The organism is Jiangella anatolica, assembly GCF_003236295.1.
Lineage (GTDB): Bacteria > Actinomycetota > Actinomycetes > Jiangellales > Jiangellaceae > Jiangella > Jiangella anatolica.
In genome coordinates this window covers 1-54,849 of sequence record NZ_POTW01000028.1, presented here as the reverse complement: position 1 = coordinate 54,849, position 54,849 = coordinate 1, and the positions used below count along the sequence as shown (strand labels likewise).

Here is a 54,849-nt window from a genome sequence, read left to right as displayed (position 1 = left end):
CCGAGCTGGACGAGCGGCTGCGCGACAAGGACATGGGCCTGGAGCCGACTCAGGCGGCGAAGGAGTTGCTGGCCAAGCACGGCTTCGACCCGGTGCTGGGCGCCCGGCCGCTGCGCCGGACCATCCAGCGCGAGATCGAGGACACGCTGTCCGAGAAGATCCTCTTCGGCGAGCTCAAGGCCGGCGAGCTGGTCCTGGTCGACGTCGAGGGCGAGGGCGCGGAGGCGAAGTTCACCTTCACCGGCAGCCCGAAGTCCGAGCTGGCCGAGGTGGCCGCGCCGGTCGGCGCGGGCGCCGGCAGCCGGTCGGCGGCGACGAAGCGCGACAAGACGTCGTAACGACGTCCCACGAGAACGGCCCCGGAGCGTCTTCGCTCCGGGGCCGTTCCGCGTGCTGGGCTCAGCCCAGCTCGAGGTCGCATTCGTCCTGGGCATGCTGCTGGATGTTCTCCAGCGCGGTGAGCGCCTCGGTCGGGTCGCCCTCCTGGGCCGCCTCGGGGTCGCTCAGCGCGGTCTGGAACGTCTCCCAGTCGCCCCTGACGTCGTCCGGCGCGGCGTCGATGATCTCCTGCACGCGGTCGTTGGCGTCTTCCAGCGCCTCCGGGTCGCTGGGATCGGCGTCTGCCAGCGCGGAGTCCTCCTCGGCGCTGCTGAGCAGGTCGCAGTACTCCGAGTCGCCGCCGCCGCCACAGGCGCTGAGGCCGAGGACGAGCGCGGCTGCCGCGCCGAGCAGCGAGGCGGTCCGGGTGGAACGGGTCATGACGGGCAACTCCTATGTGGGGGTGTCGTGATTGGTCAAACCTCGGCGACATTACCCGATCCGTCCGACCGTCCGGGGGCGAACGGGTGACACCCTAGAGTGGTGCTCGTGAGCGACCGTGAGATCGAGTGCTGGCTGACCGACATGGACGGCGTCCTCGTGCACGAGGACCGCGCCATCCCCGGCGCCGCGGACTTCCTGCGCCGCCTGGTCGACCGGGAGCGCCGCTTCCTCGTGCTCACCAACAACTCCATCTACACGCCGCGCGACCTCGCCGCCCGGCTCGTCCGCACCGGCCTGGCGGTGCCCGAGCAGTCGATCTGGACCTCGGCGCTGGCGACGGCGCAGTTCCTCGACGACCAGCACCCGAACGGGACGGCCTACGTGATCGGCGAGGCGGGGCTGACGACGGCGCTGCACGAGGTCGGCTACGTCCTCACCGACACCAAGCCCGACTACGTGGTGCTGGGCGAGACCCGCACCTACTCGTTCGAGGCCATCACGAAGGCGATCCGGCTGATCGGCGAGGGCGCCCGGTTCATCGCCACCAACCCCGACGCCACCGGCCCGTCGCAGGACGGCCCGCTGCCGGCCACCGGCGCCGTCGCGGCCATGATCACCCGGGCCACCGGCCGCGAGCCGTACTACGTCGGCAAGCCGAACCCGATGATGTTCCGCAGCGCGATGAACGCCATCGAGGCGCACTCGGAGATGACGGCGATGGTCGGCGACCGGATGGACACCGACGTCGTCGCGGGGATGGAGGCGGGGCTGCGCACCTACCTGGTGCTGACCGGCTCCACCGCCCGCGCCGACATCGGCCGGTTCCCGTTCCAGCCGAACCACGTGGTCAACTCCGTCGCCGACCTCATCGACCTGATCTGACCCAGCCGTCGGCGACGAACCGGTCCGGGTGCCGCTCGCCGTCGAACACGGGCTTGCCGCGGGTGCGCACCTTGACGTCGTCGACGTAGACGCCGCGGCCCTGGTACAGCGCGTCGGTGACGTAGCGCCAGCGCAGGATCGTGGCGCCGTCGCCGGGCAGGCCCGCGCGCACCGTCCACCACTGCCGGCCCTGGTAGCTGCTGATGACGCCGTCGGCGGCCGCCACCTGATCGTCCCCGGCCCGCGCGGTGAACGGCACCGGCGTCCAGGTGGCGCCACCGTCGGTGGAGCGCTCCAGCGTGAGCCGGTCGGTCGCCTCGGTGTCGACGAACAGGTCGAACAGCAGCGTCGAGCTGCCGGACAGTTCCACCGGCAGGCTCAGCGTCGACGTCGTCGCGTCCGCCTCGTGCGCCCGCCAGGCGTCGTCGCCGGCCCGCGGGTCGACGGCGAGCGCGTAGGCGAGCTGGTGGGCGACGGCGCGCCGGGCCGGGTTGATCGTGCCCCAGTTGCGCGACGGGTGCACCCGGTTGGTCAGCAGGATGACGAACGAGCGCGACTGCGGATCGATGACCATGCTCGTTCCGGTGAAGCCGGTGTGCCCGGCCGTCTTCGGCGCCGTCAGCGCGGCCATCAGCCAGCGCTGGTTCAGCTCGAAGCCCATGCCGTGGGCGTTGCCGGGGAACTCGGTGTTGACGTCGGTGATCAACGCCTCGACGGATTCCGGCTGCAGGATCCGCTCGCCGCCGTAGGCGCCGCCGTTGAGGATCGCCTGCGCCAGCCGGGCGAGATCCTGCGCCGTGCCGAACAGCCCGGCGTGTCCCGCGACGCCGTTCAGTGACCAGGCGTTCTCGTCGTGCACCTCACCGCGGACGATGCCGCGCGGCGGGGCCGCCTGAAACTCCGTCGCCGCGATGCGGTCCAGCTTCTCCGCCGGCGGGTTGTACCCGGTGTCGGTCATGCCGAGCGGCTCGGTGATGCCCTCGGCGACCAGGGTGTCCAGCGGTTCGCCGGTGACGGCCTCGGCGATCATCCCAGCGGTGATCATGTTGAGGTCGGAGTAGAGGTACGTGGTGCCGGGCGGGTTGGCGGGCGTCGTGTTCATGACGGCTTCCAGTCGCGCCTCCGGGGTGGGCCAGCGGCTCCACAGGGGCAACCACGACACCAGCCCGCTGGTGTGCGTCAGCAGCTGCTCGACGGTGATCTCGCTCTTGCCGTTCGCGGCGAACGCCGGCAGGTACTCGACGACGGGCGCGCCGAGGTCGACCCGGCCGGCCTCGACCTGCTGCATCACGACGATCGTGGTGAACAGCTTCGAGACCGAGGCGAGGTCGTAGATCGTGTCGTCGGCGGCCGGGACCCACTCGTCGCGCGGCAGTTCGGCGCCGGCGCCGTCGGCGAACCGCAGCGCCCAGCCGGCCGCGTCCTCGGCGACGACGCGGCCGTCGTGCGCGGCCAGCACCGTCATGCCCGAGTACAGCGGGTGCGTCGCGCCGGCCGGCGTCTCGGTGTAGGAGGCGGCGGCGTCGACGAGCGCCTCGATCCGGTCCGGGTCCAGGCCGGCATCCGCCGGGTCGGACGGGCGCAGGGTCGTCCGCGGCGGCATGAAGCCGTCGTGCGGACGGTCGAACCGGCCGGTGTCCTCGTCGGCGCCGGCCGTGCCGCCGCCCAGGAGCCCTGCGATCGTCGCGGCCACGAGCGCCATCGTGACACGTCGCGGGCTCATCGCCGGCCCCGGTAGAGCAGGTACTGCTGCCGTCGCTGGTCGAACTCGCGCAGCTCGTCCTGCCAGGACGCGACGATCTCGTCGGCCGACGCTCCGGCGTCGACCATGACCCGCAGCCGCTCCGACCCGTGCAGCTTGTGGATGAAGCCGTCGCTGGTGCCGCCGCCGCGCCAGGAGAACGCCTCCGGGTACAGCCGCTTGGCCTCGACCAGCATCGCCACGCCGGTGCGGACCGGGTCGAACGCGTCCGCGTCGGTGACGTGCAGCTGGACGCCGCCGCAGACCTTCCCGACGTGCTTGCTGAACGTCGGCACGTAGTACGCCTCGCGGAAGTCGACGCCGGGCAGCCCGGCCGCGTTCATGGCGTCGGCCCAGTGGTAGGTGCCGTAGGGCGCTCCGATCAGCTCGAACGGCCGGGTGGAGCCGCGGCCCTCGGACAGCGCCGTCCCCTCGAACACGCAGGTGCCGACGTAGACCTGCGCGGTGTCCGGCGTCGGCATGTTCGGGCTGGGCAGCACCCACGGCAGCCCGGTGTCGGCGTAGCGGGAGTCCGGCCGCCACCGGCGCATCGTCACGACCTCGAGGTCCTCGACGGGCGCGCCGGCGTCGGCGGGCAGGAACTCGCCGTTGAAGAACCGGGCCAGCTCGCCGACGGTCATGCCGTGCTGCTGGACGATGTAGCGCTGACCGATGCCGGACTCGAACCCGGGGAACAGCATCGGGCCGCGGGCCGAGCCGCCGACCGGGTTCGGCCGGTCCAGCACGACGAACCGCAGCCCCATCCGGGCGGCCGCGCGCATCGCCGACCACATGGTCCAGATGTAGGTGTAGAAGCGGGCGCCGACGTCCTGGATGTCGAAGACCACGACCTCGACGTCCGCTTCGGCGAACATCCGCATGAAGCCGGCCTCCTGCGCACCGTACGCGTCGTAGACGGTGACGCCGGTGCGCGGGTCGATGGTGGTCTCCTCCGCCTCGCCGGCCTGCGCCGAGCCGCGGAACCCGTGCTCCGGCCCGAACACGCCGGCGATGGTGACGTTGCCGGAGGCGACCATGCTGTCGACGATGTGCGACGCGTCCGGCAGGATCCCGGTCGGGTTGGAGATGACGCCGACGCGATGGCCCGACAGCGCCGTCCAGCCGTCGTCGGCCAGCCGCTGCGCACCGGTGAGCACGGCCCGCGCGGGGTCCGCCCCGGCCGCGGACGCGACGGACGGGACTGCGACACCGGTCGCGGCGGCGCCCGCGGCGACTCCGGCGGCGGCTCCCGCGGAGGCGATGAACGTGCGGCGGTCCATGAGGGCTCCTCGGGTTGTCGGGGTCACCAGGTGAGGCCGTGGCCGACCGGGTAGAGCACGCTGCCGTCGGCGGCCGGCACGACGACCGGCAGCCGTCCCTCCGGTGGGATCGTGCCGGTCAGCACCGTCGCGACGCTGCGCATCGACACCGTCGTCGACGAGTAGGCGGCGAGGAACCCGGCGGTCTCCGGCAGGTAGGCGACGTCGTAGGCGTTGCGCACGGCGACGGCGACGACCGGGCGCCCGGTGGCGGCCAGCTCGGCGACCAGGCGGCGCTGCCGGCCCTCCGGGTCCGTCGTCACGATGTCCCAGGCGTTCGACGTGATGACGACGGTGAGGTCGTTCGCGGCGGTGGCCTGGACGGCGGCGGCGATCGCGGCGTCGCTGGGCCGCGTGCCGACGGCCTGGACGGTCGCCGTCGCCCCCTGGTCGCGCAGCGCCGCGGCGAGGTCGTTGCCGGCGGCGGTGTTCGCCGTGACGACGTTGACCCGGCTCGTGGGGCTCACCGGCAGGATGGCGGCGCCGCCCGGGCCGGTGTTGCGCAGCGCCGTGACGGTCGGGTCGGTGATCCGCTGCGAGGCGACCTGGTGCGCCCGGATGCCGACGACACGGGGCACCCGGCCGACGTCGACCTGCGCCTCGCCGGTGAGGCCGCGCTTGAGCTTCAGCGTCAGGATCCGCTCGACGCTGCGGTCCAGCCGCTCCTCGTCGATCTCGCCGGCGAGGACCGCCTGCAGCACCGCCTGGTACATGACGTCCATGTCGCCGTCCTTCGGGACCAGCAGCTGGTCGACGCCGGCCAGCAGCGCCAGCACCGGGACCCGGGCCGGGCCGAAGCCCTGGCGCACGCCCTCCATGTTGAGCGCGTCGGTGATCACGACTCCGTCGTAGCCGAGCTCGCCGCGGAGCAGCCCGCCGATGATCGGCTCGGACAGCGTCGCCGGCACGCCGGTCGGGTCGAGGCTCTCGACGACGATGTGCGCGGTCATGATCACGTCGATGCCGGCCTCGATCGCGGCCCGGAACGGCGGCGCGTCGATCGTCTCCCACTCCTGCCGGGTGTGGTCGATCTCCGGGACGCCGTAGTGGCTGTCCGTCGTCGTGTCACCGTGGCCGGGGAAGTGCTTGGCCGCGGCCGCGACGCCCTCGCCGTGCTGGTAGCCGGCCACCTGTGCCGCGACGTACTCCGCGGCGATCGCCGGGTCGGAGCTGAAGCTGCGCACGCCGATCACGGGGTTGCCGGCGTTGATGTTCACGTCGGCCACCGGGGCGAAGTTCTGGTTGATGCCGACGGCGCGCAGCTCGCGGGCGGTGATCCGGGCCGCCTCGCGGGCGGCGTTCGTGCTGCCGGCGGCCGCGAGGGCCTGGGCGCCGGGGAACTGGGTCGCCGGCGCCGGCATCCGGGCGACGATGCCGGTCTCCTGGTCGGCGCTGATCAGCAGCGGCGGCCCGCCGTCGCCCGTCGCCGTCCGCTGCAGGTCGTTGGAGAGCCGGGCGATCTGCTCCGGCGCGTTCACGTTGCCCGCCCAGGCGAAGTAGATGACGCCGCCGAGATGGTACTTCCGCACCACTTCGGCCGGGGTCCCGACGCCGTACGCGGCCAGGTTGCTGGCCCGCTGCGCCGCCGTGACAGTGTCCGCCTCGGCGCCGTACACCTGGACCACGAACAACTGGCCGACCTTCTGCTCCAGCGTCATTCGGGCCAGGTGCTCCTCGACCCAGCTCGTGTCCACCTCCTCGTCGGCGGCCGCCCGCGGCGCCACGAACAGGATCGCGCCGGTCGCCGCGGCGGCGCGGAGAAAGCTGCGACGGTGAATCACGGGCATGAGTGCCTCCCCGGGGATGGGCGGTTGCCGTTTTCAGCGATCCAGCTTGGGCGGGACGGTAGCGAAATGATTATCGGCGGTCAAGGGTGGTCACGCCGGGTGCTGCGCCGGCTGGGTCCGCTGTCTGGCGGAGGGGGCGGTGGGTGCTGCGCCGGCTCCGCACCCACCGCCCCCCTCCTCGGGTGCTGTGGGCTGTTGGCCGGCGCAGCGCTCTCCGCTGGACCGCCCTAGTTCGCCGTGGTGGTGGGGAGGCGGAAGAGGTCGCCGTCTAAGGGCTCTACGAGGCCGTCGGCTACCAGTGCGTCGAGGGCGCGCTCACGTTGGATCGACTCGGGCCACGCCGTGTCCAGTTGGTGTTTGGGCACGGGATCGGTGGACTCGCGGAGTACCGCTAGCAGGCGGCCGCGGGCTTGGCGGTCGGTGCCGTGCCAGGGTTGGCCGCGGCGCGGGGGGCCGTCGTCGGGCGGGGAGCCGGCCAGTCGCCAGGCGCAGACCGTTGCGATGGGGCAGGTGCCGCACCGTGGGGTCTTGGCGGTGCAGATCAGTGCGCCGAGCTCCATGACGGCGACGGCCCACGTCGGTGCTGTCTGCTCGTCGGGGAGGAGCTCCTCCGCCCGTCGTCGTTCGGCGGCCGTCGGCGCTGTGGGCGGGTACTGGGTGCCGGCGACGGCGCGGGCGAGGACGCGGCGGACGTTGGTGTCGAGGACGGGGTGGCGGGCGCCGAACGCGAAGGACGCCACCGCCGCGGCGGTGTAGTCGCCGATGCCGGGCAGCTCGATCAGCTCGTCGTACGTGGCCGGGACCGCGCCGTCGTGGCGTTCGACGATCGCCGTCGCCGCCGCGTGCAGGCGCAGCGCTCGCCGAGGGTAGCCGAGCCGGCCCCACGCCCGGATCGCCTCGCCCGGCGCCTCCGCGGCCAGGTCGGCCGGCCGCGGCCAGCGGCGCAGCCACTCGTGCCACACCGGCTGCACCCGCACGACCGGAGTCTGCTGCAGCATGATCTCGCTGACCAGCACACCCCACGGCGTCCGGTCCGGCGCGCGCCACGGCAGCTCGCGGGCGTTCGCGGCGTACCAGGACAGGACGGCGGCGTGCACCCGGATCAGACGTAGCGTTCGAGGATGCTGGACTCCGCCAGCCGCGACAGGCCCTCGCGGACGCTGCGGGCGCGGGACTCACCGACGCCCTCGACGGCCTGGAGGTCGTCGACGCTGGCGGCCAGCAGCTTCTGCAGCCCGCCGAAGTGCTCGACCAGCCGATCGATGACGCTGTCGGGCAGCCGCGGCACTCGGGCCAGCAGCCGGAACCCACGCGGGCTCACCGCCGCGTCGAGCTGCTCGCCGCCGCCGGGGAAGCCCAGCGCCCGGGCCACCGCGCCGAGGTCGAGCAGGTCGGTGCCGGACAGCGTGTCCAGCGCGCTGATCGCCTCGCCCAGGCTGCGCTTGCGGCGCCCGGACGGCGCCGGCAGGTAGTCGCGTATCACCAGTTCACGGTCGGAGTCGACGCCGGCGACGAGCTCGTCGAGCTGCAGGCTGAGCAGCCGGCCGTCGGTGCCGAGCTCGACGACGTAGCCGTCGATCTCCACCGAGATGCGCCGGACCATCTCCAGCCGCTGCGCCACCGAGACGACGTCGCGGACGGTGACGAGGTCCTCGATCTCGAGCGCCGACAGCGTGCCCGACACCTCGTCCAGCCGCAGCTTGTACCGCTCCAGCGTGGCCAGCGCCTGGTTCGCGCGGGACAGGATCTGCCCGGCGTCCTCGAGCACGTAGCGGATGTCGTCGACGTAGATCGCGACGATCCGCATCGACTGGCTGACCGAGATGACCGGGAAGCCGGTCTGCTTGGCCACCCGCTCGGCCGTGCGGTGCCGGGTGCCGGACTCCGTCGTCGGGATGGACGGGTCGGGCACCAGCTGGGTGGCGCACTTGAGGATCTTGGTGCAGTCGCGGTCGACGACGATCGCGCCGTCCATCTTGGCCAGCTCGCGCAGCCGGGTGGCGCTGAACTCGACGTCCAGGCTGAACCCGCCGGTCGACATGGCCTCGATGGTCTTGTCGTAGCCGAGCACGACCAGGGCGCCGGTGCGCCCGCGCAGGATCCGCTCCAGACCCTCGCGCAGCGCAGTGCCGGGCGCCACCGCTGCCAGAGCCAGGCGCAGTTTCGCGTCGGCGCCGGCTCGATCGATGCCTTGCACGTGACCCCTGTCGTGACCCGAACGGCTTCTCATGAACAGTGTACGATCGCGCGACGCCCGCCCGGCGTGGGACGGCGGACGACGCTGGATAGAACAGTCTAGGGCGTGAAGTGCCGCTGCGCTGCCGCGATCACGTCAATACCACGCAACGATTCAGGTGCGCTGGGGCGAATCCGCGGCCAATCCGGCATTGCGGCCGGACGCCGCCAGCGCCTGCCCCACGTCGGTGACCTCGACGACGCGGATGCCGCCGGGGACCGGGCCGGGGTCGGCCGGCACCAGCGCCGTCGTGAACCCCATGCGCTCGGCCTCGGCCAGCCGCCGGTTCAGGCCGGACACCCGGCGGATCTCGCCGGCCAGGCCGACCTCGCCGAGCGCCGTCAGCCCGGCCGGCAGCGGTGTGCCCGACGCCGCGCTGGCCACTGCCAGCAGCAGCGCCAGATCGGTGGACGGCTCGGACAGCTTCGCCCCGCCGACGGTGGACGTGTACACGTCGCTGTTGCTCAGCCGCACCTGGCCGCGTCGCTCCAGCACCGCCAGCACCATGGCCACCCGGGACGAGTCCAGCCCGCTGTTCGCCCGCCGCGGCGTGGCCAGCGCCGACGCCGCCACCAGCGCCTGCACCTCGCCCAGCAGCGGCCGCCGGCCCTCCAGCGTCACCGTGATGCAGGTGCCGGGCACCGGCGTGGCGTGCCGGCTCAGGAACAGCCCGGTGGGGTCGGCCAGCGACGAGATGCCGGTGTCGGTCAGGTCGAAGCAGCCGACCTCGTCGGCCGGGCCGAACCGGTTCTTCACCGTGCGCACCAGTCGCAGCCGCGAGTGCCGGTCGCCCTCGAAGTGCAGCACGACGTCGACCAGGTGCTCCAGCACCCGCGGCCCCGCGATGCTGCCGTCCTTGGTGACATGGCCGACCAGGATCGTCGCGATGCCGCGGTCCTTCGCCACCCGGATCAGCGACGCCGCCACCTCGCGGACCTGCGTGACGCCGCCCGCCGCGCCGTCGACGGCCGGGCTGGACACCGTCTGCACCGAGTCGAGCACCAGCAGCGTCGGCCGCACCTCGTCGATGTGCCCGAGGACGGCCGACAGGTCGGTCTCGGCGGCCAGGTACAGGTGGTCGGCGACCGCGCCGATGCGCTCGGCCCGCAGCCGTACCTGCGCCGCGGACTCCTCGCCGGTGACGTAGAGCGCCTGGCCCGCCTCGTGCGCCCACCGCGCCGTCACGTCGAGCAGCAGCGTCGACTTCCCGACGCCCGGCTCGCCGGCCAGCAGGATCACAGCGCCCTGCACCAGCCCGCCGCCCAGCGCCCGGTCGAACTCGCCGACGCCGGTCGGCCGGGACCGGGCCGCCTCGATGGCGACCGAGCCGATCGGCCGCGCCGCCTCGGTGACGGGTCCCGCCGCCGTGACGCCGGCCTTCGCCGCGCCGGCCTGCTCGACCGTCCCCCACGCCTGGCACTCGCCGCACCGGCCGACCCACTTGACCGTGGACCAGCCGCACTCCGAGCACCGGAACACCGGGGCGGTCGTCTTCGCCTTCGCCATGGCACGAACGCTAGTCGGCCGCACCGACAACGGCCTCAGAAGCGGCGCCAGAAGAGGTTCACGGCGTAGTCGACGGAGCTGCCGGCGTGCTCGGCGAGGATGGCGTCGGCGTTCGCCGGGTCGAACTCGATGCGGACGACGGCCTCGAAGGCGGCGCGGTCGGGCAGCTCCCAGCGCATCGTCAGCGGTTCGCGGTGCCAGCCCTGGCGGGCCCAGAAGCGCTCCACCGCCTCGGGGTCGTACTTCGGCAGCGCGGTGCGGAACCAGCGGCCGAAGGTCGAGCGGGTGGCGTCGTTGTCGATGACGAACGCGGTGCCGCCGTGCCGCACCACCCGGGACAGCTCGGCGAGGCCGGGCTCGCAGCCCGGGCCGAAGAAGTAGGCCCACCGCGCATGCACGACGTCGACCGAGGCCGGCGGGAGCGGCAGTTGCTGGGCCTTGCCGCGCACGACGGTGATGCGGGAGCGGACCGCGGCCGGCAGCGCGGCGACCCGCGCCTGCGCCCGGCGCACCAGTGGCGGGTGCGGCTCGACGCCGACGACCCGGCGGGCCGACGCGGCGAACCGGGGGAGGTGGAAGCCGGCGCCGCAGCCGACGTCGAGGACCTCGAGGCCGGCCCAGTCGTGGATGCCCAGCATCGCGGCCTCGATGACACCGCCGGGATCGACCCCGCGGTTCTCGATTTCGTAGACGTCCGGATGGTGCCAGATGTTCGGGCTCGGGATCACGTCACGGCGCACAGAACAATCATTGCAGACGCTGTCGGCCAATTCGGGCACAAAGGGTATTCAGAAAACCACTGTCACCGGTATGTCACCTAGATGATTGACCTTTAGTAGAGTACCTTGACACTCCTGGCCAGGGCGTCAAATGTACTCCCTGGCGGGCACCCAGAAAACAGGTTGCCTTGGGAAAGACCTTTCGAATGATTTGAGGAGAATTGTGTTGAAGACAGTGCTGCGTGGCGCCGTTGTGGCCGGCGCCGCGCTCGCCGCCTGTTTCGCCCTGAGCGTGCCGGCGGCCACGGCCGAGGAGGGGAAGAACCTCGAGCTCCCCACCGAGATCACCAGCGTCGACGAGGCCAACGGCCTGCTCGACACGCTCGGCCTCGGTGACATCGAGGTCGGCAACAGCATCTGCGCGCTGCCCTGGCTCTGGCAGGGCCCGTTCAACATCTTCGTCGGTGGGCAGGAGGCCTACTACGAAGCCTGCAACGGCAACACCGGCATTGCCATCGGTGACGGGATCAACGTCCTGAACAACGGGGCCGACTCGTACGGCGATGGCATCAATGTCCTCAACAACGCCTGCGCGGCGCCCTGGCTCTGGCAGGGTCCGGCCAACGGCGCGACGGAGGACCAGGCGGCCTACTACGTGGTCTGCAACACCGAAGAGACCACGTACGGCGACGGCATCAACGTGCTGAACGGCGCGTGCGCTCTGCCGTGGCTGTGGCAGGGCCCGGCGAACGTGTTCGTCGAGGGCCAGGAGGCCACCTACGTCGCCTGCAACAGTGACGGCACCACCTACGGCGACGGCCTCAACGTGGGCAACAACGCCTGCGCGCTGCCGTGGCTGTGGCAGGGCCCGGTCAACGGGTTCAGCGACGGTCAGTCCGCGCACTACGCCGCCTGCAACAGCGACGGCACGCTGACCGGCGACGGTGTCAACCTGCTGAACAACGCCTGCGCCGCCCCGTGGATGTGGCAGGGTCCGATCAACGCGGTGCTGGGCTCGCAGTCGGCCCACTACACCGCCTGCAGCGGCGCCGACGCGCCGTCGACGGACCTCCTGAGCAGCCTCGTCGCCGCGGAGAGCGACAGCGGGAGCATCAACGTCCTCAACGACGCGTGCGTGCTGCCGTGGCTGTGGCAGGGCCCGATCAACGCCCTGATCGGCAGCCAGGAGGCCTACTACGAGGCCTGCAACGTCAGCGACGAGGCCGAGGTCGACGGCACCGAGACCGAGACCGAGGTCGAAGGTACTGAGGTCGAGGGCACCGAGGTCGAAGGTACCGAGGTCGAAGGTACTGAGGTCGAGGGCACCGAGGTCGAAGGTACCGAGGTCGAAGGTACTGAGGTCGAGGGCACCGAGGTCGAAGGTACCGAGGTCGAGGGCACCGAGGTCGAGGGCACCGAGGTCGAAGGTACCGAGGTCGAGGGCACCGAGGTCGAGGGCACCGAGGTCGAGGGCACCGAGGTCGAGGGCACCGAGGTCGAGGGCACCGAGGTCGAGGGCACCGAGGTCGAGGGCACCGAGGTCGAGGGCACCGAGGTCGAGGGCACCGAGGTCGACGGCACCGAGGTCGACGGCACCGAGACCGACGGCACCGAGACCGACGGCACCGAGACCGACGGCTCGGAGGACGGCGCCGAGGACGGCTCCGGGAACGACTCCGGTGACGGCGACGAGCTGCCGGACACCGGTGCGTCGAGCCAGCTGCTGCTGGTCGGCGCCGGCCTGCTGCTCGCCGGCGCGGCAGCCGCTGTCGCGGTGAACCGCCGTCAGGCCCAGCAGTAACCGGTAACTCCCCTGCAGAGGCCGCCGGCCCGGACGACGATGTCCGGGTCCGGCGGCCTCTCGCTGTGCCCCGTCAGTCGGTGGAGTGCGCGGCCGTCGCGGGGTGCGCCAGGAGCGGCAGTTGCGCGGCGAGGAACGCCTCACAGTGCGCGGCCAGCTGCTCGTAGGCCTTGTCACCGACCAGCGCCCGCAGCTCCGGCTCGTTCGACCTGTACACCGGCTCGCGACCGACGTGCGCCTCGGTCGCCGTCGTGCAGTACCAGCTCATGTCGTGTCCGCCGGCGCCCCAGCCGGCCCGGTCGTACTCGCCGATGGTGATCTCGAGGTACGACGTCCCGTCCGGTCGCTCGGCCTCGCGGTAGGCGCGCCGGATGGGCAGCTGCCAGCACACGTCGGGCTTGGTCTCGAGCGGATGCTGACCGGAGGCCAGCGCGTAGGCGTGCAGCGCGCAGCCGGATCCGCCCGCGAACCCGGGCCGGTTCAGGAACACGCAGGCCCCGTCGACCACGCGGGTCTTGCGTTCGCCCTCGTCGTCGGTCTCGACCACGCCGCCGCGCAGGCCCTCGTCGCGTAGCTGCCAGACCTCCGGGCCGAGCCGGCTCGCGTAGCCGCGCACGCGCTTCTCGTCGTCCTCGTCGGAGAAGTGCGCGCCGTGCGTGCAGCAGCCGTCGTCGGGGCGGTCGGCGTAGATGCCGGGGCAGCCCTGGCCGAAGATGCACGTCCACCGGGACGTCAGCCAGGTCAGGTCGCAGCGCAGCACCTGGCCGTCGTCGGCCGGATCGGTGAACTCCACCCAGGCTCGCGCTCCGTGTGTCCGCAGCTCCACCCCACGAGTATCGTCTTTTTCGTGCGCATGGGTGTGCTCGACGTCGGTTCCAACACGGTCCATCTGCTGCTCGTCGACGCCCATCGGGGCGCGCGGCCGCTGCCGGCCTACAAGCAGAAGACCGACCTGCGGCTGGTCGAGCTGCTGGACGACTCCGGTTCGATCAGCTCGAAGGGCGCCGAGCGCCTGGTGAAGAGCTGCCGCGAGGCGGTCGAGGCGGCCGAGGACAAGGGTGCGACATCGATGCTGGCGTTCGCCACCTCGGCGCTGCGCGAGGCCGTCAACGGCACCGCGGTCCTGGACCAGGTGCGCGAGGAGGCCGGCGTCGACCTGCAGATCCTCTCCGGCGAGGACGAGGCGCGCCTGACGTTCCTGGCGGTGCGGCGCTGGTACGGCTGGTCGGCGGGGCGCCTGCTGAGCCTCGACATCGGCGGCGGCTCGCTGGAGCTGGCGTCCGGCGGCGACGAGGATCCCGACGTCGCCGTGTCGCTGCCGCTGGGCGCCGCCCGGCTCACTCGTGACTGGTTCACCGGCGATCCGCCGGACAAGGACGAGGTGCGGGCGCTGCGGCGGCACGTGCGGGCCGAGGTCGCGTCGATCATCGGCGACGTCAACCGGTACGGCGGACCGGACCGCGCGGTCGCGTCGAGCAAGACGTTCCGGTCGCTGGCCCGGGTCGCCGGCGCCGCCCCGTCCGGTGAGGGTCCGTACGTCCGGCGCACGCTGAGCAGCACCGACGTGCAGGATCTGGTGAAGAGGCTGGGGTCCATGACGGCGTCGGAGCGGGCCAAGCTGCCCGGCGTCTCGTCCGGGCGGGCCGGTCAGCTGCTGGCCGGCGCGATCGTCGCCGACGCCGCGCTGGACCTGTTCGAGATCGACGAGGTCGACGTCTGCCCGTGGGCGCTGCGCGAGGGTGTCATCCTGCGCCGGCTGGACCAGATCGAGGGGGCCGAGTTCGGCGAAACGGGCGTATCGGGTTAGAGTCGGCTGGCCGTTATCGCTCCGTGACCTCCCGGGAGGACCGTCGCTCGTGTCCCGTGCTCGCCACAAGCGTCGTCCTGTCCGCTTCCGCCGGCTCGTCCTGCCGGTCGCCGGTGCGGGCGCCGCGGCCGGTGCCGCCGTCGGCGCGACGATGCTCACCTCCGAGCCCGCCCCGCTGGCCGCCGTCGCGCCCGTCTCGCCGGCCCCGTCCGACATCGACGAGCTACGCGAGGAGGCCGCCGGCGGCCCCGCCCGCGGCGACGACGGCGGGCCGTCCCCCTTGGCCGGCGCCGGCACGGCGACGACCGCTCCGTCCCCGTCGCCGACCGCGGCCCCGGTGACGCCGACCCCCACGCCCACGCCGTCGCCCACCGGCTTCCCGCCGGTCGCCGGCTGCGACGCCACCCTCCCCGGCGACGATGTCGCCAACGGCGAGCTGGGCGACGAGCACCTGTGCGCGATCGGCAGCGGCCAGCGGCTCCGTCCGGACGCCGCCGCCTCGTTCGTCGCGCTCGACGCGTTCTACCGGGCCGAGACCGGCGAAGGTCTCATCGAGTGCGTCACGGACTCGTATCGCAGCTACGAGGCCCAGGTCGACGTCGCCGACCGCAAGCCCGGCCTGGCCGCCGAGCCCGGCACCAGCGAGCACGGCTGGGGTCTCGCCGTCGACGTCGGCTGCGGCGCCAACTCCTTCGACGGCGCCCTCTACGACTGGCTGGACGACAACGCCGACGAGTTCGGCTGGGAGAACCCGGACTGGGCCCGCCCCGGCGGCAGCACACCGGAGCCCTGGCACTGGGAGTTCACTCCTGCGTCCTGAGGCGGCCGGGCCGCTTACTCTTGGGAGCGTGTCCGAACTGCGTCAGAGCGCCTCCGGGGTGCTGCGCGTCCCCGAGGCGCCGGTCGGGCTGTCGACCGCCGCCACCTACCCGCAGGGCGCGGCGACGGCGTTCGAGATGGCCGCCTCTCTCGGCTATGACGGCGTCGAGGTGATGGTGTGGACTGACCCGGTCAGCCAGGACATCGACCAGATCGAGCGGCTGGCCGAGCGCTACGGCCTGCCGGTCCTGTCCGTGCACGCGCCGTGCCTCCTCATCACGCAGCGGGTCTGGTCGCCGGACCCCACGGTCCGGCTGACGAAGTCGCTGGAGGCGGCCCGCCGCCTCGGCGCCTCCACCGTCGTCGTGCATCCGCCGTTCCGGTGGCAGCGCGAGTACGCCCGCGGCTTCGTCGGGCTGGTGGCCCGGCTGGAGGACGAGTTCGGCATCGCCGTCGCGGTGGAGAACATGTACCCCTGGCGGGCGGCCGGTCGTGAGGTGGCCGCCTACGCGCCGGACTGGGACCCCACCGACGAGGCTTACGAGCACATCACGCTGGACCTCTCGCACGCGGCCGTCGCGGGCATGGACTCGCTGAAGATGTCCGAGGCCCTCGGCGACCGGCTGACCCACGTCCACATGACCGACGGCACCGGCTCCTCGCGCGACGAGCACCTCATCCCGGGCCGCGGCAACCAGCCGTGCTCGGCGGTGCTGGAGCGGCTGGCCCGGATCGAGTGGTCCGGATCGGTGATCCTCGAGGTGAGCACCCGGCGGGCGCGCAACACGGCCGAGCGCGAAGCCGACCTCGCCGAAGCACTGGCCTTCACCAGGCTCAACCTCGCCGCATCGGTCGAGACAGCCTTCGCCGTCGGCCCCGACGGCACGGCAGAAGTGGTCGCCCGAGGCGAAGGCTGAGCGACGAGAAGCGGACCCGACAGCGGCCAGCGAGCAACGACAACAGCGAAGTCGGTAGCCACCCCCAGCGAACCAGACAGCGGCCAGCGGACAAGAAGGACAGCGAGCCGGAAAGCCCGGGCCCATCCTCGGGGCGGCCCCCTGACGCTGCTGTACCGGGGGCGCGGGCGGCCGGGTCAAGCGGTCTCCCCGTCGCGCGAAGCGCTCAAAAGGGGTCCGCTTGAGGCGGCCTCCCGCGCCCCTGACCATGGAGAGCAGCAGGGGGCCGGCCAACGCGGCATTCCCGGCGACCGGCAGCCCGGCGAACCAAACCCCGGCAAACGAAAAGACAAAACGGCGAAAAGCGCCGAGGGCAAACCGCCCCCGACGCGACTCGCGGTACGAAATAGGAAACCGAGCAGCACGGGGGAGATTGCCGCAGGAGAAACTGGCAATCTCCGCCCCGTGCCCTCAGCGCAGGATCAGCCCTGCGGCAGCAGCTGCGTGCCCTCGGGCAGCAGCTCCAGCAGCTCCTGCTCGGTGAGGTCCTCGGGCGCGACACCCTCGGGCAGCAGGCTCTCCAGCTGCTCCTGGACGTCGGCCGGGATCTCCTCGGAGCCGTTGCAGGCTGCGTAGTCGCCGGCCTGGCTGCCCAGCAGGACGTTGAACGGGCCCTGCCAGAACCAGGGGAGGATGCAGGCGTTGTTCAGGATGTCGCTGCCCTCGGTGTCCTCGGCCGCACCGTTACAGGCCGAGTACGACCCGTACTGGTCCTCGACCATGAAGTTGACCGGGCCCTGCCAGAACCACGGCAGGATGCAGGCGTTGTTCAGGACGTCGATCTCCGGAAGGGAGTCGACACCCGGAACCTCCGGGGCCGCGGAGGCCGTGGCCCCGATGCCCATGGAGGCTGCGAACGCCACACCAGCGACGACGGCGCCGCGCAGTACGTTCTTCACCAGAATACTCCTTGAATGATCACGCGTTGTGTTGCGGTCGGTTGTGCTTGATGCGCATCAGCACGAAAGCTTTGACTGATGGACGGTCTATGTCAAGCGTGTTGTCGGAGAGTCACCTAATTGGTGTGGCGCGTTCTCCAGAAAAGGTGTTTAGGGGTGTTGACGGACGATTTCTTCGCGAGCGGATAGGATGCCGGAATTGTGGGGAAGGTGCTGAGGGGCAGATCCGGACGCCGTCGCGGCGCGCCGGACACCAAGGGCGAGATCCTGGCCGCGGCCCGCGCCGTCTTCGGCGAGCGGGGCTATGACGGCGCCAGCGTGCGGGCCATCGCCGCAGCCGCGGGCGTCGACCCGGCGCTCGTCCACCACTATTTCGGGACCAAGGAGAAGCTGTTCCTGGCCGCGATGGAGATCCCGTGGGATCCGGCGCTCATCGCCGACGCGATCGCCGACGACAGCACCGGCGTCGGCGTCGGTGAGCGGGCGATCCGCACGTTCCTGAGCGTGTGGGAGCAGCCCGCCGGCCGGGGGCCGATCCTCGCGCTGCTCCGCTCGGCCATGCAGCACGAGACCGCCGCGCTGCTGCTGCGGCAGTTCGTGACCCGGGCCATTCTGGGCCGCGCCCTGGTCGCGTTCCAGGGCGTCCCGGACGGGGCGCTGCGGGCCGAGGCAATGGTGTCGCACCTCATCGGGCTGGCGATCGTCCGGTACGTGGTGAAGCTGGAGCCGCTCGCGTCGGTGTCGGACGAGGAGCTGGTCCGGCTGGTTGCGCCGGTGCTGCAGCGCTACCACGACGGCCCCTTCGAGCCGGGCGAGTAGGCCCCGGGGCAACTCGCTGACCGCTTGACGCGGGTCGCCCATGCCCGCATTATTCAACACATGATGAATTTAGCCATCCGGATCCGCGGGCTACGGGTGGTCCGCGGATCGCTGACGGTCCTCGACGACTTCGACCTGGACATCCAGCGTGGCAGCCTGACCGGCCTGCTCGGCCCGTCCGGCTCGGGCAAGTCGACGCTGATGCGCGCCATCGTCGGCGTCCAGAAGGTGGCCGGCGGGACGGTCGAGGTGCTCGGCCTGCCGGCCGGTGACAAGCAACTGCGCGACCGCGTCGCCTACGTCACGCAGGCGCCCAGCGTCTACGCCGACCTCACGATCCGGCAGAACCTGCGCTACTACGCGCGCGTCCTCGGCGCCCCGATCAGCGACGTCGACCGTGCGATCGAGCAGGTCGACCTCGGCTCGCACGCCGACCACCTGGTCGGGCGGCTGTCCGGCGGGCAGGAGTCGCGGGTGTCGCTGGCGACGGCGCTGCTGGGCCGCCCGGAGGTGCTGGTCCTGGACGAGCCGACGGTGGGCCTGGACCCGGTGCTGCGGGTGCAGCTGTGGGAGCTGTTCAACCGCCTCGCCGCCGACGGCGCCACGCTGCTGGTGTCCAGTCACGTGATGGACGAGGCCGAACGGTGCGAGCGGCTGGTGCTGCTGCGCGAGGGCCGCCTGCTGGCCGACGACACGCTGCCCGGGCTGCTGGCCCGCACCGGCGCGGCCGACGCCGAGGGCGCGTTCCTGCACCTGGTCGAGAAGGCGGAGCAGGAGGTGCCGTCATGACCCCGCGGATCACGCTGGCCACGGCCGCCCGGGTGCTGAACCAGCTGCGGCACGACCCGCGCACGATCGCGCTGATGCTCGTCGTGCCGAGCCTGCTGCTGACGCTGCTGTGGTGGATGTACGACGGCGGCGCCGTGTTCGACCGGATCGGCCCGGCGCTGCTGGCGATCTTCCCGTTCCTGGTGATGTTCCTCGTGACGTCGATCGCGACGCTGCGCGAGCGGACGTCGGGGACGCTGGAGCGGCTGCTGTCGATGCCGACCGGCAAGTTCGACTTCCTGGCCGGCTACGCGCTGGCGTTCGGGCTGGTCGCGCTGGTGCAGGCGCTGATCACGGCGTCGGTCGCGATCGGCCTGCTCGACCTGAACACGGCCGGGCCGGCCTGGCTGCTGATCGCCGTCGCGGTGTTCGACGCGCTCCTGGGCGTCGCGCTCGGGCTGTTCGTCAGCGCGTTCGCGTCGACGGAGTTCCAGGTCGTCCAGTTCATGCCGGCGTTGATCGTCCCGCAGTTCCTGCTCTGCGGGCTGCTGGTGCCGCGCGACCAGTTGCCGGACGTGCTCGAGGCGGTCTCGAACGTGCTGCCGCTGTCGTACGCCGTCGACGCGATGAGCGAGGTGCAGACCAGTACCGACCCGCAGGTGTGGGGCCAGATCGGCATCGTGCTGGGCTTCTCGGTGGTGCTGCTGGCGCTCGGCGCGGCCACGCTGCGTCGCCGCACCCCCTGACGTCGGTTGCCGTACGCTGGCGGGGTCCGGCTACCCGTCTGACGAGAGGGCACCGCCTTGGCAGTGACGATGGTGCGTTCGGCGCTGCTGGGCGCCGCGCGGAGCGACCGGCTGCGGCACACCGTCGAGCGTCTCCCGCTGACCCGCAACGCCGCCGCGCGCTACGTCGGCGGCGCCGAGCAGAGCGACGTCGTGCGGGTGGCCGGTGAGCTGGCCGGCGAGGGCCTCGCCGTCACCATCGACCACCTGGCCGAGGACGTCCGCGACCGGGCCCGGGCCACCGCCGTCGCGCAGGCCTACGTCACGCTGCTCGAGGCGCTGCACAAGGCCGAGCTGACCACCGACGTCGAGGTGTCGGTGCAGCTGTCCGCGCTGGGCCGGGCGTTGCCGGCCGACGGCCCGGCCATCGCGCTGGAGAACGCCCAGCAGATCTGCCAGGCCGCCGCCGACGCCGGCACCACGGTGACCGTCGACATGGAGGACCACACCACCACCGACGCCACCCTCGACGTCGTGCGCGACCTGCGCGCCGACTTCCCCGACGTCGGTGCGGTGCTGCAGGCGCACCTCAAGCGCACCGAGGCCGACTGCCGCGACCTCGCGCACGCCGGCTCGCGGGTGCGGCTGTGCAAGGGCGCCTACGACGAGCCCGAGAGCGTCGCCTACCGCGACCGCGGCGACGTCGACCGCTCGTACGTGCGCTGCATGAAGGTGCTCTTCGCCGGCGACGGCTACCCGATGATCGCCACCCACGACCCGCGGCTGGTCGAGATCGCCGGCTCGCTGGCCGCCCGGCACCGCCGCGAGCAGGGCAGCTACGAGTACCAGATGCTCTACGGCATCCGCGGCCGCGAGCAGCGCCGGCTGGTCCGGGCCGGCGAGCGGGTCCGCGTCTACGTCCCCTACGGCCCCGAGTGGTACGGGTACCTGGTCCGCCGGCTGGCCGAACGGCCGGCCAACCTGTCCCTCTTCCTGCGATCGGTGGCGAGCTCCAAGTGACAGTGGCGATCCTGGGCGCCGGCGTGATGGGTGAGGCGCTGCTCGCCGGCATCCTGCAGGCGCGGCCCGCGTCCGGCCTGCTGGTCGGCGAGAAGCGCGCGGACCGCGCGGCCGAGCTGACCGAGCGCTACGGCGTCGAGGTGGTCGGCAACGCCGAGGCGGTGAAGCGGGCCGGCACCGTCCTGCTCGTGGTCAAGCCGCAGGACGTCGGCCCGCTGCTGGACGAGGTCGCCGCGTCGGCGCGGCAGGGGCAGCTGTTCGTGTCGCTGGCGGCCGGCATCACCACGGCGTTCATCGAGGCGCGGCTGCCCGACGGCGTCGCGGTCGTGCGGGCGATGCCGAACACGCCGGCACTGGTCGGCGAGGGCATGGCGGCCATCTCACCGGGCACGCACAGCGGCGAGGAGCAGCTGAGCGAGGCCGAGGAGCTGCTGCGCTCCACCGGCCGCGTGGTCCGGGTCGCGGAGAAGCAGCAGGACGCCGTCACGGCCATCTCCGGCTCCGGCCCGGCGTACGTGTTCTACGTCGTCGAGGCGATGATCGAGGCCGGGGTGCACCTGGGCCTGCCGCGCCCGACCGCGACGGAGCTGGTCGTGCAGACGCTCTCCGGCTCGGCCAAGCTGCTGCGCGAGACCGGCGAGCACCCGACCGTGCTGCGCGAGCGGGTGACGTCGCCCGGCGGCACTACGGCGGCGGCGCTGCGACGGCTCGACGACGGCAAGGTCCGCGCCGACTTCCTCGCCGCGGCCGAGGCGGCCCGGGACCGGTCCCGCGCGCTGTCGTCCGGCGAACCGGCCTGACGATGCACACCGTGCACGTCGCCTGGTCCGACGCACTCACCGGCTACGACTTCGGCCGCGGGCACCCGCTGAACCCGGTCCGCGTCGACCTCACCATCCGGCTGGCCCGCGAGCTGGGCGTGCTCGACGGCGACGGCGTGCACGTCGAGGCGCCGGTCCCGGCCGACGACGCGACGCTGCACACCGTGCACACCGCGGACTACGTCGACGCCGTCAAGGCCGCGTCGGCCGACCCGGACACCGTCGACCTCGCGCACGGCCTGGGCACCAGCGACGATCCCTGCTTCGCGGGCATGCACGACGCGAGCGCGCTGGTGGCGGGCGGGACGATCGCGGCGGCCCGGGCGGTGTGGTCGGGCGCCGCGCTGCACGGCGTCAACGTCGCGGGCGGGCTGCACCACGCGATGCCGGCCGCCGCGTCCGGCTTCTGCGTCTACAACGACCCGGCTCTGGCGATCACCGCGCTGCTGGACGCGGGCGCCGAGCGGGTCGCCTACGTCGACGTCGACGTCCACCACGGCGACGGGGTCCAGGCCGTCTTCTACGACGACCCGCGGGTCTTGACGATCAGCCTGCACGAGTCGCCGCACACGCTGTTCCCCGGCACCGGCTATCCGACCGAGACCGGCGGCCCGGGCGCCGAGGGCAGCGCCGTCAACGTCGCGCTGCCTCCCGGGACGTCGGACGCCGGCTGGCTGCGCGCCTTCCACGCCGTCGTGCCGCCGCTGCTGCGGTCCTGGCAGCCGCAGGTGCTGTTCACCCAGCACGGCTGCGACAGCCACCTGGAGGACCCGCTCGCCCACCTCGCGCTGACCATCGACGGCCAGATCGAGTCCTACCGCGTGCTGCACGACCTGGCCCACGAGCTGTGCGACGGCCGCTGGGTGGCGACCGGCGGCGGTGGCTACGCCCTCGTCGAGGTCGTGCCGCGAGCCTGGACCCACCTCCTGGCCATCGCCGCCGAACGCCCCATCGACCCGGCGACGCCGACCCCGGAGGCCTGGCGCTCCCACATCCAGACCACCTACCACCACCAGGCCCCGCGGCGCATGACCGACGGCGGCTCCCCGGCCCACGCCGACTGGACCGACGGCTACGACCCCGCCAACCCCCTCGACCAAGCCATCCTCGCCACAAGGGCGGCCGTCTTCCCAGCCCACGCCCTCGACCCCACCTACTAGAAGAGGGAAAGGGAACCGAGAAGGGAAGCAGGGCGAAGGAGCGGAGTGAGCCGTACGAGTGAGCGGCGGAGCGCCGCACCCGTGAGCAAACAGAGCCGGCGGGAGGGGGATGCCGGCAGGGGTAGGCTGCGGGCGTCCGAGCGAGGAACGAGCGAGGCGGGCGGGGCCGGCATCCCCCTCCCGCCGGCGGACAGAGGCACGAGCGGACCAGGCGCCCCAAACAGTCACGAGAACGGATCAATCCGCCGTCGAGACGGATTCACTTCTCGATCCCCCTTTCCCATCTGTCACATCCGCCACTAGCATCAACCTCACACGTAACGTGGAGGAGCGATGACAACCAGCGGGCCCGAGGCACCTCTCGGAGAGGTGCGTTTCCTGACCGTCGCCGAGGTGGCGACGGCGATGAGGGTGTCCAAGATGACGGTGTATCGCCTCGTCCACGCGGGTACGCTGCCGGCGGTGCAGGTGGGCCGGTCGTTCCGCATCCCGGAGAGCGCTGTGCACGAGTACCTGCGCGACTCCTACGTGCGCGGCATGGAAGCCGGCTGACGCCGTCGTCACCCGGATTGGACGACGCCCCCGGGCTGCCCGGTAGGCTTGGCCGGTCGCGCGGCTGTCGCGCGTCTCAGTCGACCTGCGAGTGAGGGTGCCCTGTGGGCTCTGTGATCAAGAAGCGCCGCAAGCGGATGGCGAAGAAGAAGCACCGCAAGCTCCTGCGTCGGACACGCGTGCAGCGTCGCCGCATGGGCAAGTAAGTCACTCCGCCGGCCGCGTGGGAGTGGTGCCTGCGCGGCCCGGGCGCCTCGGGGAAAGCGGTACGCACGTGTCCAGGGTTGTGATGGTGGTCGGGGTCGCCCGGTATCTGGGCGCCCGGCTGGCCGAGCGCCTCTCGGCCGACGCGGGGATCAGCCGCGTCGTCGGCGTCGACCTCGTCGAGCCCACGCAGAGCATCGGCGGCGCCGAGTTCGTCCGCGCCGACATCCGCACGTCCGACATCGGCCGCGCGATCGACCGCGTCGCGCCGGACACCGTCGTGCACATGAACATCCTCGCGACGCGCGCCGACGCCGGTGGGCGCACGCCGCAGAAGGAGATCAACGTCATCGGCACGATGCAGCTGCTGGCCGCCTGCCAGCGCTCGTCGTCGGTGCGCAAGGTCGTGGTGAAGTCGTCCACGACGGTGTACGGGTCCGGTCCGCAGTCGCCGGCGCTGTTCGCCGAGGACATGGTCTCGGGCGCGAACTCGCGGCGCGGCTACGAGAAGGACGCCGGCGAGGTCGAGGCGTATGTGCGCGGTTTCTCCCGGCGCCGGCCCGACGTCGGCGTGACGATCCTGCGGTTCGCCAACGTGCTCGGGCCGGAGATCCGCACCGGGCTGTCGGAGTACTTCGTGCTGCCCGTCGTGCCGGTCGTGCTGGGCCGCGACCCGCGCTTCCAGCTGGTGCACGAGGACGACTGCGTCGACGCGCTGCGGCTGGCGACGGTGGAGCACCGGCCCGGCATCTTCAACGTGGCCGGCGACGGCTTCCTCGTGCTCAGCCAGGCGCTGCGCCGGGCCGGGCGACCGGCGCTGCCGCTGCCGACGCTGGGCTCGCCGCTGGTCGGCGGTGTCCTGCGGCGCTCCGGCATCGTCGACATGGACGCCGCACTCGTGCGGTTCCTCACCTACGGCCGCGGCGTCGACACCACCCGCATGCGCACCCAGCTCACGTTCGACCCCGTCTACAGCACGGTCGCGACATTCGACGATTTCGCCGACGCGCGCACCCGCGGCGGGCTGCTCGACCGCGACCGCGTCCGCGCCGCCGAGCACGCCGTCCGCGGCGTCCTGACGGGGGAGGACGCCCGTGGCCGATAGCCCGTTGCCCGGCCTGCTCGACCGCGTCGCGTCCGCGGCCGGCCGGGTGCTGCGCGACCGCCTCGGCGTCGACGGCGAGCAGCTGGACCGGCTGGTCGCGTTCGCCGGCCGCCGGCTGACCGGCGAGTTCGAGGTCGACCCGTTCGGCTTCGACCCGGAGCTGACCGAGTCCGTGCTGCTGCCGGCGCTGCGCCCGTTGTACCGGCACTGGTTCCGGGTCGAGGTGCGCGGCATCGAGCACATCCCCGACACCGGCGCCGCCCTGGTCGCGGCGAACCACTCCGGCACGTTGCCGGTCGACTCGTTGATGACCCAGCTGGCCGTCCACGACACGCACCCGAAGGCCCGGCACCTGCGCGCGCTCGGCGCCACGCTGGTCTTCCAGCTCCCGGTCGTCGCCGACCTCGCCCGCAAGAGCGGCACCACGCTGGCTTGCACCGAGGACGTCGAGGCGCTGCTCGGCGGCGGCGAGCTGGTCGGCGTCTGGCCCGAGGGCTTCAAAGGCGTCGGCAAGCCGTTCTCGCAGCGCTACAAGCTGCAGCGGTTCGGCCGCGGCGGCTTCGTGTCGGCGGCGCTGCGCACCAAGGCGCCGATCATCCCGTGCTCGATCGTCGGCGCCGAGGAGATCTACCCGATGATCGGCAACGCCGAGTCGCTGGCCCGGCTGCTCGGCCTGCCGTACTTCCCCCTGACGCCGACGTTCCCCTGGCTGGGACCGCTGGGCCTGGTGCCGCTGCCGTCGAAGTGGATCATCGAGTTCGGCGAGCCCATCCGCACCGACGACTACCCGCCCGGCGCCGCCGACGACCCCATGGTGGTGTTCGAGCTGACCGACCAGGTCCGCGACACCATCCAGGCGACGCTCACCGAGTTGTTGGAGCTGCGCGGTCCCGCCTTCGGCTGACGGGATCTTCTCCCATGATCATCAACCTTTTGTGTCGCCAGGGCAGCTCAAAAGGTTGATGATCATGGGACGAGGTGCGTAGGGCTAGCGGCGTTTGCGGGCGGCGACGATGCCGACGGCGGCGCCGGCGACGGCGCCCGTCCCGGCGGCGATGCCGAGGGTCGTGTTGCGGCGGCGGGCGCGGTAGTCGCGGATCCGCCAGCCGCGGCGACGGGCGTGGCGGCGCAGCCTGCGGTCCGGGTTCACCGCGCACGGGAAGCCGACCAGGGAGAGCATCGGTATGTCGTTGGCCGAGTCGCTGTAGGCCGAGCAGCGGCGCAGGTCCAGGCCCTCCCGCTCGGCCAGCGACTGGACGGCCGCCGCCTTGTCCGCGCCGTGCAGCAGGTCGCCGACGAGGCGGCCGGTGTAGATCCCGTCGACGTGTTCGGCGACGGTGCCCAGCGCACCGGTGAGACCCAGTCGCCGGGCGATGATCGTCGCCACCTCGACCGGCGCCGCCGTCACCAGCCAGACCCGCTGGCCCTGGTCGATGTGCAGTTGCGCGATCGCCTGGGTTCCGGGCCAGATCTTGTCGGCCATCAGCTCCTCGAAGATCTCCTCGCCGACCCGCGACAGCTCCTCGACCGACCGCCCGGCGATGAACGACAGCGCCGCCGCCCGCGCCTCGACGATGTGGTCGGGGTCCTCGGCGCCGAGCGCGAACTGCAGTTGCTGCCGGCCGAAGCGGAGGATGTCGCTGGTGCGCAGCAACCCACGCTGGTGCATGCCGCGGGCGAGGTAGAACAGCGAGGCGCCGCGCAGGACGGTGTTGTCCAGGTCGAAGAAGGCGGCCGCGCGGGCGTCGGAGGGCAGCTCGATGCCGGCGATCGCCTCCGCGGTGCTGGCCGCGACGTCGGCCCGCGCCCGTTGCGACGCGGTCCCGGTCCGTTCCCTGCGCAAGCGCAAACCCGGCATGGTCGCCAAGACTAGCCACGAGAGGGGCTTGCGTACCGTTGACTCCGTGACGGAGACGAACGAGAGCCCGGGCGCTCGGGTGCTGCTGCTCGGCCGGCCCGGCTGCCACCTGTGCGACGACGCCCGCGCGGTGGTCGCGGCGGTGTGCGCGGAGCTGGGCGTCGGGTGGACGGAGCGCAGCATCGACGGCGATCCGGAGCTGCAGCGGCGCTACGGCGAGCAGATCCCCGTCACGTTCGTCGACGGAGCCCAGCACGACTTCTGGCGGGTCGACGCCGACCGGCTGCGCCGCGCTCTCACCGGGGCCTTATAGAACATCCAGCCCAGAACAGCAACTTTGTGCACACGTTCACAAGCGTCTAGGCTGGGGCGCATCGTAAAGCCTGCCGGTTCGGGCCCGTCACCCGGCCCCCGGATGACGCCTTCCGTGCCGGCCGACCGGGGAGTGTCGTGACCCGAAACAGCCGCTCGTCGTCCACGCCGACACCTGCCGCAGCAGTGCCGCGCGGTGTGCCGGAGGCGACGGTCGCGCGGTTGCCGCTCTACCTGCGGGCGCTGACGACGCTGGCCGAGCGCGGTGTCGCCACGGTGTCGTCCGAGGAGCTGGCCGCGTCCGCCGGAGTGAACTCCGCCAAGCTGCGCAAGGACCTCTCCTACCTGGGCTCCTACGGCACGCGCGGGGTCGGCTACGAGGTCGACTTCCTCCGCCACCAGATCACCCGCGAGATCGGCCTGACCCAGGACTGGGCCGTCGTCATCGTCGGCATCGGAAACCTCGGCCACGCGCTGGCCAACTACGGCGGGTTCGCCTCCCGCGGCTTCCGCATCGCCGCGTTGGTCGACGCCGACCCCGGCCGGGTGGGCGAGGAGGTCGCGGGGCTGAAGGTCCGGCACGCCGACGAGCTGGAGCAGATCGTCCAGGACCTCGGTATCGCCATCGGCGTCGTCGCCACCCCGGCCCGGGCCGCGCAGCTGGTCTGCGACCGGCTGGTCGCGGCCGGCGTCACCAGCATCCTCAACTTCGCGCCGGCCATCGTGCAGGTGCCCGAGGGCGTCGACCTGCGCAAGGTCGACCTCTCCACCGAGATGCAGATCCTCGCCTACCACGAGCAGCGCAAGAACGGCGCCGCGCTGGCCCTGACCGCCGAGCAGGCGGCCGAGCTGGCCGAGGCGGTGAACGGATGAGCGTGCTGGCCATCGGCGTCTCGCACCGTAGCGCGCCGGTCGAGGTGCTGGAGTCCGTCGCGCTGGACCGGGCCGCGGTCGCGAAGCTGCTCGACGAGGTCCCGACGTCGGACCAGATCGCCGAGGCGGTCGTCGTCGCGACGTGCAACCGGCTGGAGCTGTACCTCGACACCGCCACGTTCCACGGCGGCATCGAGGAGGCCAGCGCGCTGCTGTCGGTGCACACGGGCGCGCCGATCGAACTGCTCACCCCCTACCTCTACGTGCACTACGGCGACCGCGCCGTCTCGCACCTGTTCCACGTGGTCAGCGGCCTCGACTCGATGGTCGTCGGCGAGACGCAGATCCTCGGGCAGGTGCGCGACGCGTTCCGGGTCGCGCAGACCTCCGGCGCGACCGGGCGGGTGCTGACCGAGCTGTTCCAGACCGCGCTGCGGGTGGGCAAGCGGGCGCACGCCGAGACCGGCATCGACGCCGCCGGCCGCTCGCTGGTGACGCTGGGCCTGGCCCGGGTGCTGCCCGGTGTGGCGGCCGAGGGCTGGTCCGCCGGCCGGGTCGCCGGCGCGTCCTGGCGCGAGCTGCTGCCCGGCACGTCCGCGCTGGTCGTCGGCGCCGGCTCGATGGCGGCGCTGGCCGCGGCGACGCTGCAGCGCGAGGGCGTCGACGTCACCGTCGCCAACCGCACGCAGGAGAACGGCGTCCGGGTGGCCGAGACCGTCGGCGGCCGGGCCGTCCCGATGACGGAGCTCGCGACGGCGCTGCGCGAGGTCGACCTCGTCATCTCGTGCACCGGCGCGGCCGGTGTGGTGCTGCCGTTCGACACCGTCGAGGCGGCGGTCGCCGCCCGCGGCGGCCGCCCGCTCGGGATCGTCGACCTCGCCCTGCCGCGCGACGTCGACGCCGGCGTGGCCGAGCTGCCCGGCGTCGTGCTGGCCGACCTGGCCCGGCTGAGCGAGGCGGCCGAGGACGACGTCGCCGACGCCCGCGTGCTGGCCGGCGACATCTCCGCCGTCCGCTCCATCGTCACCGACGAGGTGGCCGCGTTCGCCACCGCGCGCCGGGCCGCGCAGGTCGCGCCCACCGTCGTCGCGCTGCGCAGCATGGCCGACGACGTCGTCGACACCGAGCTGACCCGGATGGCCGGCCGGCTGCCCGACCTCGACGAGCGCACCCGGGCCGAGGTGGCCCGCACCGTGCGCCGCGTGGTCGACAAGCTGCTGCACCAGCCGACGGTGCGGGTCAAGGAGCTGGCCGCCCAGCCCGACGGCGCCAGCTACGAGGCCGCGCTGCGCGAGCTGTTCGCGCTGGACCGCCGCTCCATCGACGCGGTCGCCAAGCCCGACGGGACGGTGTCGTCATGACCGCCCCACTGCGCCTGGGCACCCGCCGCAGCAAGCTCGCGCTGACCCAGTCCGGGCTGGTCGCGGACCGGCTGCGCGCGCTCGGCCGCGAGGTCGAGCTGGTCGAGATCACCACCAGGGGTGACGTCACCACGGCGCCGCTGGAGACCATCGGCGGCACCGGCGTGTTCGTCGCCGCGCTGCGCGAGGCGCTGCTCGACGGCCAGGTCGACCTCGCCGTCCACTCGCTCAAGGACCTGCCGACGGCGCCGGCCGACGGGCTGGTGCTGGCCGCCGTCCCGGAGCGGGAGGACCCGCGCGACGTGCTCTGCGCCCGCGACGGGCTCAAGCTGTCCGACCTGCCGGTCGGCGCGCGCATCGGCACCGGGTCACCGCGCCGCGAGGCGCAGCTGCGGGCGCTCGGCCTGGGTATCGAGATCGTCGGCCTGCGCGGCAACGTCGACACCCGGCTGGGCAAGGTCGCCGACGGCACGCTGGACGCCGTCGTGCTGGCCCGGGCCGGGCTCGCGCGGCTGGGCCGGCTGGACACCGTCACCGAGGTGCTGGACCCCATGCAGGTGCTGCCCGCTCCAGGGCAGGGCGCGCTGGCCGTCGAGTGCCGTGGTGACGACACCGCCCTGGTCGAGCTGCTGGCCGGGCTGGACGACGCCGCCACCAGGGCGGCCGTCACCGCCGAACGGACCCTTCTCGCCGTGCTCGAGGCCGGTTGTACGGCGCCCGTGGGCGCCTACGCCGAGGCGGCGGAGGGGGAGGAGGGCCTCGAGCTGTACATCCGGGCCGTCGTCGCAGCACGCGACGGGTCGGTGAGTATCCGCAAGTCAGCCACCGGACCTCTCGGGGGGGCGGAGCAGATCGGGCGCGACCTCGCGCTGGAGCTTCTCGCCGACGGGGCCGGGGCAGTCGTCGACGCCGGTGGGCCGGCGTCGAAGGAGGAATAGAGTCGTGACCACTCCGCGAGGTGCGAAGCGCACCGATGAAGGTGGCGTCGCCTTGGTCGGCGCCGGTCCCGGCGATCCGGGGCTGCTGACCCTACGGGCGGTCGAGGTGCTCGGCGGTGCCGACGTCGTCGTCATCGACGAGCCGGCGCACCGGGCGATGCTCGCCTACGCGCCCAGCATCGTCGAGGTCGTCGACGTGAGCGTCGACGACGAGGGCGTCGTCCTGACCGCGGCGGCGCGCGGGCGCCGTCTCGTGCAGGTCGCCAAGGGCGGACGGCGGGTGGTGCGCCTCCTGGGCGGCGACCCGTTCACCCACGCCACCGGCGCCGACGAGGCGCTCGCCTGCGCCAAGGCCGGCATCCCGTTCGAGGTGGTCGCCGGTGTCGCCACGGCCACGTCGGTCGCCGCGCACGCCGGCATCCCGCTGGTGACCGGCCGTCGCCGTAGCGTCGAGTTCTTCGACGTCGGCGGCAAGATCGACCTGCGCTCGTGCACGGCCGACACGATCCTGCTGACCGGCGTCACCGAGCAGCTCGGCCACCTCGCCGAGGCGCTCGTCGACGCCGGCCGGGTGCCGTCGACGCCGGTCGCCGTCGTGACGTCGGGCAGCACCGTCGAGCAGCAGACCGTCGTGTCGACGCTGGCCTCGGTGGCCGCCGACGCGCGCGCGGCGAAGCTCGAGGGGCCGTTCGTCGTCATCGTCGGCGACACGATCGAGCACCGCGACACGCTGTCGTGGTTCGAGACGAAGGCGCTGTTCGGCTGGCGGGTCCTGGTGCCGCGCACGAAGGAGCAGGCCGGCCAGCTGTCGGTCGCGCTGCGCCGGTCCGGCGCCGTGCCCGAGGAGGTCCCGACGATCTCCGTCGAGCCGCCGCGCAACCCGCAGCAGATCGACAAGGCCGTCCGCGGCATGGTCGAGGGCCGGTACGAGTGGATCGCGTTCACCTCGGTCAACGCGCTGCGGGCGGTCAAGGAGAAGCTGACGGCGTACGGGCTGGACGCTCGCGCGCTGTCCGGCCTGAAGGTCGCCGCCGTCGGCGAGAAGACCGCCGACGCGCTGCGCTCGTGGGGCATCGAGCCCGACCTCGTCCCGTCCGGCGAGCAGTCCGCCGTCGGCCTGCTGACCGACTGGCCGCCGTACGACGAGGTGCTGGACCCGATCAACCGGGTGTTCCTGCCGCGTGCCGACATCGCGACGGAGACGCTGGCCGCCGGCCTGACGGAGATGGGCTGGGAGGTCGACGACGTCACGGCGTACCGGACGGTGCGCGCGGCGCCGCCGCCGGCCGAGACCCGCGACGCGATCAAGACCGGCAAGTTCGACGCGGTCGCGTTCACGTCGTCGTCGACGGTGCGCAACCTCGTCGGCATCGCCGGCAAGCCGCACTCGTCCACCGTCGTCGCCTGCATCGGGCCGCAGACGGCGAAGACCGCCGAGGAGCACGGACTGCGCGTCGACGTCCTCGCACCGGAGCCGTCGGTCGAGGCGCTGGCCGCCGCGCTGGCGCAGTTCGGGCTGTCGCGCCGGCTGGCGATGGTCGAGGCCGGCGAGCCGGTGCTCAAGCCGTCGCAGCGGCGTCGGGCATCCGCCAGGCGCAAGAACGCCCAATAGGGGAAGATACGCACCATGGGGTACCCGGAGATCCGGCCGCGGCGGCTGCGCACGACGCCGGCGATGCGCCGGCTGGTCGCGGAGACGTCGCTGGAGCCGCGGCACCTGGTGCTGCCGATGTTCGTCCGCGAGGGCGCCACCGAGCCGCGGCCGATCCCGTCGATGCCCGGCGTCGTCCAGCACACGATGGAGTCTCTGCGCAAGGCGTCGCTGGAGGCGGCCGAGGCCGGCGTCGGCGGCCTGATGCTGTTCGCGATCCCGTCCCGGAAGGACGCCGTCGGCTCCGGCGGCGTCGACCCGAAGGGCCCGCTCAACGCCGCGATCCGCGAGGTCGTCGCCGAGGTGGGCGACGCGACGGTCGTCATGGCCGACCTGTGCCTCGACGAGTTCACCGACCACGGCCACTGCGGCGTGCTGGCGCCGGACGGCTCGGTCGACAACGACGCGACGCTCGAGGTGTACGGCCGCATGGCGGTCGCCCAGGCCGAGGCCGGCGTCCACGTCGTGGGGCCGAGCGGGATGATGGACGGCCAGGTCGGCGCCGCCCGGGCCGCCCTCGACGCGGCGGGTCATCAGGACGTCGCGATCCTCGCCTACGCCGCCAAGTACGCGTCCGCGTTCTACGGCCCGTTCCGCGACGCCGTCGAGTCATCGCTCGTCGGGGACCGCAAGACCTACCAGCAGGACCCCGCCAACGGCATCGAGGCGCTACGCGAGACCGCCCTCGACATCGAGGAGGGCGCCGACATGGTGATGGTCAAGCCGGCCATGTCCTACCTCGACGTGCTCGCCCGGGTCCGCGACCTCGTCGACGTCCCCGTGGCGGCGTACCAGATCTCCGGCGAGTACGCGATGATCCAGGCCGCCGCCGAGCGCGGCTGGATCGACCGCGACCGCGCCGTCCTCGAGACGCTGACGTCCATCCGCCGGGCGGGCGCGGACATCGTCCTCTCCTACTGGGCGGTCGAGGCCGCTCACTGGCTGCGCGCCGCCCGCTGAGCCGTTCAGGTGTGGACCCGCACGAGGAAGTCGCGGGTCAGCCGCACGAGGTCGCCCAGGTGCGTCTTGATCAGCCAGTGGCCCGCGTCGGGCAGCAGGTGCAGCTCGGCGTCGGGCAGGTCGGCCAGGTACGCGTGCGCGGCCTCGGCCGGCATGTAGCCGTCGTGCGGACCCCACACGATCAGCGTCGGCGGCCGGTGCTCGCGCAGGTACGCCTGGTACTCGGGGAAGCGGGCGACGCTGTCCTCGATCTGGCCGAACAGGTCGACCATGATCGCCCGGCTCTCCGGGTCACGCATCCGCGTCCAGGCCAGCTGCCACAGGTCCGGTGAGATCCGCTCTGCGACGTCCGCCGGGACCTCGCCCAGCACCTCCTCCCGCAGGCCCTGCTCGGTGACCGCCTCCTCCAGCTGGGCGCGCAGCTGCGGAGTCGGCGTGGCCCAGTAGCGGCGCAGCAGCTCGTACTTCGGCCCGTGGGTGTGCTCGTAGGCGTCGCCGTTCTGGATCACCAGGGCGGCGACGCGCTCGGGCTTGCGCAGCGCCAGCTGGAGGCCGACCTGCGAGCCGTAGTCGAACAGGTACAGCGCGAACCGGTCGATGCCGAGCCGCGCGAGGAACTGGTCGAGCACGTCGGCGTAGCCGCTGACGTGTAGTCGAACTCCGAGCGAGGCGGCTGCGAGCTGTACCCGAACGCGGGGAAGTCCGGCGCGACCAGCCGCCACCGGTCGCCGAGCGCCGCCATGAAGCCGCGGTACTGGAACGACGAGGACGGGTAGCCGTGCGGCAGCAGGACCACCGGCGCGCCGGGCGGCCCGGCCTCGCGGTAGAAGATCTCCAGCCCGTCGAGCGAGACGCTTCGATGGGCGACCGGAACCGGGATCGTCGACATGGTGGACTCGTTCCCGCCGGCCGAGGGGACAAACGGCTGGAATCGGACGCTTACTTGACTCATTCCAGAAAAGCGTCGAGGATCGAACCGTGCCCACCGACGAGGAGCTGCGCGACGACGCGGCCGCTCGGCTGCGCGCGGCCGGGCTGCGCGTCACGGCGCCCCGGGTGGGCGTTCTCGTCGCGCTGGAGCGGGAGTCGCACGCCGACGCGGACACCGTCGCGCGGCACGTGCGGGCCTCGCTCGGCGCCGTCTCCACCCAGGCCGTCTATGACGTCCTGCACGCGCTGACCGAAGCCGGGCTGCTACGCCGGATGGAGCCGGCCGGGTCGACCGCGCGGTACGAGACGCGGGTCGGCGACAACCACCACCACATGATCTGCCGGCGCTGTGGCGTCATCGCCGACGTCGACTGCGCCGGGGCGGCGCCCTGCCTGGCGCCCGCGCACACGCACGGCTTCGTCCTCGACGAGGCCGAGGTGACGTTCTGGGGACTCTGCCCCGACTGCCAAACCGCGAACGAGGAGATTGCATGAGCTCTACGCCGCACACGACCACCAACTCCGGCGCACCGGTGTCCAGCGACGCGCACTCGCTGACCGTCGGGCCGGACGGGCCGATCGTGCTGCACGACCACTACCTGGTCGAGAAGCTGGCCCAGTTCAACCGGGAGCGGGTCCCGGAGCGGGTGGTGCACGCCAAGGGCGGCGGCGCGTTCGGCGTCCTCGAGGTCACCGAGGACGTCAGCCAGTTCACCAAGGCGGCGCTGTTCCAGCCCGGCGCCCGCACCGAGGCGCTGGCCCGGTTCTCGTCCGTCGCCGGCGAGCAGGGCAGCCCCGACACCTGGCGCGACCCGCGTGGCTTCGCGCTGAAGTTCTACACGACCGAGGGCAACTACGACCTCGTCGGCAACAACACCCCGGTGTTCTTCCTGCGCGACACCATCAAGTTCCCCGACTTCATCCGCTCGCAGAAGCGGCTGCCGGGCTCGAACCTGCGCGACCACGACATGCAGTGGGACTTCTGGACGCTGTCGCCGGAGAGCGCGCACCAGGTGACGTGGCTGATGGGCGACCGCGGGCTGCCGCGCAGCTGGCGCACCATGGACGGCTTCGGCTCGCACACCTACCAGTGGATCAACGCCGGCGGCGAGCGGTTCTGGGTCAAGTACCACTTCCGCACCGACCAGGGCCACGAGTTCCTGACCCAGGCCGACGCCGACCAGATCGCCGGCGAGGACGCCGACCACCACATCCGCGACCTCTACGAGGCGATCGCCCGCGGCGACGCCCCGTCGTGGACGGTGCACGTGCAGGTCATGCCGTACGCCGACGCCGCGGACTACCGGTTCAACCCGTTCGACCTCACGAAGGTGTGGCCGAAGGGCGACTACCCGCTGATCAAGGTCGGCACGCTGCGGCTGGACCGCAACCCGGAGAACTACTTCGCGCAGATCGAGCAGGCCGCGTTCGAGCCGAGCAACTTCGTCCCCGGCATCGCCGCCAGCCCGGACAAGATGCTGCTCGGCCGCATCTTCTCCTACGCCGACGCGCACCGCTACCGCATCGGCACCAACTACGCGCAGCTGCCCGTCAACGCGCCGAAGAACGACGTCCACTCGTACTCCAAGGACGGCGCCATGCGCTTCTCCTACGCCTCGCCGGAGCGTCCGGTGTACGCGCCGAACAGCCACGGCGGCCCCGCGGCCCAGCCGTCGCTGGTCGGCGACGCCGGCTGGGAGTCCGACGGCGAGCTGGTGCGCGCCGCCGCCACCCTGCACGCCGAGGACGACGACTTCGGCCAGGCCGGCACGCTGGTCCGCGAGGTCCTCGACGACGCCGCCCGGGACCGGCTGGTCGGCAACATCGCCGGCCACGTCGGCCAGGTGAAGGACGCCGAGCTGCGCCAGCGCGTCTACCAGTACTGGCGCAACGTCGACGAGACCCTCGGCAAGCGGGTCGAGGAGGCCGTCGGCCGCTGACCCACCCTCGCCGAACCCCCTGCGACCGCGTCCGCGCGGCCACAGGGGGTTCCGCATGTGGCGGCACAGGCGTAGCCTCCACGCTCTGAACAGGGTTCCGCAGGACCCTCCAGGACACCATGATCTGGGGAGCCGAGATGAGACGGAACGCAGTGTTCGCCGTGGGAACCGCGGCGGCTGGCGTACTGATCGCAGCACCGCTTGCGCCGGCGGCCACACCGACCGACAGCACCGAGCTGCGCGAGGCCGTGACCACGGCCGGCATCATGGAGCACCTGACGGCGTTCCAGGAGATCGCCGACGAGAACGGCGGCACCAGGGCCTCGGGGACGCCGGGCTATGACGCCTCGCTGGCGTACGTCAAGGACCTGCTCGATGCCGCGGGCTATCAGACCACCGTGCAGGAGTTCCTGTTCGACACGTTCGAGGAGCTGGCCGCGCCGACGTTCGAGCGGGTGTCGCCCGCGCCGGCCACATACGCCGAAGGCGACGACTTCCTCACCATGGAGTACTCCGGTAGCGGCGACGTGACCGGCACTCTGGTGCCCACCAACGACATCCTGATCCCGCCGCCGTCGCAGCCCGGCTCCACCAGCGGCTGCGAGGCCGCCGACTTCGCGCCGGCGTCGGCCACCGAGCCGCAGGTCGCGCTGGTCCAGCGCGGCTCGTGCGACTTCACCGTGAAGGCGGCCAACGCGCAGGCCGCCGGCTACGACGCCGTCGTGATCTTCAACGAGGGCCAGGAGGGCCGCACCGAGGCCGTCGCGGGCACGCTCGGCGCCGACACGGAGGCGACGATCCCGGTGCTCGGCGCGAGCTTCGCCGTCGGCGCGGACCTGTACGCACGGACCCAGACCGGCCCGGTGACGGTGCACATCGAGACGTCGACGCTGATCACCCACGACGTCCCGACGGCCAACCTGCTGGCGACCACCGGCGAGGGCCGCGGCGACCGGCAGGTCGTCGTCGGCGCGCACCTGGACTCCGTCGCGGAGGGCGAGGGCATCAACGACAACGGGTCCGGCTCCGCGCAGAACCTGGAGATCGCCCTGCAGCTGGCCGAGCTGGACGTCACGCCGCGCAACCAGATCGTGTTCGCGTGGTGGGGTGCCGAGGAGTCCGGGCTGATCGGCTCGCAGTTCTACGTCGACTCGCTGACCCCGCGCGAGGTCAAGAACACCGCGGTGAACCTGAACTTCGACATGGTCGGCTCGCCGAACTATGTGCGGTTCGTCTACGACGGCGACGCGTCGGACACCGACTCGCTCGGCTCGACCGGTTCCGGCGTCGTGGAGGATGTGTTCACCGACTACTTCGCCGGTCAGGGCCTCGAATCCGAGCCGACCGCGTTCGACGGGCGGTCGGACTACGACGCGTTCATCAGCGTGGGCATCCCGGCCGGCGGCCTGTTCAGCGGCGCCGAGGGCGTGAAGACGGCCGAACAGGCGGCGATCTACGGCGGTACCGCCGGTGTGGCGTACGACCCCTGCTACCACGCCGAGTGCGACGACATCGGCAACCTGTCCGAGCAGGCGCTGGACGAGTTCTCCGACGCCGCGGCGCACGCCACGCTGACCTTCGCCATGACCACGTCGGCCATCGAGGGCACCGGCAAGGGCACCGCCACCGGCCAGTCGGAGCCGTTGTTCCGCGGGCCGCACCTGCGGCGCTGAGACGGCCGGCGAACCGGACGGCCCGGATGCCGTGGGGGCGGCGTTCGGGCAGTTCGGGCCACTTGCGAGAATGACGCGGTGACCAACGACGACGTGCCGCGCAGTGCGGAGCTCTTCGATCGTGCGCGGGCCGTCACGCCCGGCGGGGTCAACTCGCCGGTGCGGGCGTTCCGGGCCGTCGGCGGGACACCCCGGTTCATCCAGCGTGCCACCGGACCCTACCTCTACGACGCCGACGGCCGCGAGTACGTCGACCTCGTCGGCTCGTGGGGGCCGATGATCCTCGGCCACGCCCACCCGGCGGTCGTCGAGGCGGTCCGCGCGCAGGTCTCGCTGGGCACGTCGTACGGCACACCCACGCAGCCCGAGGTCGAGCTGGCCGAGGAGATCGTCGCCCGGACCAGCGTCGAGCAGGTCCGGCTGGTCTCCAGCGGCACCGAGGCGACGATGAGCGCGATCCGGCTGGCCCGCGGCGCCACCGGCCGCACGAAGATCGTGAAGTTCGCCGGCCACTACCACGGTCACGTCGACGCCCTGCTCGCTCAGGCCGGCAGCGGGGTCGCGACGTTCGCGCTGCCGGACACACCGGGCGTGACGGGGGCCAGCGCGGCCGACACGATCGTGCTCCCGTACAACGACACCGGCGCGGTGAAGGCGGCGTTCGCCGAGCACGGCGAGCAGATCGCCGCCGTCATCGCCGAGGCCGCCGCCGGCAACATGGGCGCCGTCGCGCCGGTCGACGGGTTCAACGCGTTCCTCCGCGACACCGCCCACGAGCACGGCGCCCTGCTGATCCTCGACGAGGTGATGACGGGGTTCCGGGTCTCCCGCTCGGGCTGGCACGGCCTCGACGGCGTCACGCCGGACCTCACCACGTTCGGCAAGGTCATGGGCGGCGGCTTCCCGGCCGCGGCGTTCGGCGGCTCGGCCGACGTGATGGGCCTGCTGGCGCCGGCCGGCCCGGTCTACCAGGCCGGCACGCTGTCCGGTAACCCGGTCGCGACGACGGCCGGCCTGGCCACGCTGCGCCTCGCCGACGCCCGGGTCTACGCCCACCTCGACGCGACCGCGAGGCAGGTCGGCGACCTCGTCGGCCAGGCGCTGACGGCGGCCGGCGTCGCGCACCGCGTCCAGTACGCAGGCAACCTCTTCAGCGTCTTCTTCACCGACGGTGACGCGCCCGTGACGGACTTCGCCGCGGCCAAGCGCACCAGCACGAAGCGGTTCGGCGCGTTCTTCCACTCGCTGCTGGAGTCCGGCGTCTACCTGCCGCCGTCGGCGTTCGAGGCCTGGTTCGTCAGCGCCGCCCACGACGGCCGCGCGATCGACCGGATCGGCGCAGCGCTGCCGGCGGCCGCCGCGGCCGCCGCCCGGGCGGAGGCGGCATGAGCGAGCTGACGCGGGTGCACCTGCTGCGCCACGGCGAGGTGCACAACCCGTCGAAGGTGCTCTACGGCCGGCTGCCCGACTACCACCTGTCCGAGCTCGGCATCGCGATGGCCGAACGGGTCGCCGCCGCCGTCGCCGACCGCGACATCACCGTGCTGGTCAGCTCGCCGTTGGAGCGCGCCCAGGAGACCGCCGCACCGCTGGCCGAGAAGCTCGGCCTGGAGGTCCGGCTGGACGACCGGCTGCTCGAGGCGCTGAACGTGTTCGAGGGCCTGACGTTCGGCGTCGGCGACGGCTCGCTGCGGCGCCCGCGGCACTGGCGGCACCTGCGCAACCCGTTCACGCCGTCGTGGGGTGAGCCGTACCGCGACATCGCTGCCCGGATGCTGGCCGCGATGAGCGACGCCCGCCGCGAGGCGGCCGGCCACGAGGCCGTGCTGGTCTCGCATCAGCTGCCGATCTGGACCGTCCGCAGCTTCATCGAGGGCCGCCGCCTCTGGCACGACCCGCGCCGGCGCGAGTGCGCGCTGGCCAGCCTCACCACCGTCACGTACGAGGACGAGACCATCGTCTCGGTCGCCTACAGCGAGCCCGCCGGCGACCTGCTGCCACGAGCCGGCAAGCCCTTCTCAGCGGGTGCCTGATGCGACGAACCGTCCTCCTCGCCGCCGCTGCGGCACTGACGCTGGCCGGCTGCTCCGACGGCCAGGTCGAGCGCAACGACAACGCCAACCAGGCCGGCTACATAGCCGGCGACGGCACCATCAGCGTCTTCGACCCGCCCGAGCGGGCCGCGGCGCCCGACTTCGGCGGTGAGCTGCTCGACGGCGGCGACTTCCGGCTCGCCGACCAGCTCGGCGACGTCGTCGTGCTGAACATCTGGGGCTCCTGGTGCCCGCCGTGCCGCAAGGAGGCGCCGGAGCTGCAGGCGGCCTACGAGGCGCTGCAGCCCGAGGGCGTCCAGTTCGTCGGCGTCAACGTCCGCGACACGAACGGCACCCGCGCGCCGCTGCAGTTCGAGGACGAGTTCGGGATCACCTACCCGAGCGTCTACGACCCGAAGTCCGAGGCACTGCTCGCGTTCCGCGACACCGTCCCGCCGCAGGCCATCCCCAGCACGCTGGTCATCGACCGCGAGGGCCGCATCGCCGCGCGCATCCTGGGCGCGACCGGCGAGACGACGCTCACCGACATCGTCCGCGAGGTCGCGGCCGAGGCCCCGCCGGCGGAGGGCACCGCTGAGGAACCGTGAGCTCCTTCGGCGAGACCGTCCTGACCGGTTCGCTGGCACTGGCCGTGCCGGTGGCGGCGCTGGCCGGGCTCGTCTCGTTCCTCTCGCCGTGCGTGCTGCCGCTGGTGCCGGGCTACCTGGGCTACGTCACCGGGCTGTCCGGCGCGGAGCTGGCGGCCGGCCGGCGCGGCCGGCTGGTGCTCGGCGTGCTGCTGTTCGTGCTCGGGTTCAGCGTGGTGTTCGTCTCGTACGGGCTGCTCTTCGGCGGCCTCGGGACGTTGCTGCTGGAGCACGGCGAGACCATCACCCGGGTGCTCGGCGTGGTGACGATCGGGCTGGGGCTGCTGTTCGCCGGCTGGCTGCCGGGGCTGTCCCGGGACTGGCGCACCGAGGCGCGGCCGGCGGTCGGGCTGGCCGGCGCGCCGCTGCTGGGCGCGGTGTTCGGCATCGGCTGGACGCCGTGCATGGGGCCGACGCTGGCCGCCGTCCAGGCGCTGGCGATCACCGAGGCCAGCGCCGGCCGGGGCGCGCTGCTGTCGTTTGCGTACTGCCTGGGCCTGGGCGTCCCGTTCCTGGTGGCGGCGCTGGCCTACCAGCGGGCCACCCGGTGGTTCCAGTGGATCCGCCAGCACCAGCTCGCCGTCATGCGCATCGGCGGGATCATGCTGATCGTGCTCGGCGTGCTGCTGGTCACCGGGCAGTGGAGCGAGCTGATGACGTCGATGCAGGGCTGGATCGGCGGCTTCGAGGTGGCGGTGTAGGAATGGGCACACGATGACGACGACGCCGATGGACACCCGCCCGCCGGTGGACAACCGGCCGCCGCCCCTGAACGGGCTGGAGCTGGCCCGCTGGGCCTGGCGGCAGCTCACCTCGATGCGGGTCGCGCTGATCCTGCTGTTCCTGCTCGCCGTCGCCGCCATCCCCGGCTCGATCATCCCGCAGACCGAGGCCAACCCCCTCAACGTCCGCGACTTCCGCGCCCGCAACCCCGAGCTGTCGCAGTGGTACGACCGGCTCGGCCTGTTCGACGTCTACTCCACGCCGTGGTTCGCGGCCATCTACATCGCGCTGATGATCTCGCTGATCGGCTGCATCCTGCCGCGATGCTGGCAGCACTGGAAGGCGATGCGGGCGCAGCCGCCGAAGGCGCCGCGACGGCTGACCCGGATGCCGGCGTATCGGAAGGTCGAGGTCGACGCGACGCCGGACGAGGCGCTCGCCGTCGCCCGGGCCGAGCTGCGGTCGCGTCGGTTCCGGCTGCGCAAGCCCCTAGAGGACGAGGCGGACTCCGTCGGTGCCGAGATCGGCTACCTGCGCGAGACCGGCAACTTGCTGTTCCACCTGGCGCTGGTGGTGGTGCTGCTCGCGGTCGCGCTCGGCGGGCTGTTCAGCTACCGGGCGACGGTGCTGGTGACGGAGGGCTCGGGCTTCTCCAACCAGGTCATCCAGTTCGACAGCCTGTCCGCCGGCGCGCTGTTCGACACCGCCGACCTGCCGCCGTTCTCGATGGACCTCGACGAGTTCCGGATGGAGTTCGTCGAGTCCGGCAACCAGATCGGGCAGCCCGCCGACTACGAGGCGACGGTGACGCTGGTGCGCGAGCCGGGCGCGGAGCCGGAGACGCACACGATCCGGGTGAACGAGCCGCTGAACATCGACGGCACCTCGGTGCACATCATGAGCCCCGGCTACGCGCCCGCGTTCACCGTCCGGGCCGCCGACGGCGAGACGATCCTGGCCGAGGGGCCGGTGCCGTTCCTACCCCGGGACGGCAGCTTCACGTCGGAGGGCGTGGTCAAGGTCGAGGTGCCGCCGGAGTACGGCGACGACATCGGCATCCAGGCCGGCTTCCTGCCGACCGCCTTCCTCGACGAGAACGGGCCGCGGTCGGTGTTCCCCGGCGCGCGCAACCCCGAGGTGTACCTGACCGCGTGGCACGGCGACCTCGGCCTCGACGACGGCCAGCCGCAGTCGATCTACCGGCTCGACACCGAGGACATGGAGCAGTACTTGGGCGACGGCGGCGAGCCGTACCGCGCGCGGCTGCCCGTCGGCGAGACGGTCGGACTGCCCGACGGCCGCTCCATCACCTTCGACGGCTACGTGACCTGGGTGAACCTGCAGATCGGCCGCAACTCCGGCCGCGAGCTGGCGCTCGTCGGCGGGGTGGCGGCGGTGATCGGGCTGATGGGCTCGTTGTACGCGCGCCGGCGCCGCGCCTGGGTGCGTACGAGCGTCGGACCCGAGGGGCGTACCGTGGTCGAGGTCGCGGGGCTGCACCGGGCCGAGGGCTCGTCCGGCGATCGCCTCGCCGACGAGATCGGCGCCATCACCGATGGGCTGTTGCTGCGCCTTGGCGGCGCGGAAGGAAAGAGGGAGGACTGATGGACCTCGATGCCGTCGCCGAGTGGAGCCGCTACGTCGTGGTGGTCGCGACGCTCGGTTACCTGGCGTCCTGGCTGGCCTTCTGCGCCGAGGCCGGCATCCACAGCCGTCGCCGCCGCGCCGTGACGGAGGCCGCGGCCGAGCCGGAGCGCGAGCTGGTCGGCGTCGCCGCATCGGCGTCCGCCGCACCGGCCGACGAGGCGACGGCGTCCGCTCCGTCCGGTCCGGGCGACGCGGAGCTGCAGGAGCGGGCCGACCGCCTCGGCGGCCTGGGCCGCGGGCTGTTCGCGCTGACCACCGTCGCGCTCGCCGCCGGTGTCGTCATGCGCGGCCTCGGGACCGAGCGGGCGCCGTGGGCGAACATGTACGAGTTCTCCATCACCGGCACGCTGGTCGCCTCGATCGTCTTCATCGCCCTCGCCCGCACCGTCGTCGGCCGCGTCGTCGCCGTCTGGGCGGTGCTGCTGATCTTCGTCACCGTCGGGCTCGCGTCGACCTTCCTCTACGTGCCGCCGGGCCCGGTGCAGCCGGCGCTGCAGTCGTACTGGCTGGTCATCCACGTCGGCTGCGCGGTGCTCGCGTTCGGCCTGTTCACCGTCGGCGCCGTGGTCAGCGCGCTGCAGATCGTGTCCGAGCGGGCCGCCGAGCGCGGCCGGACCACGGGCTTCGGCGCGTCGCTGCCGGAGTCGGCCGGGCTGGACCGGCTGGCCTACCGGCTGACCGCGATCGCGTTCCCCATCTGGACGTTCGGCCCGCTCATCCTCGGCGCGATCTGGGCCGAGGTCTCGTGGGGCCGGTACTGGGGCTGGGACCCCAAGGAGGTGTGGGCGCTGATCACCTGGCTCGCCTACGCCGCCTACCTGCACGCCCGGGCGACGGCCGGCTGGAAGGGCTCGAAGGCGTCCGTGGTCGCGCTGATCGGCTATGGCACGGTGCTGTTCAGCTACTTCGGCGTGAACATCCTGTTCAACGGCCTGCACTCGTACGGCGGTCTCTGACCGTCGCTGCCTGCCGGCGAGGACGGCTCGCGGCTCGCGGTCAGCGGGAGTCGTCCTCGTCGTCGGTGTGCTGGCGGGCCTCGTCCTCGCGCTTGCGAGCCTCGGCCTGACGGTTGCGCTCGGCCTCCTCGGCAGCGGCCTCGGCGTCCTTCTTCCGCTGGGCCTCGGCCTCACGGCGACGCAGGTCCGCCTCCCACTGGTGCAGCATCTGCTCGTGCTTGGTGTCGCTGTCGCGCAGGCGCCGGAGGAACTCCGGGTCGTCGTCCGGCGCGAGCGGCCGCGGCGGCGGACCGGCCGGGCGCTGCGGGCGGTTGCGCTGCTTACCCATCGCGAGCCAGAGGATCGGCCCCACCAGCGGGATCAGCACGATGATCGCCAGCCAGGCGCCGCGGTTGAGCGACCGGAACCGGGCGGAGTCGGTCTGCAGGCAGTCGATCAGCGCGTACACGAGCAACGCGATGGCGACCACGATTGGTAGTACCCGACCCACCGTGCGACCTCCCCGGTCGAGCTGTGTCCCTTTCCACCAGCCTAGGTGGTGCCGAGGGCGTATCGCACCCCGGACCGGGTTCGGCTTGTCCGAGCGAGCGGAACCGGGCCGGGGCGCGGGTCAGGAGAAGAGCCGGCGACGCACCCCATGTACGGCGCGCAGGGCCGCCGCCTGACGGGCCCGCTCCGCCTCCCGGCGCAGGTCGAACCGGGTGATCCCCACCACGTTGCGGGCGCGCTTCGGGGCGCTGCGAGGATGGAGCGCCATGGACACCGTCGATGCGAGTCTTGTCGCCGCGTTGCGAGCCAACGGCCGCGCGTCGTATGCGGAGCTGGGGAGGCTGGTGGGCCTGTCCGGGCCGAGCGTCCAGGAGCGGGTGCGCCGGCTGGAGGAGCGCGGCGTGCTCACCGGCTACCGCGCCACCGTCGACCCGGCGGCGCTCGGCCTCGGGCTGACGGCGCTGATCGGGCTGGTGCTGTCGGACTCCGCCGGGCACGAGGAGGTCGGCGCACGACTCGAGGACGTCCCCGAGGTCGAGGACTGCTGGTTCATCGCCGGTGACGAGGCCTACATGCTCAAGGTCCGGCTGGCCGACGTCGAAGGGCTGGAGCGGCTCCTCGGCCGTCTGGTGCGGATCGAAGGGGTCGCCCGCACCCGGACCACGCTGGTCATCTCCACCCGGTTCGAGGACCGCCAGGTCGACCCGGCGCGGGCCGAGCTGGTGGGCAGCTGATGGCGGGCCTGGTCAGTCTCGACGACGTCCGCGCGGCGGCCCGCCGGCTCGACGGCGTGGCCGTGCGGACGCCGCTGGTCCCGGCGCCGTGGTCCGGCGGCGAGCTGTGGCTCAAGCCGGAGGGCCTGCAGGCCACCGGCGCGTTCAAGCTGCGCGGCGCGTTCAACGCCGTCGCCCTCCTCGACGACGACGCCCGCGAGCGCGGCGTCGTCACGCACTCCAGCGGCAACCACGCGCAGGCGCTGGCCTGGGCCGCCCGCGCGCAGGGCATCGCGGCCACCGTCGTCATGCCCGACGCCGCCGCGCCGGTGAAGGTCGAGGCGACCCGGGCGCTCGGCGCCGAGGTGATCATGGTGGCGCCGCCGGAGCGCGACGGCCGGGTCCGCGAGCTGGTCGCCGAGCGCGGTCTGACGTTCGTCTCGCCGTTCGACGACGCGCGGGTCATCGCCGGCGGCGGCACGGTCGGGCTGGAGATCGCCGCCGACCGGCCCGACGCCGGCACCGTCCTCGTCCCGGTGGGCGGCGGCGGCCTGATCTCCGGCGTCGGCGTCGCGATCAAGGCGCTGGCGCCGGGCACCCGCGTCGTCGGCGTCGAGCCCGAACTCGCCGCCGACGCCCGCGACAGCCTGGCCCGTGGCGAGCGCGTCGCCTGGGACCCCGCCGACACGTACCGGACCATCGCCGACGGTGTCCGGCTGCCCGTCGTCGGGGAGCTGACCTGGGAGCACATCCGCCGTCACGTCGACGAGATCGTCACCGTGTCCGAGGACGCGATCCTGGCCGCGATGCGGTTGCTGGCCGTCCGCGGCCGGATCGTCGCCGAGCCGACCGGCGCGCTCACGACCGCGGCGTTCCTGGCCGAGCCGGACCGGTTCGGCGTGGCCGTCGCCGTCGTGTCCGGCGGGAACGCCGACCCGGCGCTGCTGGCCCGGGTGCTCACGCCGTCTTGAGCGCGAACCCCTCGTCCAGCCAGCCGGTGACGCCGCCGATCATCTTCTTCACCGGCCGCCCGAGCCGGGCCAGCCGCAGCGCCGCCTTGTCGGCGCCGTTGCAGTGCGGGCCGGCGCAGTAGACGACGAAGACCGTCTCAGGCGGGTAGCCGGCGAGGTTGCGCTCGACGATGCGGCCGTGCGGCAGGTTCGTCGCCCCGGGGACGTGGCCGGCGGCGTAGAGCTCCGGGCTGCGCACGTCGAGCAGCACGAAGTCCGCCGTCCCGGTGGTCAGCGCGTGGTGCACGTCCCAGCAGTCGGTCTCGTACGCGAGCAGGGCGGCGAAGTGCGCGGCGGCCTGGTCCGGTGGCGCGGGTGGGATCGTCGTCATGGCGTCGACGCTACGGCGGTTGGTGCGGATTCCGGCAGAGGCTCTCATCGGTCTTGGGCGCGGATCCGGCGGGGAAAGCCCGGTATCTTTCCGGCATGGCCGACGATTCCCCCGTCACGCTCGACCGCGTCGACTGGCAGCTGCTCGAGCACCTCCAGCGCGACGGCCGGATCGCCGTCGCCGAGCTGGCCCGCCGCGTCAACCTCGGCCCGACCGCGACGGCGGACCGGATCCGCCGTCTCACCGACCTCGGCGTCATCGCCGGCTTCCGGGCCGAGCTGGATCTGGAGCGGATCGGCTACACCGTCATCGCCTACGTCCGGCTGCGCTACCCGTCGGGCAACTACCGGGCGCTGCACGCCGAGCTGGAGCGCACCCAGGAGCTGCTGGAGTGCCACCACGTCACCGGCGACGACTGCTTCGTGCTCAAGGTGGCCGCGCGGTCGATGCGGCACCTGGAGGAGCTGACCGGCCGGCTGGCCACGCTGGGCAGCATCACGACCTCCGTCGTGTACTCGTCGCCGCTGGTTTCGCGGCTGATCACCCGGCCGCAACCCGGATCTGCCAGCGTCGAACGGTGACGGGCCTGCTGCTGCTCTTCGTCCTGGTCGTGCTGGGCGGCATCGGATCGGCGGTCGCCGTGGTGCTGAACGACCGCCGTCGCCGGCCCGACGTGGCGCGCTACGAGCTCGGCCGCAGCTTCGACCGCACCGACACCGCACTGCTCACCGGCGGGGTCGCGCGCGCCATCGACGTGGCCGTCCTCGAGCTGGTCGATCGGGAGCTGGTGCGGGCCGAGGACGGACGGCTCACCGTCACCGACGAGGTCGACCGGATGCTCGACACCCCGATGGAGAGCCCCGAGTACAAGCCTGGCTACGGCTTCGACGAGGCGATGATCCTGGTGTCGGTGCGGGCCAAGGGCCGGCAGGGCCTCGACGCCGTTCGCCGCGACGCGCTGAAGTGGAACCTGCGCCGCCGACTGCGCACGCTGGCCGACCGCGAGCTCCTGGTGACGCCGCTGCGCCGCCAGTGGGGGCCGGGGATCGTGTGGGTGCCGACTCTGCTCGGCATGTTCTTCTGCTCGATGGGCCTGATCACGACGGCCAACCCGCTCGAGGAGAACGAGGGGCCGGCGGCGGTCACAATCCTCGCCTGGCTCCCGGTGTCGATCCTGACGGCGTTCATCTGGAGCCGACGCCCGGGCTACCACGGCCCCGATCCGCGGACGGCGCTCGGGCGCGACATCGTCGAGCTCCTGCAGGCCGAGCTGCCCGCCGACGCCCCGCAGGCGCAGCGGGTCGCCGTCGGCGGGTTCGCCGCCATGACCGACGACGCGCTGCGCCGCGCGGTCCAGGGGAACGCCGTCGAGTCGCGCTGGAGCATGCCGCACGGCCGGCGCAGCGACCGCTACGGCGTCAACGCGGTCGTCGCCGCCGACGCGGGCATGACCAGCGGCGGCGGCGACGGTGACGGAGGCGGTGACGGCGGCGGCGGGGACTGAGCTCAGCTCAGTGCCGGGATGACCTCCTTCTCGAACAGCTCGACGCCGCTGAGGTCGTACGCGGCCTCCGGGAAGTAGCCGATCGCGTAGCTCATGCCCTGGGCCTTGAACTTCCCGATGGCCTCGGCGACCTGCTCCGGCGTCCCGGCGGTCGGGTTGTCGTCGCGGTACGGCCGCATCTTCTCCGCGACGACGTCGGGCGTCATGAAGCGGCCGAGGATCTCCTCGATCCGGGCCAGCTTCGCCTCGACCTCGGCCTGGTTGGCGCCGATGACGACGTTGAAGTTCATCGAGCGGGTGATGGAGTCGTAGTCGGTGCCGAGGTCGAGGCAGTGCTGCGCCAGCACCTGCGACTTGTGCGCGAACACCTCCGGCGTGCCGCTGAAGTTCGTGTGGGTGGTGTAGCTGCGCGAGCCGGTGTACTCCGCGCCGCGGGCGTGCTTGGCCGCGATGCGCAGCGTCACCTTCTCGCCGCCGCCGGCGATCCACAGCGGGATGCCGTCCTCCTGCAGCGGCAACGGCCGGCAGATCGCGCCGTCGACCTGGTAGTGCTCGCCGGCCAGCGTCGCTGTCCCGTTCGTCCACGCCTGTCGCATGATGTCGACGCCCTCGTCGAGCATGGCCAGCCGGATGCCCGCGCGCGGGAAGCCGAACCCGTAGGCGCGCCACTCGTGCTCGTACCAGCCCGCGCCGATGCCCATCTCGACCCGGCCGCCCGAGATCACGTCGGTGGTCGCCGCGACCTTCGCCAGGTAGGACGGGTTGCGGTACGCCATGCACGTGCACATCTGGCCCAGCCGCACCCGCCGCGTCGCCGCCGCGAACGCCGCCATCAGCGACCACGCCTCGTGCGTCGCCTCCTCGGTCGGCACCGGCGTCGTGTGGAAGTGGTCGTAGACCCAGATCGACTCCCACGGCCCGGCGTCGGCGTGCTGGGCGATCCGCAGCATCGTCTCCCAGTGCTGCTTCGTGTCGATGTCGACGAGGTCCAGCCGCCAGCCCTGTGGGACGAAGAGTCCGAACTTCATGGAAGAGGTCATGGGCTCACGTTAGGTCACGGCGGTGAACGGCCGGAGACGAGCCTCCGCTTTTCGGCGAGGCTGCGGCGAGGAACGCGACGCCGCCCGGATATTCGCTGGCGCCGCCCGCGCCGGCGGGACCACACTGACGGCGATGCTGATCGATCACTTCCCGGTCCTGGGCCTGCGGCTGCGCACGCCACGGCTGGAGCTGCGGCTGCCCACCCACGACGAGCTGGCCGCGCTGGCGGAGCTGGCCGTCGAGGGCGTTCACGGGCCGGACCTGATGCCGTTCGGCGTGCCGTGGACCGAGCTGCCGCCCGACCAGCTGGCCCGCCGGGTCATCCAACGGCAGTGGAAGCGGCTGGCCGAGCTCAGCCCGGAGTCGTGGGCGCTGAACCTGGCCGTCTTCGCCGACGGTGTGCTGGTCGGCGTCCAGGAGCTCGAGGCCGACGACTTCGCGATTCGGCGCGAGGTCCAGTCGGAGTCGTGGCTCGGCCTGCGGCACCAGGGGCGGGGCATCGGCACCGAGATGCGCGCGGCGGTGCTGCACCTGGCCTTCGCCGGGCTGGGCGCCGAGCAGGCCGTGTCGACGGGCTACCTGGACAACCACGCGTCGCTGCGGGTGTCGCGCAAGCTCGGCTACGCCGAGAACGGGATCGGCCGGGGCATCGCGCGTGGCAAGGTGGCGCTGGAGCAGCGGTTCCTGCTCACCCGGCAGGCGTGGGACGAGCATCGGGACGTCGACGTGACGATCGAGGGGCTCGAGCCCTGCCTGCCGCTGCTTGGGGGTGGCTGACGGATCCTCGGCGGCGCGGATCGACGCCCAGACGCCGACCAGCTGCGTTGCCGTCGTCGCCCGATGGCACCGCATCGATCTCCTCCGGCGCCTTGCTGGATCGACGCCTGGACGCCGCCCGCATCCGCCAATATCCGTCAGACACCCCCAGGCGCCGGAAGGGGTTGACGATCGAACACCTGTTCGATAGCGTCTTCCCATGGTCCTTCCGAACACCACCCGGGCGGCCGGCTACGGGCAGCGGCCGAGTCGCTCCTCCAGGCCACCACCCTCCCCGGGGTGATCGACAGAGGCCGCCGCCGGCCTTCCCCCGTCGCGGGCGGCGGCCCCTGTCGATTTCCGGCGGCGTAGACTGCGAAGCGTCATGGCCGTTCTCCGATACACGCTGCTGCGCGCGCTGGTCTTCGCCGTCGTCGCCGCGCTGCTCTGGCTCGTCGGGCTGCGCGGGCTGGTGCTGGTCGCGTCGGGGCTGGTGCTCTCCGGCCTGCTGAGCTTCTTCGTGCTGCGCGGCAGCCGAGACCAGGTGTCGATCGCCTGGGACCGGCGGCTGCGGACGATCCGCGAGCGCACCGCCGCAGAGGACGCCTGGGACGACGAGCAGCGGGCCCGGGCCGAGGCCGAGGCGCAGCGACCCGGCCGTCCGGACGAGCCGCGCGAGGCGTAGCGACGCGTAGCCCGGGACGCGTGCGAACCCGCTGGTTGGGTACGTCCGCGTCATGTCTGACGATCGGCGCACGAAGCCCGGGGCCACCCCTGGCGAAGACCCCCGGGAGATAGATCGCGAGCGCCTCGGCGACGACGCGCTCGCCGAGATGGACGCCTACGAAGGCGTCGCGCACCCGCAGCCGGCCACCGGTGAGCAGCGGCTCAGCTCCGACGCACCCGGCCGTGACCTGCACGAACTCGACGACGCGGCCGATGTCCCGGAGCTCCGGGACGAGAGCTGACCACATACCGAGAAAAATCTTGACAGGGCGCGTCATGATCCGGCTGCCCCCCTGTCTTGTGGGTCAGACGGCACCGCGAGGAGCCGTCCTCACACAGGAGGTTTCAGATGATGACTGACGAGTACGAGCGCGCAGCCGAAGAGGCCAAGAGGGTCAAGCGCGGCCGGCACCGTGGCGAGTCGCAGTCGCTGCTGCAGGACCTGCGGGCCGCCATCGTCGCGCGGATCCCGGCCGAGGACCGCGGCCACGCCGGTCCGCGTCGCGCCCGCCGGCACGCCTGAGGTGCGGGCGGCCGCACCCGTTCCGTTATCCGACCCGCGGACGGCCGCAGCCGGCGGTCGCCGCTCGATACCGACCCGGCCCGGCGGTGGGCTAACCCCTCAGCCCACCGCCAGGCCGATGGTCAGCAGGACCGCGAAGACCAGCTCGGTCAGCCCGGTCCGCTTCAACACCGGGATCAGGTCCCGGCCGGTCGCCCGCCGGATCACCGGGAGAGCGGTCACCACGGCCAGTGGGGCGCACAGCAGCGTGAGGGCGCCCCACGGCCGGTCGGTGACGGCCAGCGCCGCCACGATCAGGAACGGCGCCGTCATCAGCAGCACGTAGAGCATCCGGCTGCGTCTCTCGCCGAGCGTCACCGCCAGCGTCCGCTTGCCGCTCACCGCGTCCGTCCCGATGTCACGGATGTTGTTCACCAGCAGCAGCGCGCAGGCCAGGCAGCCGATCGCCACCGCCGACACGAACGACGTCCACGTCAGCCGGTCCGCCTGCACGTACGTCGTCCCGGCGACGGCCACCAGGCCGAAGAACACGAACACCGAGATCTCGCCGAACCCGCGGTAGCCGTACGGGTTCCGGCCGCCGGTGTAGTACCAGGCCGCCGCGATCGCCAGTGCGCCGACGGCGAACAGCCACCAGTGCCCCGACCACGCCACCAGCGCCGCGCCGGACACACCCGCCGCGACGAAGCTCCACAGCGCCGCCGCCTTCACCGCCCCCGGCCGGGCCGCGCCGGAGCCGACCAGCCGGAACGGGCCGACACGGTGCTCGTCGGTGCCGCGGATGCCGTCGGAGTAGTCGTTGGCGTAGTTGACGCCGATCTGCAGGGCCAGCGCGACCACCAGCGCCAGCGCCGCCTTGCCCAGGTGCGCCGCGTCGGCCGCCGCCGCTGCCCCCGTCCCGGCCAGCACCGGCGCGACGGCGGCGGGCAGGGTCCGCGGCCGGGCCCCCTCGACCCACTGCGCGGGCGTCGCCATCAGGCGTCCGCCAGTCCCAGCCGGGCCGCCAGCGCGCGGCGGTCGGTCTTGCCTCCCGGCAGGGTGGGCAGCTGGTCGAGCACGTGCAGCTCCTTGGGTGCGTAGGCGACGGGGTGCCGCTCGCGGACGTGGGCGCGGACGTCGTCGAGGGACGGGGGGTTCCCGGGATCGGCCGGCACGACGGCGACGACGACGCGCTCGCCCCAGTCGGCGTCGGGGACGGCGACGCTGAGCGCCTCGGCGACGCCCGGATGCCCGGCGACGGCCAGGTCGACGGCGGCCAGCGGGACGTTCTCGCCGCCGGACACCGCGACGTCGTCGGCCCGGCCGCGCACCGTCAGGCGGCCGTCGTCGTCGAGCTCGCCGAGGTCGGACGTGGTGAACCAGCCGTCGTCGAAGTCTTCGGCGAGGTCGGGGCGCAGCCGGTAGCCGCTGGCCAGCATGGGCCCGGCGAGCCGGATCCGCCCGCCGGCCGTCAACTCGACCCGTACGCCGTCGAGCGGGACGCCGTCGTAGACGCAGCCGCCGCAGGTCTCCGTCATGCCGTAGGTGGTGACGACCTCGACGCCGGCCTTGCGGGCCCGCGCCAGCAGCGCCTCGTCGGCCGGGCCGCCGCCGACCAGCACCGCGTCGTAGCCGGTCAGCGCCGACAGCGGCGCCGCGCCCGCGTCCAGCAGCGCGCTGAGCTGCCGCGGCACCAGCGCCGTATAGCGCCGCTCGCGGCCGGCGAAGACCTTGACGCTCGCGGCGGCGAACAGCTCCGGGTCGAACCCGCCGGTCAGGTCGACGGCGACCGGCTCCGTCCCGGCGACGACCGACCGGGCCAGCACCATCAGCCCGGCGATGTGGGTGGCCGGCAGCACGAGCAGCCAGCGGCCGGGCCCGCCGAGGCGGTCCAGCGTGGCCGTGGCGGACGCCCGGACGGCGGCGGCGCTCAGCAGCGCGCCCTTCGGCCGCCCCGTCGACCCCGACGTCGGCACGATGAACGCGACGCCGTCCTCCAGCGGCTTGCGCGGCGCGAACTCCGTCAGCAGCTCGTCGCGGACCGCGGCCGGCCCGGCCGGCAGCGGCAGCAGCGCGTCGCCGCCGCTCAGCGCGGCTGCGACCGCGGGCAGCAGCCGCGGCACGACCGCAGGCCGCAGCGGCACCTCGACGGTGATGAGGGGACGGTTCGGAGTGTGCATCGCCTCATCACCCTAGACGCACCCGGCCGGCACCTGGGTCACTGCTCGGTGCTCGTCACGCAGTTCAAGTTCGCCTGCGTCGGCCAGCCGCCTCCGAGGAACTCCTGCGGACTCATGGTCACGTCGCCACGGTGCCCGACTGGTCCCGGCGAGGTGTGCTCCGAAAGAAGCTCTCGACCGCCGACCAGACCTCAGGCCGCTCACCATCGACTCGCTCGCCGACCGGAGGCGCCACGACCTGTACAGCACTCTCCAAACCCTCGTAGGCAGGCCGCGGCCCCACCGACGCGACTCGCTTACGGCTGGCTGCGGCAGCGTCCCTGCAGTGCTCCAGTCGACGCCCGGCGAGCGGTTCGACCCAGGCCGGGACGTCGACCACCGAGTCCTCCAGATCCAGAAGCGCGGTCTTCGGATCTGCGAGCCGGTCCATCACGATCACGCCCCTGCACCAGGTCAGCGCGGCTCGGTCAGCGGTGCCGACGAGCCAGGTCTTCAACCCAAGGTCAAGAGCGTGGATGGCAATCCGAGGCTTGCCCTGAACGAGCGCGGAGACGGCGTACAGGATCCAGGTGTCCGGAAGCCAGGCGCCGCCGCCCCATCCGATCCAACTCTTCGTCCAGTCGTAGATCGGGCGCCAGTCGCCATCCTGAACACCGCGGAGTGCCTTCTCGCGGCATTCGGCTCCCCACGCGGCAATGTCGCCGCCCGGAACCTTCGCGGGATCGAACGTCATTTGCGGCTCCATGGATGACGAGGCAGCGAGGTCAGCGACTCGGCGCCGGCATTCGGCTCGGGGTCATCACCTGTACTCGGCGACGACCTCGATCAGGCCGACGATGTGCCGGTTGAACTCGTCGAGGTCCTCGGCCGGGATCCAGTACTCGAGGATCGTCTGCCCGCCGGCCTGCTGGACGTCGTACCGGTCGAGGAAGGGCTTCTCGACCTCGAACCGGGTCACGTAGCCGACGCCGCTCGCCTTGACGTTCCAGTCGCGGGCGATGCGGGTCGCGTAGTCCTCGTTCAGCACGGGGTAGAAGATCGGCTGGTCCGGGAGTCTCGGCGGCCACTCGCGCCAGCCGGAGGCGGCGACCAGCTCGAGCTCCTCCGGCCCCGTCGGCCGCCACAGCGTCACGGTCTGCATCGGCGGATCCTCTCAGAGGTGCGCGTCCTCTACTCGTATCCCGTCGCGGTGACGATCAACCCAGCGAACAGTGCCCACGAGGCAACTTCTTGCTCCTCAGCCGCACGATCGATGACGCGGGCGAGCGCGAACGCGCTGAGCCCATCCAGGAATCGCTCCAGCGTGTTGTTCTCCCACTCGCGGTGACCCGACTCGGCGAAGTCCGCGAGCACGGCGCGGAGGAACTCACCGAACTCGTCTCGCGTCGTCGCCCGCTCAGGGTCAGCGTGAGTCGCACGACCGGTCGCCCACGACGGATGGTCCAGCGAGTCCGCGAGCGCACCGAACTGCGCGGCGAGTCGCTCGAAGATCTGCTGGGGTCCCCGAAGTTCGAAGGGCACCAGGTCGACGCGCTCCGTGATGTTCCGGATCGCGAGTACCTCAGCCCGGCTCAGTCGGACCTGAGCGACGTCCTTGCCGACCGACTGGATCTCCATGCTCAGAAGTACCAGGGGAACCGGGACCAGTCGGGCGCGCGCTTCTCCAGGAACGCGTCGCGGCCCTCGACCGCCTCGTCGGTCATGTAGGCGAGCCGCGTCGCCTCGCCGGCGAAGACCTGCTGGCCGACCATGCCGTCGTCGACGGCGTTGAAGGCGAACTTGAGCATCCGCTGCGCCGTCGGGCTCTTGCCGTTGATCTTCGCCGCCCACTCCAGCGCCACGTCCTCGAGGGAGGCGTGCGGGACGACGGCGTTGACCATGCCCATCCGGTGCGCGTCCTGCGCCGAGTACTCGTCGCCGAGGAAGAAGATCTCGCGGGCGAACTTCTGCCCGACCTGGCGGGCGAGGTAGGCCGACCCGTAGCCGCCGTCGAAGGAGCCGACGTCGGCGTCGGTCTGCTTGAACCGGGCGTGCTCGGCGCTGGCCAGGGTGAGGTCGCAGACGACGTGCAGGCTGTGGCCGCCGCCGGCCGCCCAGCCGGGCACGACGGCGATGACGACCTTCGGCATGAACCGGATGAGCCGCTGCACCTCCAGGATGTGCAGCCGCCCCGCCCGCGCGGCATCGACGGTCTCAGCGGTCTCGCCGCTGGCGTACTGGTAGCCGGACCGGCCGCGAATCCGCTGGTCGCCGCCGGAGCAGAACGCCCAGCCACCGTCCTTCGGCGACGGCCCGTTGCCGGTCAGCAGTACGCACCCCACGTCGGGCGTCATGCGGGCGTGGTCGAGCACCCGATACAGCTCGTCGACGGTGTGCGGCCGGAACGCGTTGCGCACCTCGGGCCGGTCGAACGCGATCCGCACGGTGCCGCGGTCGTGCCCGTCCTCGACATGGCGGTGGTAAGTGATGTCGGTGAGCTCGAAGCCCTTGACCGGGCGCCAGCGGGACGGGTCGAACGGTGCGGTCGTCACGCGTTTCTCCTATGTCAAGCCGCTGCTGTGAGGTTCGGCGCGGTTGCGGTTGATGGGTTGTTCTTCAGGGTGTTGAAGACGGTTCGGGCGAGTCGTCGTTTGAGGGCTCGCAGGGCTTCGGTGGTGGTGTCGCCGGTGGCGATGCGTTTGTTGTAG

60 protein-coding genes and 1 pseudogene (1 of these 61 only partly in view) are annotated in these 54,849 nt (G+C 72.5%); 39 read left to right on the top strand and 22 right to left on the bottom strand.

Features of this window, described 5'->3' with window-relative positions; translation table 11 throughout:
- Positions 1-338, top strand: the 3' end of a protein-coding gene (locus tag C1I92_RS13850) for an ATP-dependent Clp protease ATP-binding subunit (protein WP_111255242.1). The gene continues 2,203 nt to the left of window position 1, outside the view; 338 of the gene's 2,541 nt are visible here — the last part of the coding sequence; the start codon falls outside the window, past its left edge; its stop codon occupies positions 336-338.
- Between the two features lie 61 nt (positions 339-399).
- Here the strand turns inward: C1I92_RS13850 and C1I92_RS13845 are convergent, their stop codons facing one another.
- Positions 400-759 (bottom strand): hypothetical protein, encoded by a 360-nt coding sequence (locus C1I92_RS13845; protein WP_111255241.1) that lies wholly within the window; start codon positions 757-759, stop codon positions 400-402.
- A 144-nt stretch (positions 760-903) separates the two neighbouring features.
- On the opposite strand from C1I92_RS13845, the gene C1I92_RS13840 reads away from it, so the two are divergent.
- Positions 904-1,644, top strand: a complete 741-nt coding sequence (locus C1I92_RS13840; protein WP_111255266.1) for an HAD-IIA family hydrolase — start codon at positions 904-906, stop codon at positions 1,642-1,644.
- On the opposite strand, the gene C1I92_RS13835 is transcribed toward C1I92_RS13840, so the two are convergent.
- The 7 genes from C1I92_RS13835 to C1I92_RS13805 form a co-directional block, all read right to left on the bottom strand.
- Positions 1,628-3,346 (bottom strand): serine hydrolase domain-containing protein, encoded by a 1,719-nt coding sequence (locus C1I92_RS13835; protein WP_369124100.1) that lies wholly within the window; start codon positions 3,344-3,346, stop codon positions 1,628-1,630. The genes C1I92_RS13840 and C1I92_RS13835 overlap by 17 nt on opposite strands.
- 17 nt (positions 3,347-3,363) lie before the next feature.
- Complete coding sequence (locus C1I92_RS13830) at positions 3,364-4,665, bottom strand: exo-beta-N-acetylmuramidase NamZ family protein (protein ID WP_111255239.1); 1,302 nt, start codon at positions 4,663-4,665, stop codon at positions 3,364-3,366.
- 23 nt (positions 4,666-4,688) lie between these two features.
- Complete coding sequence (locus C1I92_RS13825; protein ID WP_111255238.1) at positions 4,689-6,491, bottom strand: glycoside hydrolase family 3 protein; 1,803 nt, start codon at positions 6,489-6,491, stop codon at positions 4,689-4,691.
- Between the two features lie 227 nt (positions 6,492-6,718).
- Positions 6,719-7,597 carry an iron-sulfur binding domain-containing protein gene (locus C1I92_RS13820; protein ID WP_111255237.1) on the bottom strand — a complete coding sequence of 293 codons (879 nt, stop codon included), beginning with the start codon at positions 7,595-7,597 and terminating at the stop codon, positions 6,719-6,721.
- Complete coding sequence (gene disA, locus C1I92_RS13815; RefSeq protein WP_199521207.1) at positions 7,594-8,721, bottom strand: DNA integrity scanning diadenylate cyclase DisA; 1,128 nt, start codon at positions 8,719-8,721, stop codon at positions 7,594-7,596. Before disA ends, C1I92_RS13820 begins: the two co-directional genes overlap by 4 nt.
- 120 nt (positions 8,722-8,841) lie before the next feature.
- Entirely contained in the window at positions 8,842-10,233 is a 1,392-nt protein-coding gene (gene radA / locus C1I92_RS13810; protein WP_111255236.1) for a DNA repair protein RadA, read from the bottom strand.
- A gap of 35 nt (positions 10,234-10,268) precedes the next feature.
- The gene (locus tag C1I92_RS13805; protein ID WP_199521206.1) at positions 10,269-10,973 is read right to left on the bottom strand and encodes a class I SAM-dependent methyltransferase; all 705 of its coding nucleotides are present in this window, start codon (positions 10,971-10,973) and stop codon (positions 10,269-10,271) included.
- A gap of 202 nt (positions 10,974-11,175) precedes the next feature.
- Between C1I92_RS13805 and C1I92_RS13800 the strand changes: the two genes are divergently transcribed.
- Entirely contained in the window at positions 11,176-12,753 is a 1,578-nt protein-coding gene (locus tag C1I92_RS13800; protein WP_146605137.1) for an LPXTG cell wall anchor domain-containing protein, read from the top strand.
- 73 nt (positions 12,754-12,826) lie between these two features.
- On the opposite strand, the gene C1I92_RS13795 is transcribed toward C1I92_RS13800, so the two are convergent.
- Positions 12,827-13,642, bottom strand: coding sequence for a DUF3109 family protein (locus C1I92_RS13795; protein ID WP_438940529.1), 816 nt, complete (start codon positions 13,640-13,642; stop codon positions 12,827-12,829).
- Here C1I92_RS13795 and C1I92_RS13790 point away from each other — a divergent pair.
- The 3 genes from C1I92_RS13790 to C1I92_RS13780 are packed head-to-tail and all read left to right on the top strand — an operon-like array spanning position 13,601 to position 16,296.
- Positions 13,601-14,560, top strand: a complete 960-nt coding sequence (locus C1I92_RS13790) for a Ppx/GppA family phosphatase (protein ID WP_111255234.1) — start codon at positions 13,601-13,603, stop codon at positions 14,558-14,560. The two genes, C1I92_RS13795 and C1I92_RS13790, sit on opposite strands and share 42 nt — an antisense overlap.
- A gap of 49 nt (positions 14,561-14,609) precedes the next feature.
- The gene (locus C1I92_RS13785; protein ID WP_199521204.1) at positions 14,610-15,380 is read left to right on the top strand and encodes a M15 family metallopeptidase; all 771 of its coding nucleotides are present in this window, start codon (positions 14,610-14,612) and stop codon (positions 15,378-15,380) included.
- Between the two features lie 58 nt (positions 15,381-15,438).
- Positions 15,439-16,296: a sugar phosphate isomerase/epimerase family protein gene (locus C1I92_RS13780; RefSeq protein ID WP_111255261.1), complete on the top strand. Its 858-nt coding sequence runs from the start codon at positions 15,439-15,441 to the stop codon at positions 16,294-16,296.
- A 461-nt stretch (positions 16,297-16,757) separates the two neighbouring features.
- Here C1I92_RS13780 and C1I92_RS13775 read toward each other — a convergent pair whose 3' ends face one another.
- Entirely contained in the window at positions 16,758-17,234 is a 477-nt protein-coding gene (locus tag C1I92_RS13775) for a hypothetical protein (RefSeq protein ID WP_111255233.1), read from the bottom strand.
- A 210-nt stretch (positions 17,235-17,444) separates the two neighbouring features.
- Between C1I92_RS13775 and C1I92_RS13770 the strand changes: the two genes are divergently transcribed.
- The 10 genes from C1I92_RS13770 to C1I92_RS34425 all read left to right on the top strand — a co-directional run bounded on the left by C1I92_RS13770 (position 17,445) and on the right by C1I92_RS34425 (position 25,312).
- Complete coding sequence (locus C1I92_RS13770; RefSeq protein ID WP_199521203.1) at positions 17,445-18,053, top strand: TetR/AcrR family transcriptional regulator; 609 nt, start codon at positions 17,445-17,447, stop codon at positions 18,051-18,053.
- Positions 18,054-18,113: 60 nt separating this feature from the next.
- Positions 18,114-18,842 carry an ABC transporter ATP-binding protein gene (locus C1I92_RS13765; RefSeq protein WP_111255232.1) on the top strand — a complete coding sequence of 243 codons (729 nt, stop codon included), beginning with the start codon at positions 18,114-18,116 and terminating at the stop codon, positions 18,840-18,842.
- Positions 18,839-19,567: an ABC transporter permease gene (locus tag C1I92_RS13760; protein ID WP_111255231.1), complete on the top strand. Its 729-nt coding sequence runs from the start codon at positions 18,839-18,841 to the stop codon at positions 19,565-19,567. The genes C1I92_RS13765 and C1I92_RS13760 overlap by 4 nt, the downstream gene beginning before the upstream one ends.
- A gap of 69 nt (positions 19,568-19,636) precedes the next feature.
- Positions 19,637-20,566 carry a proline dehydrogenase family protein gene (locus tag C1I92_RS13755; RefSeq protein WP_111255230.1) on the top strand — a complete coding sequence of 310 codons (930 nt, stop codon included), beginning with the start codon at positions 19,637-19,639 and terminating at the stop codon, positions 20,564-20,566.
- Between the two features lie 2 nt (positions 20,567-20,568).
- Complete coding sequence (proC, locus tag C1I92_RS13750) at positions 20,569-21,366, top strand: pyrroline-5-carboxylate reductase (RefSeq protein ID WP_111255229.1); 798 nt, start codon at positions 20,569-20,571, stop codon at positions 21,364-21,366.
- A 2-nt stretch (positions 21,367-21,368) separates the two neighbouring features.
- Positions 21,369-22,547 carry an acetoin utilization protein AcuC gene (locus C1I92_RS13745; protein ID WP_111255228.1) on the top strand — a complete coding sequence of 393 codons (1,179 nt, stop codon included), beginning with the start codon at positions 21,369-21,371 and terminating at the stop codon, positions 22,545-22,547.
- A gap of 333 nt (positions 22,548-22,880) precedes the next feature.
- Positions 22,881-23,099 (top strand): helix-turn-helix domain-containing protein, encoded by a 219-nt coding sequence (locus C1I92_RS13740; protein WP_111255227.1) that lies wholly within the window; start codon positions 22,881-22,883, stop codon positions 23,097-23,099.
- A gap of 104 nt (positions 23,100-23,203) precedes the next feature.
- Entirely contained in the window at positions 23,204-23,305 is a 102-nt protein-coding gene (locus C1I92_RS13735; protein ID WP_074946526.1) for a 30S ribosomal protein bS22, read from the top strand.
- Between the two features lie 68 nt (positions 23,306-23,373).
- Positions 23,374-24,408, top strand: coding sequence for an NAD-dependent epimerase/dehydratase family protein (locus tag C1I92_RS34430; RefSeq protein WP_199521201.1), 1,035 nt, complete (start codon positions 23,374-23,376; stop codon positions 24,406-24,408).
- Positions 24,409-24,454: 46 nt separating this feature from the next.
- On the top strand, positions 24,455-25,312 hold the full coding sequence (locus C1I92_RS34425; protein WP_438940530.1) for a lysophospholipid acyltransferase family protein: 858 nt from the start codon (positions 24,455-24,457) through the stop codon (positions 25,310-25,312).
- 84 nt (positions 25,313-25,396) lie between these two features.
- Here the strand turns inward: C1I92_RS34425 and C1I92_RS13725 are convergent, their stop codons facing one another.
- Positions 25,397-26,266 carry an HAD family hydrolase gene (locus C1I92_RS13725; protein WP_111255226.1) on the bottom strand — a complete coding sequence of 290 codons (870 nt, stop codon included), beginning with the start codon at positions 26,264-26,266 and terminating at the stop codon, positions 25,397-25,399.
- Between the two features lie 46 nt (positions 26,267-26,312).
- Between C1I92_RS13725 and C1I92_RS13720 the strand changes: the two genes are divergently transcribed.
- From C1I92_RS13720 to hemB, 6 genes are all read left to right on the top strand, one after another.
- Complete coding sequence (locus C1I92_RS13720) at positions 26,313-26,579, top strand: glutaredoxin family protein (RefSeq protein ID WP_233506978.1); 267 nt, start codon at positions 26,313-26,315, stop codon at positions 26,577-26,579.
- 137 nt (positions 26,580-26,716) lie between these two features.
- Entirely contained in the window at positions 26,717-27,451 is a 735-nt protein-coding gene (locus tag C1I92_RS13715) for a redox-sensing transcriptional repressor Rex (RefSeq protein WP_111255224.1), read from the top strand.
- On the top strand, positions 27,448-28,812 hold the full coding sequence (locus C1I92_RS13710; RefSeq protein ID WP_111255223.1) for a glutamyl-tRNA reductase: 1,365 nt from the start codon (positions 27,448-27,450) through the stop codon (positions 28,810-28,812). Before C1I92_RS13715 ends, C1I92_RS13710 begins: the two co-directional genes overlap by 4 nt.
- Positions 28,809-29,750, top strand: coding sequence for a hydroxymethylbilane synthase (gene hemC, locus C1I92_RS13705; protein ID WP_111255222.1), 942 nt, complete (start codon positions 28,809-28,811; stop codon positions 29,748-29,750). Before C1I92_RS13710 ends, hemC begins: the two co-directional genes overlap by 4 nt.
- The gene (locus C1I92_RS13700; protein WP_438940528.1) at positions 29,725-31,362 is read left to right on the top strand and encodes a bifunctional uroporphyrinogen-III C-methyltransferase/uroporphyrinogen-III synthase; all 1,638 of its coding nucleotides are present in this window, start codon (positions 29,725-29,727) and stop codon (positions 31,360-31,362) included. The genes hemC and C1I92_RS13700 overlap by 26 nt, the downstream gene beginning before the upstream one ends.
- Positions 31,363-31,377: 15 nt before the next feature.
- Entirely contained in the window at positions 31,378-32,361 is a 984-nt protein-coding gene (gene hemB / locus C1I92_RS13695) for a porphobilinogen synthase (protein WP_111255220.1), read from the top strand.
- Between the two features lie 5 nt (positions 32,362-32,366).
- On the opposite strand, the pseudogene C1I92_RS13690 reads toward hemB, so the two are convergent.
- Positions 32,367-33,250: pseudogene (locus C1I92_RS13690) on the bottom strand (alpha/beta fold hydrolase).
- Between the two features lie 89 nt (positions 33,251-33,339).
- Between C1I92_RS13690 and C1I92_RS13685 the strand changes: the two are divergent.
- The 9 genes from C1I92_RS13685 (at position 33,340) to ccsB (ending at position 42,910) form a co-directional block, all read left to right on the top strand.
- The gene (locus C1I92_RS13685) at positions 33,340-33,786 is read left to right on the top strand and encodes a Fur family transcriptional regulator (RefSeq protein ID WP_111255219.1); all 447 of its coding nucleotides are present in this window, start codon (positions 33,340-33,342) and stop codon (positions 33,784-33,786) included.
- Positions 33,783-35,231 carry a catalase gene (locus tag C1I92_RS13680; protein WP_111255218.1) on the top strand — a complete coding sequence of 483 codons (1,449 nt, stop codon included), beginning with the start codon at positions 33,783-33,785 and terminating at the stop codon, positions 35,229-35,231. The genes C1I92_RS13685 and C1I92_RS13680 overlap by 4 nt, the downstream gene beginning before the upstream one ends.
- A 137-nt stretch (positions 35,232-35,368) precedes the next feature.
- Positions 35,369-36,904, top strand: a complete 1,536-nt coding sequence (locus tag C1I92_RS13675; RefSeq protein WP_111255259.1) for a M28 family peptidase — start codon at positions 35,369-35,371, stop codon at positions 36,902-36,904.
- A 78-nt stretch (positions 36,905-36,982) separates the two neighbouring features.
- Positions 36,983-38,293: a glutamate-1-semialdehyde 2,1-aminomutase gene (gene hemL / locus C1I92_RS13670; protein WP_111255217.1), complete on the top strand. Its 1,311-nt coding sequence runs from the start codon at positions 36,983-36,985 to the stop codon at positions 38,291-38,293.
- A complete protein-coding gene (locus C1I92_RS13665) occupies positions 38,290-38,937 on the top strand; it encodes a histidine phosphatase family protein (protein WP_111255216.1) in 648 nt (215 codons plus the stop codon). Before hemL ends, C1I92_RS13665 begins: the two co-directional genes overlap by 4 nt.
- The gene (locus C1I92_RS13660; RefSeq protein WP_111255215.1) at positions 38,937-39,545 is read left to right on the top strand and encodes a TlpA family protein disulfide reductase; all 609 of its coding nucleotides are present in this window, start codon (positions 38,937-38,939) and stop codon (positions 39,543-39,545) included. Before C1I92_RS13665 ends, C1I92_RS13660 begins: the two co-directional genes overlap by 1 nt.
- Positions 39,542-40,285: a cytochrome c biogenesis CcdA family protein gene (locus C1I92_RS13655; protein ID WP_111255214.1), complete on the top strand. Its 744-nt coding sequence runs from the start codon at positions 39,542-39,544 to the stop codon at positions 40,283-40,285. The genes C1I92_RS13660 and C1I92_RS13655 overlap by 4 nt, the downstream gene beginning before the upstream one ends.
- A 13-nt stretch (positions 40,286-40,298) precedes the next feature.
- The gene (resB, locus tag C1I92_RS13650; RefSeq protein WP_111255213.1) at positions 40,299-41,912 is read left to right on the top strand and encodes a cytochrome c biogenesis protein ResB; all 1,614 of its coding nucleotides are present in this window, start codon (positions 40,299-40,301) and stop codon (positions 41,910-41,912) included.
- Positions 41,912-42,910 (top strand): c-type cytochrome biogenesis protein CcsB, encoded by a 999-nt coding sequence (gene ccsB / locus C1I92_RS13645; RefSeq protein ID WP_111255212.1) that lies wholly within the window; start codon positions 41,912-41,914, stop codon positions 42,908-42,910. The genes resB and ccsB overlap by 1 nt, the downstream gene beginning before the upstream one ends.
- 40 nt (positions 42,911-42,950) lie before the next feature.
- Here the strand turns inward: ccsB and C1I92_RS13640 are convergent, their stop codons facing one another.
- Both C1I92_RS13640 and C1I92_RS33815 read right to left on the bottom strand, forming a co-directional pair.
- Complete coding sequence (locus C1I92_RS13640) at positions 42,951-43,379, bottom strand: PLD nuclease N-terminal domain-containing protein (RefSeq protein ID WP_199521198.1); 429 nt, start codon at positions 43,377-43,379, stop codon at positions 42,951-42,953.
- Between the two features lie 141 nt (positions 43,380-43,520).
- The gene (locus tag C1I92_RS33815) at positions 43,521-43,667 is read right to left on the bottom strand and encodes a hypothetical protein (protein WP_158564122.1); all 147 of its coding nucleotides are present in this window, start codon (positions 43,665-43,667) and stop codon (positions 43,521-43,523) included.
- On the opposite strand from C1I92_RS33815, the gene C1I92_RS13635 reads away from it, so the two are divergent.
- Together C1I92_RS13635 and C1I92_RS13630 are read left to right on the top strand one after the other, a co-directional pair.
- Complete coding sequence (locus tag C1I92_RS13635; RefSeq protein ID WP_111255210.1) at positions 43,666-44,133, top strand: Lrp/AsnC family transcriptional regulator; 468 nt, start codon at positions 43,666-43,668, stop codon at positions 44,131-44,133. The two genes, C1I92_RS33815 and C1I92_RS13635, sit on opposite strands and share 2 nt — an antisense overlap.
- Positions 44,133-45,083, top strand: a complete 951-nt coding sequence (locus C1I92_RS13630) for a threonine ammonia-lyase (RefSeq protein ID WP_111255209.1) — start codon at positions 44,133-44,135, stop codon at positions 45,081-45,083. Before C1I92_RS13635 ends, C1I92_RS13630 begins: the two co-directional genes overlap by 1 nt.
- Here C1I92_RS13630 and C1I92_RS13625 read toward each other — a convergent pair.
- Positions 45,070-45,453, bottom strand: a complete 384-nt coding sequence (locus tag C1I92_RS13625; RefSeq protein ID WP_111255208.1) for a rhodanese-like domain-containing protein — start codon at positions 45,451-45,453, stop codon at positions 45,070-45,072. The two genes, C1I92_RS13630 and C1I92_RS13625, sit on opposite strands and share 14 nt — an antisense overlap.
- A 95-nt stretch (positions 45,454-45,548) precedes the next feature.
- Here C1I92_RS13625 and C1I92_RS13620 point away from each other — a divergent pair, with 95 nt between their 5' ends.
- Together C1I92_RS13620 and C1I92_RS13615 are read left to right on the top strand one after the other, a co-directional pair.
- Complete coding sequence (locus C1I92_RS13620) at positions 45,549-46,034, top strand: Lrp/AsnC family transcriptional regulator (RefSeq protein ID WP_111255207.1); 486 nt, start codon at positions 45,549-45,551, stop codon at positions 46,032-46,034.
- Positions 46,031-46,957, top strand: a complete 927-nt coding sequence (locus C1I92_RS13615) for a TIGR04222 domain-containing membrane protein (RefSeq protein ID WP_158564121.1) — start codon at positions 46,031-46,033, stop codon at positions 46,955-46,957. Before C1I92_RS13620 ends, C1I92_RS13615 begins: the two co-directional genes overlap by 4 nt.
- Positions 46,958-46,959: 2 nt before the next feature.
- Here C1I92_RS13615 and C1I92_RS13610 read toward each other — a convergent pair whose 3' ends face one another.
- A complete protein-coding gene (locus tag C1I92_RS13610; protein WP_111255205.1) occupies positions 46,960-47,985 on the bottom strand; it encodes an LLM class F420-dependent oxidoreductase in 1,026 nt (341 codons plus the stop codon).
- 145 nt (positions 47,986-48,130) lie between these two features.
- On the opposite strand from C1I92_RS13610, the gene C1I92_RS13605 reads away from it, so the two are divergent.
- The 4 genes from C1I92_RS13605 (at position 48,131) to C1I92_RS33810 (ending at position 50,003) form a co-directional block, all read left to right on the top strand.
- Positions 48,131-48,775 carry a GNAT family N-acetyltransferase gene (locus C1I92_RS13605; RefSeq protein WP_111255204.1) on the top strand — a complete coding sequence of 215 codons (645 nt, stop codon included), beginning with the start codon at positions 48,131-48,133 and terminating at the stop codon, positions 48,773-48,775.
- 364 nt (positions 48,776-49,139) lie between these two features.
- Complete coding sequence (locus C1I92_RS13600) at positions 49,140-49,439, top strand: DUF4229 domain-containing protein (protein WP_111255203.1); 300 nt, start codon at positions 49,140-49,142, stop codon at positions 49,437-49,439.
- A gap of 52 nt (positions 49,440-49,491) precedes the next feature.
- On the top strand, positions 49,492-49,722 hold the full coding sequence (locus tag C1I92_RS13595; protein ID WP_111255202.1) for a hypothetical protein: 231 nt from the start codon (positions 49,492-49,494) through the stop codon (positions 49,720-49,722).
- A 107-nt stretch (positions 49,723-49,829) separates the two neighbouring features.
- Positions 49,830-50,003 (top strand): hypothetical protein, encoded by a 174-nt coding sequence (locus C1I92_RS33810; RefSeq protein WP_158564120.1) that lies wholly within the window; start codon positions 49,830-49,832, stop codon positions 50,001-50,003.
- Positions 50,004-50,102: 99 nt separating this feature from the next.
- Here the strand turns inward: C1I92_RS33810 and C1I92_RS13590 are convergent, their stop codons facing one another.
- From C1I92_RS13590 to C1I92_RS13565, 6 genes are all read right to left on the bottom strand, one after another.
- A complete protein-coding gene (locus C1I92_RS13590; RefSeq protein WP_111255201.1) occupies positions 50,103-50,978 on the bottom strand; it encodes a 1,4-dihydroxy-2-naphthoate polyprenyltransferase in 876 nt (291 codons plus the stop codon).
- The gene (gene menE, locus C1I92_RS13585; protein ID WP_111255200.1) at positions 50,978-52,162 is read right to left on the bottom strand and encodes an o-succinylbenzoate--CoA ligase; all 1,185 of its coding nucleotides are present in this window, start codon (positions 52,160-52,162) and stop codon (positions 50,978-50,980) included. The genes C1I92_RS13590 and menE overlap by 1 nt, the downstream gene beginning before the upstream one ends.
- A gap of 118 nt (positions 52,163-52,280) precedes the next feature.
- Positions 52,281-52,895, bottom strand: coding sequence for a hypothetical protein (locus tag C1I92_RS13580; protein ID WP_111255199.1), 615 nt, complete (start codon positions 52,893-52,895; stop codon positions 52,281-52,283).
- Between the two features lie 66 nt (positions 52,896-52,961).
- The gene (locus tag C1I92_RS13575; protein ID WP_111255198.1) at positions 52,962-53,303 is read right to left on the bottom strand and encodes a hypothetical protein; all 342 of its coding nucleotides are present in this window, start codon (positions 53,301-53,303) and stop codon (positions 52,962-52,964) included.
- A gap of 29 nt (positions 53,304-53,332) precedes the next feature.
- Positions 53,333-53,779, bottom strand: coding sequence for a DUF7660 family protein (locus C1I92_RS13570; RefSeq protein ID WP_111255197.1), 447 nt, complete (start codon positions 53,777-53,779; stop codon positions 53,333-53,335).
- Between the two features lie 2 nt (positions 53,780-53,781).
- Entirely contained in the window at positions 53,782-54,693 is a 912-nt protein-coding gene (locus C1I92_RS13565; RefSeq protein WP_111255196.1) for a 1,4-dihydroxy-2-naphthoyl-CoA synthase, read from the bottom strand.
- Positions 54,694-54,849 lie beyond the last annotated feature (156 nt).

Coding starts and splice junctions, on each gene's coding strand:
- C1I92_RS33810 (WP_158564120.1), top strand. CDS start 49,830: ATGATGACTGACGAGTACGAGCGCGCAGCCGAAGAGGCCAAGAGGGTC.
- C1I92_RS13740 (WP_111255227.1), top strand. CDS start 22,881: ATGACAACCAGCGGGCCCGAGGCACCTCTCGGAGAGGTGCGTTTCCTG.
- C1I92_RS13675 (WP_111255259.1), top strand. CDS start 35,369: ATGAGACGGAACGCAGTGTTCGCCGTGGGAACCGCGGCGGCTGGCGTA.
- C1I92_RS13745 (WP_111255228.1), top strand. CDS start 21,369: ATGCACACCGTGCACGTCGCCTGGTCCGACGCACTCACCGGCTACGAC.
- C1I92_RS13830 (WP_111255239.1), bottom strand. CDS start 4,665: ATGGACCGCCGCACGTTCATCGCCTCCGCGGGAGCCGCCGCCGGAGTC.
- C1I92_RS13605 (WP_111255204.1), top strand. CDS start 48,131: ATGCTGATCGATCACTTCCCGGTCCTGGGCCTGCGGCTGCGCACGCCA.
- C1I92_RS13825 (WP_111255238.1), bottom strand. CDS start 6,491: ATGCCCGTGATTCACCGTCGCAGCTTTCTCCGCGCCGCCGCGGCGACC.
- C1I92_RS13680 (WP_111255218.1), top strand. CDS start 33,783: ATGAGCTCTACGCCGCACACGACCACCAACTCCGGCGCACCGGTGTCC.
- ccsB (WP_111255212.1), top strand. CDS start 41,912: ATGGACCTCGATGCCGTCGCCGAGTGGAGCCGCTACGTCGTGGTGGTC.
- C1I92_RS13795 (WP_438940529.1), bottom strand. CDS start 13,642: ATGGACCGTGTTGGAACCGACGTCGAGCACACCCATGCGCACGAAAAA.
- C1I92_RS13610 (WP_111255205.1), bottom strand. CDS start 47,985: ATGAAGTTCGGACTCTTCGTCCCACAGGGCTGGCGGCTGGACCTCGTC.
- hemC (WP_111255222.1), top strand. CDS start 28,809: ATGACCGCCCCACTGCGCCTGGGCACCCGCCGCAGCAAGCTCGCGCTG.
- C1I92_RS13590 (WP_111255201.1), bottom strand. CDS start 50,978: ATGGCGACGCCCGCGCAGTGGGTCGAGGGGGCCCGGCCGCGGACCCTG.
- resB (WP_111255213.1), top strand. CDS start 40,299: ATGACGACGACGCCGATGGACACCCGCCCGCCGGTGGACAACCGGCCG.
- C1I92_RS13635 (WP_111255210.1), top strand. CDS start 43,666: ATGGACACCGTCGATGCGAGTCTTGTCGCCGCGTTGCGAGCCAACGGC.
- C1I92_RS13620 (WP_111255207.1), top strand. CDS start 45,549: ATGGCCGACGATTCCCCCGTCACGCTCGACCGCGTCGACTGGCAGCTG.
- C1I92_RS13575 (WP_111255198.1), bottom strand. CDS start 53,303: ATGCAGACCGTGACGCTGTGGCGGCCGACGGGGCCGGAGGAGCTCGAG.
- C1I92_RS13765 (WP_111255232.1), top strand. CDS start 18,114: ATGATGAATTTAGCCATCCGGATCCGCGGGCTACGGGTGGTCCGCGGA.
- C1I92_RS13725 (WP_111255226.1), bottom strand. CDS start 26,266: ATGCCGGGTTTGCGCTTGCGCAGGGAACGGACCGGGACCGCGTCGCAA.
- C1I92_RS13835 (WP_369124100.1), bottom strand. CDS start 3,346: ATGGCGCTCGTGGCCGCGACGATCGCAGGGCTCCTGGGCGGCGGCACG.
- C1I92_RS13630 (WP_111255209.1), top strand. CDS start 44,133: ATGGCGGGCCTGGTCAGTCTCGACGACGTCCGCGCGGCGGCCCGCCGG.
- C1I92_RS13580 (WP_111255199.1), bottom strand. CDS start 52,895: ATGACGTTCGATCCCGCGAAGGTTCCGGGCGGCGACATTGCCGCGTGG.
- C1I92_RS13845 (WP_111255241.1), bottom strand. CDS start 759: ATGACCCGTTCCACCCGGACCGCCTCGCTGCTCGGCGCGGCAGCCGCG.
- menE (WP_111255200.1), bottom strand. CDS start 52,162: ATGCACACTCCGAACCGTCCCCTCATCACCGTCGAGGTGCCGCTGCGG.
- C1I92_RS13600 (WP_111255203.1), top strand. CDS start 49,140: ATGGCCGTTCTCCGATACACGCTGCTGCGCGCGCTGGTCTTCGCCGTC.
- C1I92_RS13570 (WP_111255197.1), bottom strand. CDS start 53,779: ATGGAGATCCAGTCGGTCGGCAAGGACGTCGCTCAGGTCCGACTGAGC.
- C1I92_RS33815 (WP_158564122.1), bottom strand. CDS start 43,667: ATGGCGCTCCATCCTCGCAGCGCCCCGAAGCGCGCCCGCAACGTGGTG.
- radA (WP_111255236.1), bottom strand. CDS start 10,233: ATGGCGAAGGCGAAGACGACCGCCCCGGTGTTCCGGTGCTCGGAGTGC.
- C1I92_RS13755 (WP_111255230.1), top strand. CDS start 19,637: ATGGTGCGTTCGGCGCTGCTGGGCGCCGCGCGGAGCGACCGGCTGCGG.
- C1I92_RS13710 (WP_111255223.1), top strand. CDS start 27,448: ATGAGCGTGCTGGCCATCGGCGTCTCGCACCGTAGCGCGCCGGTCGAG.
- C1I92_RS13625 (WP_111255208.1), bottom strand. CDS start 45,453: ATGACGACGATCCCACCCGCGCCACCGGACCAGGCCGCCGCGCACTTC.
- C1I92_RS13660 (WP_111255215.1), top strand. CDS start 38,937: ATGCGACGAACCGTCCTCCTCGCCGCCGCTGCGGCACTGACGCTGGCC.
- C1I92_RS13760 (WP_111255231.1), top strand. CDS start 18,839: ATGACCCCGCGGATCACGCTGGCCACGGCCGCCCGGGTGCTGAACCAG.
- C1I92_RS13665 (WP_111255216.1), top strand. CDS start 38,290: ATGAGCGAGCTGACGCGGGTGCACCTGCTGCGCCACGGCGAGGTGCAC.
- C1I92_RS13840 (WP_111255266.1), top strand. CDS start 904: ATGGACGGCGTCCTCGTGCACGAGGACCGCGCCATCCCCGGCGCCGCG.
- disA (WP_199521207.1), bottom strand. CDS start 8,721: ATGAGAAGCCGTTCGGGTCACGACAGGGGTCACGTGCAAGGCATCGAT.
- C1I92_RS13595 (WP_111255202.1), top strand. CDS start 49,492: ATGTCTGACGATCGGCGCACGAAGCCCGGGGCCACCCCTGGCGAAGAC.
- hemB (WP_111255220.1), top strand. CDS start 31,378: ATGGGGTACCCGGAGATCCGGCCGCGGCGGCTGCGCACGACGCCGGCG.